The sequence below is a fragment of the Pseudomonas sp. PDM17 genome (genome assembly GCF_014851985.1).
Lineage (GTDB): Bacteria > Pseudomonadota > Gammaproteobacteria > Pseudomonadales > Pseudomonadaceae > Pseudomonas.
Map to the genome: position 1 here is coordinate 725,566 of NZ_JACVAT010000001.1, position 54,697 is coordinate 780,262.

55 protein-coding genes and 3 tRNA genes (2 of these 58 running past the window's edge) are annotated in these 54,697 nt (G+C 65.6%); 29 read left to right on the forward strand and 29 right to left on the reverse strand.

The window, feature by feature from the left end; genetic code table 11:
- The 4 genes from mprF to IB256_RS03500 form a co-directional block, all read right to left on the reverse strand.
- Positions 1–1,184 carry the 5' portion of a bifunctional lysylphosphatidylglycerol flippase/synthetase MprF gene (gene mprF, locus IB256_RS03485; protein ID WP_192291231.1) on the reverse strand. 1,450 nt of this gene lie to the left of the window's left edge, so the window shows 1,184 of its 2,634 coding nt (coding positions 1–1,184); its start codon is at positions 1,182–1,184; the stop codon falls past the left edge of the window.
- A gap of 163 nt (positions 1,185–1,347) precedes the next feature.
- Positions 1,348–1,424 (reverse strand) — tRNA-Met (locus tag IB256_RS03490).
- Positions 1,425–1,540: 116 nt separating this feature from the next.
- Positions 1,541–1,617 (reverse strand) — tRNA-Met (locus tag IB256_RS03495).
- A gap of 117 nt (positions 1,618–1,734) precedes the next feature.
- A tRNA-Met gene (locus tag IB256_RS03500) sits at positions 1,735–1,811 on the reverse strand.
- 219 nt (positions 1,812–2,030) lie between these two features.
- On the opposite strand from IB256_RS03500, the gene dinB reads away from it, so the two are divergent.
- On the forward strand, positions 2,031–3,089 hold the full coding sequence (gene dinB / locus IB256_RS03505) for a DNA polymerase IV (RefSeq protein WP_192401281.1): 1,059 nt from the start codon (positions 2,031–2,033) through the stop codon (positions 3,087–3,089).
- A 16-nt stretch (positions 3,090–3,105) separates the two neighbouring features.
- Here the strand turns inward: dinB and IB256_RS03510 are convergent, their stop codons facing one another.
- The 4 genes from IB256_RS03510 to IB256_RS03525 all read right to left on the reverse strand — a co-directional run bounded on the left by IB256_RS03510 (position 3,106) and on the right by IB256_RS03525 (position 7,781).
- Entirely contained in the window at positions 3,106–3,504 is a 399-nt protein-coding gene (locus tag IB256_RS03510; protein WP_081520285.1) for an META domain-containing protein, read from the reverse strand.
- Positions 3,501–3,941, reverse strand: coding sequence for a hypothetical protein (locus IB256_RS03515; RefSeq protein ID WP_192401283.1), 441 nt, complete (start codon positions 3,939–3,941; stop codon positions 3,501–3,503). Before IB256_RS03515 ends, IB256_RS03510 begins: the two co-directional genes overlap by 4 nt.
- A gap of 62 nt (positions 3,942–4,003) precedes the next feature.
- Positions 4,004–4,993: a 2-hydroxyacid dehydrogenase gene (locus tag IB256_RS03520; protein ID WP_192291227.1), complete on the reverse strand. Its 990-nt coding sequence runs from the start codon at positions 4,991–4,993 to the stop codon at positions 4,004–4,006.
- 16 nt (positions 4,994–5,009) lie between these two features.
- Positions 5,010–7,781, reverse strand: a complete 2,772-nt coding sequence (locus IB256_RS03525; RefSeq protein ID WP_192401285.1) for an ATP-binding protein — start codon at positions 7,779–7,781, stop codon at positions 5,010–5,012.
- 127 nt (positions 7,782–7,908) lie between these two features.
- On the opposite strand from IB256_RS03525, the gene IB256_RS03530 reads away from it, so the two are divergent.
- The 6 genes from IB256_RS03530 to mazG all read left to right on the forward strand — a co-directional run bounded on the left by IB256_RS03530 (position 7,909) and on the right by mazG (position 15,524).
- A complete protein-coding gene (locus tag IB256_RS03530; RefSeq protein WP_192401286.1) occupies positions 7,909–8,625 on the forward strand; it encodes a response regulator transcription factor in 717 nt (238 codons plus the stop codon).
- 1 nt (position 8,626) lies between these two features.
- A complete protein-coding gene (locus tag IB256_RS03535; protein WP_192401288.1) occupies positions 8,627–9,973 on the forward strand; it encodes a sensor histidine kinase in 1,347 nt (448 codons plus the stop codon).
- Positions 9,974–10,075: 102 nt separating this feature from the next.
- Positions 10,076–10,975 carry a cysteine synthase CysM gene (gene cysM, locus IB256_RS03540; protein ID WP_081520291.1) on the forward strand — a complete coding sequence of 300 codons (900 nt, stop codon included), beginning with the start codon at positions 10,076–10,078 and terminating at the stop codon, positions 10,973–10,975.
- Position 10,976: 1 nt separating this feature from the next.
- The gene (rlmD, locus tag IB256_RS03545) at positions 10,977–12,347 is read left to right on the forward strand and encodes a 23S rRNA (uracil(1939)-C(5))-methyltransferase RlmD (RefSeq protein WP_192401298.1); all 1,371 of its coding nucleotides are present in this window, start codon (positions 10,977–10,979) and stop codon (positions 12,345–12,347) included.
- A gap of 89 nt (positions 12,348–12,436) precedes the next feature.
- Positions 12,437–14,698 carry a GTP diphosphokinase gene (gene relA, locus IB256_RS03550; RefSeq protein WP_192291217.1) on the forward strand — a complete coding sequence of 754 codons (2,262 nt, stop codon included), beginning with the start codon at positions 12,437–12,439 and terminating at the stop codon, positions 14,696–14,698.
- A complete protein-coding gene (gene mazG / locus IB256_RS03555; RefSeq protein WP_192401300.1) occupies positions 14,691–15,524 on the forward strand; it encodes a nucleoside triphosphate pyrophosphohydrolase in 834 nt (277 codons plus the stop codon). Before relA ends, mazG begins: the two co-directional genes overlap by 8 nt.
- An 80-nt stretch (positions 15,525–15,604) precedes the next feature.
- Here mazG and IB256_RS03560 read toward each other — a convergent pair whose 3' ends face one another.
- A complete protein-coding gene (locus tag IB256_RS03560; RefSeq protein ID WP_192291215.1) occupies positions 15,605–16,537 on the reverse strand; it encodes an aspartyl/asparaginyl beta-hydroxylase domain-containing protein in 933 nt (310 codons plus the stop codon).
- 162 nt (positions 16,538–16,699) lie between these two features.
- Here IB256_RS03560 and IB256_RS03565 point away from each other — a divergent pair, with 162 nt between their 5' ends.
- Positions 16,700–17,239, forward strand: coding sequence for a DUF2058 domain-containing protein (locus IB256_RS03565; protein WP_151187915.1), 540 nt, complete (start codon positions 16,700–16,702; stop codon positions 17,237–17,239).
- Between the two features lie 15 nt (positions 17,240–17,254).
- On the opposite strand, the gene IB256_RS03570 is transcribed toward IB256_RS03565, so the two are convergent.
- Entirely contained in the window at positions 17,255–17,536 is a 282-nt protein-coding gene (locus IB256_RS03570; protein ID WP_192291213.1) for a Rho-binding antiterminator, read from the reverse strand.
- A gap of 11 nt (positions 17,537–17,547) precedes the next feature.
- Positions 17,548–17,772, reverse strand: a complete 225-nt coding sequence (locus tag IB256_RS03575; RefSeq protein WP_192291211.1) for a thioredoxin family protein — start codon at positions 17,770–17,772, stop codon at positions 17,548–17,550.
- A 114-nt stretch (positions 17,773–17,886) separates the two neighbouring features.
- Here IB256_RS03575 and IB256_RS03580 point away from each other — a divergent pair, with 114 nt between their 5' ends.
- On the forward strand, positions 17,887–18,456 hold the full coding sequence (locus IB256_RS03580) for a MarR family winged helix-turn-helix transcriptional regulator (protein WP_192291208.1): 570 nt from the start codon (positions 17,887–17,889) through the stop codon (positions 18,454–18,456).
- Between the two features lie 90 nt (positions 18,457–18,546).
- On the opposite strand, the gene IB256_RS03585 is transcribed toward IB256_RS03580, so the two are convergent.
- From IB256_RS03585 to IB256_RS03600, 4 genes are all read right to left on the reverse strand, one after another.
- Positions 18,547–19,836: an outer membrane protein transport protein gene (locus IB256_RS03585; protein WP_138215175.1), complete on the reverse strand. Its 1,290-nt coding sequence runs from the start codon at positions 19,834–19,836 to the stop codon at positions 18,547–18,549.
- 185 nt (positions 19,837–20,021) lie between these two features.
- On the reverse strand, positions 20,022–20,501 hold the full coding sequence (locus IB256_RS03590; protein ID WP_192291206.1) for a hypothetical protein: 480 nt from the start codon (positions 20,499–20,501) through the stop codon (positions 20,022–20,024).
- A gap of 182 nt (positions 20,502–20,683) precedes the next feature.
- Positions 20,684–21,337: a tetratricopeptide repeat protein gene (locus IB256_RS03595; protein WP_192291204.1), complete on the reverse strand. Its 654-nt coding sequence runs from the start codon at positions 21,335–21,337 to the stop codon at positions 20,684–20,686.
- 115 nt (positions 21,338–21,452) lie between these two features.
- On the reverse strand, positions 21,453–22,307 hold the full coding sequence (locus tag IB256_RS03600; protein WP_192291202.1) for a sulfurtransferase: 855 nt from the start codon (positions 22,305–22,307) through the stop codon (positions 21,453–21,455).
- Positions 22,308–22,386: 79 nt separating this feature from the next.
- Between IB256_RS03600 and IB256_RS03605 the strand changes: the two genes are divergently transcribed.
- Positions 22,387–23,181, forward strand: a complete 795-nt coding sequence (locus tag IB256_RS03605; RefSeq protein WP_192291200.1) for a lysophospholipid acyltransferase family protein — start codon at positions 22,387–22,389, stop codon at positions 23,179–23,181.
- Positions 23,182–23,204: 23 nt separating this feature from the next.
- Here IB256_RS03605 and IB256_RS03610 read toward each other — a convergent pair whose 3' ends face one another.
- The gene (locus IB256_RS03610; protein WP_192291198.1) at positions 23,205–24,266 is read right to left on the reverse strand and encodes an SMP-30/gluconolactonase/LRE family protein; all 1,062 of its coding nucleotides are present in this window, start codon (positions 24,264–24,266) and stop codon (positions 23,205–23,207) included.
- 134 nt (positions 24,267–24,400) lie between these two features.
- Between IB256_RS03610 and rnd the strand changes: the two genes are divergently transcribed.
- The 3 genes from rnd (at position 24,401) to IB256_RS03625 (ending at position 27,065) form a co-directional block, all read left to right on the forward strand.
- Positions 24,401–25,540 (forward strand): ribonuclease D, encoded by a 1,140-nt coding sequence (gene rnd, locus IB256_RS03615; RefSeq protein WP_192291196.1) that lies wholly within the window; start codon positions 24,401–24,403, stop codon positions 25,538–25,540.
- A gap of 49 nt (positions 25,541–25,589) precedes the next feature.
- Positions 25,590–25,883 (forward strand): YcgL domain-containing protein, encoded by a 294-nt coding sequence (locus IB256_RS03620; protein WP_045212389.1) that lies wholly within the window; start codon positions 25,590–25,592, stop codon positions 25,881–25,883.
- Between the two features lie 249 nt (positions 25,884–26,132).
- Complete coding sequence (locus IB256_RS03625) at positions 26,133–27,065, forward strand: D-2-hydroxyacid dehydrogenase (protein ID WP_192291194.1); 933 nt, start codon at positions 26,133–26,135, stop codon at positions 27,063–27,065.
- A 115-nt stretch (positions 27,066–27,180) separates the two neighbouring features.
- Here the strand turns inward: IB256_RS03625 and IB256_RS03630 are convergent, their stop codons facing one another.
- Positions 27,181–27,774: a nitroreductase family protein gene (locus IB256_RS03630; RefSeq protein ID WP_151187910.1), complete on the reverse strand. Its 594-nt coding sequence runs from the start codon at positions 27,772–27,774 to the stop codon at positions 27,181–27,183.
- A 247-nt stretch (positions 27,775–28,021) separates the two neighbouring features.
- On the opposite strand from IB256_RS03630, the gene IB256_RS03635 reads away from it, so the two are divergent.
- Together IB256_RS03635 and IB256_RS03640 are read left to right on the forward strand one after the other, a co-directional pair.
- Positions 28,022–28,471: a YcgN family cysteine cluster protein gene (locus IB256_RS03635; protein ID WP_081520308.1), complete on the forward strand. Its 450-nt coding sequence runs from the start codon at positions 28,022–28,024 to the stop codon at positions 28,469–28,471.
- Positions 28,472–28,531: 60 nt separating this feature from the next.
- The gene (locus IB256_RS03640; RefSeq protein WP_192401302.1) at positions 28,532–29,161 is read left to right on the forward strand and encodes a LysE family translocator; all 630 of its coding nucleotides are present in this window, start codon (positions 28,532–28,534) and stop codon (positions 29,159–29,161) included.
- A gap of 6 nt (positions 29,162–29,167) precedes the next feature.
- Here the strand turns inward: IB256_RS03640 and IB256_RS30760 are convergent, their stop codons facing one another.
- The gene (locus IB256_RS30760) at positions 29,168–29,509 is read right to left on the reverse strand and encodes a CPCC family cysteine-rich protein (RefSeq protein WP_192401304.1); all 342 of its coding nucleotides are present in this window, start codon (positions 29,507–29,509) and stop codon (positions 29,168–29,170) included.
- Positions 29,509–31,569: a S9 family peptidase gene (locus IB256_RS03650; RefSeq protein ID WP_192401306.1), complete on the reverse strand. Its 2,061-nt coding sequence runs from the start codon at positions 31,567–31,569 to the stop codon at positions 29,509–29,511. The genes IB256_RS30760 and IB256_RS03650 overlap by 1 nt, the downstream gene beginning before the upstream one ends.
- A gap of 103 nt (positions 31,570–31,672) precedes the next feature.
- Here IB256_RS03650 and IB256_RS03655 point away from each other — a divergent pair, with 103 nt between their 5' ends.
- The 4 genes from IB256_RS03655 (at position 31,673) to IB256_RS03670 (ending at position 34,046) form a co-directional block, all read left to right on the forward strand.
- Entirely contained in the window at positions 31,673–32,143 is a 471-nt protein-coding gene (locus IB256_RS03655) for an MFS transporter (protein ID WP_192291186.1), read from the forward strand.
- Between the two features lie 64 nt (positions 32,144–32,207).
- On the forward strand, positions 32,208–32,654 hold the full coding sequence (locus IB256_RS03660; RefSeq protein ID WP_192401308.1) for an HIT family protein: 447 nt from the start codon (positions 32,208–32,210) through the stop codon (positions 32,652–32,654).
- Positions 32,655–32,657: 3 nt separating this feature from the next.
- Positions 32,658–33,431 carry a class II glutamine amidotransferase gene (locus IB256_RS03665; RefSeq protein ID WP_192291182.1) on the forward strand — a complete coding sequence of 258 codons (774 nt, stop codon included), beginning with the start codon at positions 32,658–32,660 and terminating at the stop codon, positions 33,429–33,431.
- Positions 33,432–33,521: 90 nt separating this feature from the next.
- Positions 33,522–34,046, forward strand: coding sequence for a DUF2937 family protein (locus tag IB256_RS03670; protein ID WP_081520314.1), 525 nt, complete (start codon positions 33,522–33,524; stop codon positions 34,044–34,046).
- 47 nt (positions 34,047–34,093) lie between these two features.
- Here IB256_RS03670 and aceK read toward each other — a convergent pair whose 3' ends face one another.
- The gene (gene aceK, locus IB256_RS03675; protein ID WP_192291180.1) at positions 34,094–35,830 is read right to left on the reverse strand and encodes a bifunctional isocitrate dehydrogenase kinase/phosphatase; all 1,737 of its coding nucleotides are present in this window, start codon (positions 35,828–35,830) and stop codon (positions 34,094–34,096) included.
- Between the two features lie 176 nt (positions 35,831–36,006).
- Here aceK and IB256_RS03680 point away from each other — a divergent pair, with 176 nt between their 5' ends.
- Both IB256_RS03680 and IB256_RS03685 read left to right on the forward strand, forming a co-directional pair.
- Entirely contained in the window at positions 36,007–36,504 is a 498-nt protein-coding gene (locus IB256_RS03680; RefSeq protein WP_192291178.1) for a GNAT family N-acetyltransferase, read from the forward strand.
- Positions 36,505–36,589: 85 nt separating this feature from the next.
- Complete coding sequence (locus tag IB256_RS03685) at positions 36,590–37,495, forward strand: DMT family transporter (RefSeq protein ID WP_192401310.1); 906 nt, start codon at positions 36,590–36,592, stop codon at positions 37,493–37,495.
- Between the two features lie 48 nt (positions 37,496–37,543).
- Here IB256_RS03685 and IB256_RS03690 read toward each other — a convergent pair whose 3' ends face one another.
- The 5 genes from IB256_RS03690 to IB256_RS03710 form a co-directional block, all read right to left on the reverse strand.
- The gene (locus tag IB256_RS03690; RefSeq protein ID WP_192401312.1) at positions 37,544–38,449 is read right to left on the reverse strand and encodes a DMT family transporter; all 906 of its coding nucleotides are present in this window, start codon (positions 38,447–38,449) and stop codon (positions 37,544–37,546) included.
- Between the two features lie 441 nt (positions 38,450–38,890).
- Positions 38,891–39,985 carry a polyamine ABC transporter substrate-binding protein gene (locus IB256_RS03695; protein WP_081520319.1) on the reverse strand — a complete coding sequence of 365 codons (1,095 nt, stop codon included), beginning with the start codon at positions 39,983–39,985 and terminating at the stop codon, positions 38,891–38,893.
- Between the two features lie 222 nt (positions 39,986–40,207).
- A complete protein-coding gene (gene cysK, locus IB256_RS03700) occupies positions 40,208–41,182 on the reverse strand; it encodes a cysteine synthase A (protein WP_081520320.1) in 975 nt (324 codons plus the stop codon).
- A gap of 81 nt (positions 41,183–41,263) precedes the next feature.
- Positions 41,264–41,464 (reverse strand): helix-turn-helix transcriptional regulator, encoded by a 201-nt coding sequence (locus IB256_RS03705; RefSeq protein ID WP_192291172.1) that lies wholly within the window; start codon positions 41,462–41,464, stop codon positions 41,264–41,266.
- A gap of 22 nt (positions 41,465–41,486) precedes the next feature.
- Complete coding sequence (locus tag IB256_RS03710; RefSeq protein WP_192291170.1) at positions 41,487–41,876, reverse strand: hypothetical protein; 390 nt, start codon at positions 41,874–41,876, stop codon at positions 41,487–41,489.
- A 230-nt stretch (positions 41,877–42,106) separates the two neighbouring features.
- On the opposite strand from IB256_RS03710, the gene IB256_RS03715 reads away from it, so the two are divergent.
- The 4 genes from IB256_RS03715 to IB256_RS03730 all read left to right on the forward strand — a co-directional run bounded on the left by IB256_RS03715 (position 42,107) and on the right by IB256_RS03730 (position 45,937).
- Complete coding sequence (locus tag IB256_RS03715) at positions 42,107–42,952, forward strand: AAA family ATPase (protein ID WP_015476360.1); 846 nt, start codon at positions 42,107–42,109, stop codon at positions 42,950–42,952.
- Positions 42,953–43,189: 237 nt separating this feature from the next.
- The gene (locus IB256_RS03720; RefSeq protein WP_192291168.1) at positions 43,190–44,371 is read left to right on the forward strand and encodes a vWA domain-containing protein; all 1,182 of its coding nucleotides are present in this window, start codon (positions 43,190–43,192) and stop codon (positions 44,369–44,371) included.
- Between the two features lie 225 nt (positions 44,372–44,596).
- Positions 44,597–45,616 (forward strand): AraC family transcriptional regulator, encoded by a 1,020-nt coding sequence (locus IB256_RS03725; RefSeq protein ID WP_192401314.1) that lies wholly within the window; start codon positions 44,597–44,599, stop codon positions 45,614–45,616.
- A 105-nt stretch (positions 45,617–45,721) separates the two neighbouring features.
- Positions 45,722–45,937: a DUF3079 domain-containing protein gene (locus tag IB256_RS03730; protein ID WP_081520326.1), complete on the forward strand. Its 216-nt coding sequence runs from the start codon at positions 45,722–45,724 to the stop codon at positions 45,935–45,937.
- Between the two features lie 74 nt (positions 45,938–46,011).
- Here the strand turns inward: IB256_RS03730 and IB256_RS03735 are convergent, their stop codons facing one another.
- The 3 genes from IB256_RS03735 to IB256_RS03745 all read right to left on the reverse strand — a co-directional run bounded on the left by IB256_RS03735 (position 46,012) and on the right by IB256_RS03745 (position 50,378).
- Positions 46,012–46,581 (reverse strand): hypothetical protein, encoded by a 570-nt coding sequence (locus IB256_RS03735; RefSeq protein WP_192224152.1) that lies wholly within the window; start codon positions 46,579–46,581, stop codon positions 46,012–46,014.
- Between the two features lie 133 nt (positions 46,582–46,714).
- Positions 46,715–47,761, reverse strand: a complete 1,047-nt coding sequence (locus IB256_RS03740; RefSeq protein WP_192401316.1) for a class I SAM-dependent methyltransferase — start codon at positions 47,759–47,761, stop codon at positions 46,715–46,717.
- A 199-nt stretch (positions 47,762–47,960) separates the two neighbouring features.
- Entirely contained in the window at positions 47,961–50,378 is a 2,418-nt protein-coding gene (locus tag IB256_RS03745; protein ID WP_412547953.1) for a DUF3772 domain-containing protein, read from the reverse strand.
- 294 nt (positions 50,379–50,672) lie between these two features.
- Here IB256_RS03745 and IB256_RS03750 point away from each other — a divergent pair, with 294 nt between their 5' ends.
- The 4 genes from IB256_RS03750 (at position 50,673) to IB256_RS30765 (ending at position 54,290) form a co-directional block, all read left to right on the forward strand.
- Positions 50,673–51,713 carry a histone deacetylase family protein gene (locus IB256_RS03750; RefSeq protein ID WP_081520330.1) on the forward strand — a complete coding sequence of 347 codons (1,041 nt, stop codon included), beginning with the start codon at positions 50,673–50,675 and terminating at the stop codon, positions 51,711–51,713.
- A gap of 87 nt (positions 51,714–51,800) precedes the next feature.
- Positions 51,801–52,898 carry an extracellular solute-binding protein gene (locus tag IB256_RS03755; protein WP_081520354.1) on the forward strand — a complete coding sequence of 366 codons (1,098 nt, stop codon included), beginning with the start codon at positions 51,801–51,803 and terminating at the stop codon, positions 52,896–52,898.
- 143 nt (positions 52,899–53,041) lie between these two features.
- Positions 53,042–53,980, forward strand: coding sequence for a DMT family transporter (locus tag IB256_RS03760; RefSeq protein ID WP_192401320.1), 939 nt, complete (start codon positions 53,042–53,044; stop codon positions 53,978–53,980).
- A 175-nt stretch (positions 53,981–54,155) separates the two neighbouring features.
- Positions 54,156–54,290 carry a PA1414 family protein gene (locus IB256_RS30765; protein WP_263864885.1) on the forward strand — a complete coding sequence of 45 codons (135 nt, stop codon included), beginning with the start codon at positions 54,156–54,158 and terminating at the stop codon, positions 54,288–54,290.
- A gap of 75 nt (positions 54,291–54,365) precedes the next feature.
- Here the strand turns inward: IB256_RS30765 and IB256_RS03765 are convergent, their stop codons facing one another.
- Positions 54,366–54,697, reverse strand: partial view of an MBL fold metallo-hydrolase gene (locus IB256_RS03765; RefSeq protein ID WP_192401322.1) — the end only. It continues 394 nt past the right edge of the window; 332 of the gene's 726 nt are visible here — the last part of the coding sequence; the start codon falls outside the window, past its right edge — the gene reads right to left on this strand; its stop codon occupies positions 54,366–54,368.

Consider the following 54,697-nt stretch of genomic DNA (forward strand, 5'->3'; position numbering starts at 1 on the left):
GAGGCATCGATCAGGCGGTGCGGCACGAGGAAGCCGACTTCGTCCAGGCGGGTGTCGATGGACGGCGTGGCGCCGGAGAACAGCAGCACGACGCCGGAGATGAACACCAGCAGGGAAAGGATCTGCGCGGCGAAGCCGGAGGTGATGCGCACTGCCTGTTTGGCCACCAGTACGCGCCGGGCTTCGAGGAACAGCAGCCACAGACAGGCGACGATCAGCGGCAAGACCACGTAGATCAGGCGATACAGCAGCAGTGCGGCGGCCAGCGGCGCCGCGCCCAGCTGGTTGGCGAAGGCCGCCAGCAGCACGGCTTCGAACACGCCGACGCCGCCCGGCACATGGCTGAGCACGCCAGCGGCCAGGGCAATCAGGTAGACCAGCAGGAAAGCGCCGAAGGGCGGAGCTTCCGGCAGCAGCAGATAGAGCACGGTGGCGGCAGCGGCCACGTCCAGCGCGGTGATCAGCAGTTGCAGCAGGGAAAGGCGCAGGCCCGGCAGGCGCAGGGTGCGGCGGCCGAAGCGAACCAGATGGCTGTCGGGCGAAGGCTGTTCCGGCAGGCGACGGCGTTCGACGGCAACCACCAGCAACAGGCAGAGGGCGATGATGCCCAGCGCCAGCACTGCCACCAGCCATTCCGGCAGGTGCAGGGCCAGGGATGCGTCGGAGAGGTCGCTCAGCGCGGCGAGCGCGGCCAGCACCGGCAGCGCGCAGCCCAGCGACAGGCTGGCGAACAGCGTCATCAACGCTACGTCGCCGGCGCCCAGCCCCTGGCGGGCATAGAGGCGATAGCGCACCGAGCCGCCGGAGAGCATCGACAGGCCCACGGCGTTGCCGATGGCGAACGCGGAAAAACCGCCGGTCAGCAGCGCCGGGACGGGCAGCTTTACGCCTGCGAAGCGGCTGGCCGACCATTCATAGCCGAGCAGAAAGATGAAACCGACCACGGTGGCGGCGAAGGCGCCGAGCAGCGAGGTGGTGGGCACGTCGAGCAGGGCGTCGTGCAGGGAGTAGGCGTCGATGTCGCGCAGCAGGTGATAACAGGCGATCAGTGCGAGGCTGAACAGCACCAGGGTCACGCCCAGGCCGAGTGCCTGGCGGTTGGCGTTCACCCAGTTGAGCCAGGTCGCTCGGCGGGGAGCGTCTTCGGCGGCAGGGGTATCGGGTGTGGCGGGGTTGGCGCTCATCGGGCACCTCAATCGATTTAGCGCGACAGAGTAGGGGCACTGACGCGAATTCCCAAGTCCCCGGAAGAGTATTTTCCTGATCCGTGAGACGCCACCCGTGGGCGATCATTTTTTGCGCACAACGAAAAAAGCCACTCCTAAGAGTGGCTTTCTTCTTGATGTCTGGTTGCGGGAGCAGGATTTGAACCTACGACCTTCGGGTTATGAGCCCGACGAGCTACCAGACTGCTCCATCCCGCGGCGGCAATTCTACGGATATGAAGCCTTGTGTCAAACGATATTTCGTTTTCGATCAATAATTTAAACGCGCGTAAACGAAAAAGGGCCACTCCGGAGAGTGACCCTTTTTCTGTGTCTGGTTGCGGGAGCAGGATTTGAACCTACGACCTTCGGGTTATGAGCCCGACGAGCTACCAGACTGCTCCATCCCGCGGCGGCCATTCTACGGATGTGAAAGGTCTTGTCAATCGATATTTCGCTTTCGATCAATAATTTAAATCGCGCGCAAACGAAAAAGGGCCACCCCGAAGAGTGACCCTTTATCTGTGTCTGGTTGCGGGAGCAGGATTTGAACCTACGACCTTCGGGTTATGAGCCCGACGAGCTACCAGACTGCTCCATCCCGCGTCGGCCATTCTACGCCGTTGGCCCGGTGTGTCAACGAAAAATGGGGAAAAGTGATTTTCTATCAGATATTTAGCTTCGGCGAACGGCAGCAGGGCAGTTGTCCGCAGGCGGGGTTTTCCTGGACGTGGATAACCGAAGCGGCGGCGTTTTGCATTACCATGACCGGGTTTTCCGCCGCCTTTTCGGGCGGCTTCCGATGGTGATGCAGGCGCCTTCTTCGTGACTCGGCAGAGAAAGATCATCCACATCGATTGCGACTGCTTCTACGCCGCCATCGAGATGCGCGACGACCCCAGTCTGGCAGGCAAGCCGCTGGCGGTGGGCGGGTCGCCGGACAAGCGCGGCGTGGTCGCGACCTGCAACTACGAGGCTCGCGCCTATGGGCTGCATTCGGCCATGGCCATGCGCACGGCGGTGAAGCTGTGCCCGGACCTCACCATCGTGCGCCCGCGCATGGATGTCTATCGCGAGACTTCGCGGGAAATCCACGCGATCTTTCGCGACTACACCGACCAGATCGAACCGCTCTCCCTGGACGAGGCCTATCTCGACGTCAGCGACAGCGAGCGCTGCGGCGGCAGCGCCACGCGCATTGCCCGGGAGATTCGCCAGCGAGTCTGGGAAACCCTGCACATCACGGTGTCCGCCGGGGTGGCGCCGAACAAGTTCATCGCCAAGATCGCCAGCGACTGGCACAAGCCCAACGGCCTGTTCGTGGTCACGCCCGACGAGGTGGACGGTTTCGTCGCCGAACTGCCGGTAAAAAAGCTGCATGGCGTAGGCAAGGTTACCGCCGAGAAGCTGGCGCGTCTGGGTATCCGTACCTGCGCGGACCTGCGCGACTGGTCGCGTATCCAGCTGGTCAAGGAATTCGGCAGTTTCGGTGAACGGCTCTGGGGCTTGTCGCGGGGCGTCGATGAACGTCCGGTGCAGGTGGACAGCCGCCGCCAGTCGATCAGCGTGGAGAACACCTTCGACCAGGACCTGCCGGACCTGGCGGCCTGCCAGGAGGAATTGCCGTCGTTGCTGGGTGAGCTGGAGCGGCGCATGACGCGCCTGGACACCAGCTACCGGCCGGGCAAGCCGTTCATCAAGCTGAAGTTCCATGACTTCACCCAGACCACCCTGGAGCAGGCAGGCGCCGCGCGGGACCTGGAAAGCTATCGGTTACTGCTGGGGCAGGCGTTTCAGCGCGGTAACAAGGCGGTGCGGCTGATCGGCGTGGGCGTGCGCCTGGTCGATCTGCGCGGCGCCCACGAGCAGCTCACGCTCTTCTAGCGCGGGCGAAAACGCCTCAGCCTTCGGGCCACATGCGCATGGCGCGGCCGGAGACCGGCCACAGGCGCAGCTCGCCTTCTTCGGTGATATCCCAGCGCTGCACTTCGCCAAGCATCTTGAGGAATTGCTGTTCCTGCTCCATCACCAGGTCGGCGCACAGCTTGCGAGTGGCGCCGGGCTGGCCGAAGGTCAGCTGGTCGCCTTCGAGCTTGTAGCTGGCGAACCAGTGGTTGCAGCCGGCGCTGCCGTAGGCGCGGCCGTTGCCGTCCAGGGTCAGGCTGATGTGCGTGTAGTCGATCAGCGGGTGCTCACCGACCCATTCCACGCGGTAAGTCTGCTCCGCTTCGGGAACCGGCTTGCTGGCGCAACCGGCCAGGGCCAGCGCGGTGCAGGCGCTGGCGATCAGGGCTTTCATGCAGTCTCCTTGCTCTGGCAATCCGGGCAGAGGTGGCGGTTGCCGACCTTGGCCCATCCGAGTTCGGCGATGCGCTGCTCGGCGGCGGGCTGCTGGGCAGCCTTGCCGAGGGTGGCATCGACGGCGAATTCGAAATCCAGTGTAGCCTCGCAGCCGTCACAGTTGACCTTCCACTCGTGGATACCCAGTTCACGGAACACCGGGCCCTTGGCCACGGCCATCCACTGCCCAGGCGGGTTGATCAGGTGGCGGACCTTTTCCACTTCCAGCGTCATGCTCAGGCTTTTGCTGCCCTTGAGGCTGACCAGTATGGTGTCGCCGGCCTTGATCGAGCCACCGATGCCGGTGACCTGGTAGCGGCCCGGAGTCAGCGCGCGGCACTCGTTGAGGGTGAATTGCGGGTTGAGCAGGGTGTAGCGGAAATCGTGCTGGGCCATGGGTCCTCCGGGAAAGCGCGGCATTCTAGGGCGCGTGGCGTGCGGATGCGAGCGCCTTCTGCTCAGTTTTTCACCAGGTTGACCGGATCGCCGGCCTGCCAGGCGGCGATGTTGGCCAGCGTGGTCTGGGCGATTCCGGCCAGCGCCTCGCGGGTCAGGAAGGCCTGGTGCGCGGTGATGATCACGTTGGGGAAGGTGAGCAGGCGCGCCAGTACGTCGTCCTGCAGCGGCTGGTCGGAGCGGTCGGCGAAGAAGATGTCGGCTTCCTCTTCATAGACGTCCAGGCCGAGGTAGCCGAGCTGGCCGCTTTTCAGCGCCTCGATCAGCGCCGGGGTGTCGACCAGCGCGCCGCGGCCGGTATTGATCAGCATCGCGCCGCGCTTCATGCGCTCCAGGCTTTCGGCGTTGATCAGGTGCCTGGTGGCCTCGTTGAGCGGGCAGTGCAGGCTGATGATGTCGGACTGCGCAAGCAGGTCGTCCAGCTCGACGAAGCGCCCGCCCAGGGCCTCGACGGCGCGGTTGGGGTAGGGGTCGTAGGCCAGGATATGGCAGCCGAAGCCGCTCATGATGCGGGCGAAGACTTCGCCGATCTGCCCGCTGCCGATGATCCCGACAGTGCGCCCGTGCAGGTCGAAGCCAGTCAGGCCGTGCAGGGAAAAATCACCTTCGCGGGTGCGGTTGTAGGCGCGGTGCAGGTGCCGGCACAGCGCCAGGACCAGTCCTGCGCCATGTTCGGCCACGGCGTGGGGCGAATAGGCCGGTACGCGCACGACGGCAAGACCCAGCGCATGGGCGGCGGCCAGGTCGACATGGTTGTAGCCGGCCGAGCGCAGGGCGATCAGTTTCGTGCCGCCGGCCGCCAGGTGCTCCAGCACCGGGCGCGACAGGTCGTCGTTGACGAAGGGGCAGACCACCTCGAAGCCCATGGCCAGGGCGACGGTGTCCTCGCGCAGCTGCGCCTGCTGGAAATGCAGCTCGAAGCCGAGGCCATGGTTGGCGGCGAGGAAGCTCTCGCGGTCGTAGGTCTGGTTGCTGAACAGGATGATGCGCATCGATTGAATTCCGTCTTCAGTGCGTCTGGCCGGCTTCGGTTTCCAGGTGGCCCTCGGTCGCCTGTGCCAGCTCGGCCATGGCCTTGTCCAGCTCATCCAGCGCAGCGGGGCCGTCCGGATCGTTCTGCTTGAGCAGCGTCTCGGCGCGCTGGCAGGCCGCGCGCAGCATCGGCACGCCGCAGTAGCGGGTAGCGCCGTGCAGGCGGTGGATGCGTTCGAGCAGGGTGTTGCGGTCGTTGCGCTCGCGGGCCTGGCGGATCACCTGGCGGTCGGCGGACAGCGAGGCGAGCAGCATGCCGAGCATGTCGGCGGCCAGCTCCGGTTTGCCGGCGGCCAGCCGCAGGCCTTCCTCCGGGTCCAGCACGCTGAGGCCTTCCAGGGAGGACTGGGCCTGGCGCGGACGCTCGTCGCGCGGCTCGCCCAGCGCCAGGCCGGTCCACTTGAGGATCACCTGGACCAGTTGGCGCTCGTCGATCGGCTTGGTCAGGTAGTCGTCCATGCCACCCTGCAGCAGGGCGCGCTTCTCGTTGGCCAGGGCATGGGCGGTGAGGGCAATGATCGGTACCGGGCTGACTTCGCGGTCGGCTTCCCAGAGGCGGATCGCCTCGGTGGCCTGGCGGCCGTCCATGATCGGCATCTGTACGTCCATGAACACCAGGTCGAAACGCTCGCGCTGCACCGCCTCGACGGCGGCAAGTCCGCTGTCCACGGCGACCACCTCGGCGCCCATGTCGGTCAGCAGGGTCTTTACCAGCAGCAGGTTGGCCGGGTTGTCGTCGACGCAGAGCAGGTGCGGCGTGCGCTCGAGCCTGCCGTTGACGTTCTTGTCCTTGCGCGCCGGCCGCAGGTGCAGCAATTCATTCAGTGCCTGCTGCAGCTTGCGTGTGCAGGCAGGCTTGCTCTGCACCTGGGCGTCGGGCAGCACATCGTTGTAGTGCGCCTGTTCGATGGTCGGGCAGAGCACCAGGCTCTTGCAGCCGTGCTGTTCCAGTTCGCGGATGGACTGGCGCAGCGCCTCTGGCGGGTGATCGGCGGCGGTCACGCCGAGCAGCGCCAGGGTGATCGGCGCCTTGTCCGACGGCCCGGCCAGCAGGGTCTTCTCCAGCGTGACGAGGTCAGGGAACTCGGTGACCTCCAGACCGCAGTCTTCCAGTTGGTGGTGCAGCGCGGTGCGCGTCAGTTCGTGGGGCTCGTACAGCGCCACACGCAGGCCGCCGGCGAGGGCGTGCGGCAGGTCGTCGCCGTCGTCGCGGGCCTTGGGCAGGTTTAGGCTGATCCAGAACTCGGAGCCATCGCCGGCGCTGCTTTCCACGCCGATCTCACCGCCCATCTGCTCGATCAGGCGCTTGGAAATGACCAGCCCCAGGCCGGTGCCGCCGGCCTGGCGCGAGAGGGAGTTGTCCGCCTGGCTGAAGGCCTGGAACAGCGCGCGCAGGTCGGCGTCGGTCAGGCCCACACCGGTGTCCTGCACGCTGATGCGCAGTTGAGCGCGGTCGTCGCTCTCGTCCTCGAGCATCGCGCGTACGGCGATGCTGCCGTCGTGGGTGAATTTGATGGCGTTGCTCACCAGGTTGGTCAGCACCTGCTTCAGCCGCTGCGGGTCGCCCACCAGCTGCAGCGGGGTGTCGCGGTAGATCAGGCTGACCAGCTCCAGCTGCTTCTCGTGGGCGGCGGGGGCGAGGATGGTCAGGGTGTCCTGGATCAGCTCGCGCAGGTTGAATGGGATGTTCTCCAGCACCAGCTTGCCGGCCTCGATCTTCGAGAAGTCGAGGATCTCGTTGATGATCCCCAGCAGGCTTTCGGCGGACTTGTGGATGGTGCCCAGGTAATCCTGCTGGCGGCTGGTCATCTCGCTCTTCTGCAGCAGGTTGGTGAAGCCGAGGATGCCGTTGAGCGGGGTGCGGATCTCATGGCTCATGTTGGCGAGGAACTCGGATTTGATCCGGCTTGCCTCCAGGGCCTCCTTGCGCGCGAGGTCCAGTTCGATGTTCTGGATCTCGATGGTCTCCAGGTTCTGCCGCACGTCCTCGGTGGCCTGGTCGATGTTGTGCTGCATCTCTTCCTGGGCGCTCTGTAACGCCTCCGCCATGCGGTTGATGCCGCCGGCCAGTTCGTCCAGCTCGTGACTGCCCAGCGCCGGCAGGCGGGTTTCCAGGCGGCCTTCCTTGAGCTGGGCGACGCCTTGGGCGATCTGCCCCAGAGGCGCGTTGATCGCGCGGCTCATGCGCAGGGCGAGGAGGGCGGTGACGGCCAGGCCCGCGCCGATCAGCAGCAGGCTGGTGAACAGGCTGCGGTAGCCGCGCAGCAGGGTGCCGTGGTGCGACAGTTCCAGTTCGACCCAGCCCAGCAGCTTCTCGGCGTCGTCGTCGGGGTCGCCGGACAGGCTGCGGTGCTTGCCCAGTACCGGCAAGAGGAAGTGGGTGGTGTCCAGGTTGCTTGCCATGCTCAGGTGCGAGCCGTCCCCACTGGGCATTGGCGTCAGTATGCTGGGGCCGGCGTGGACGAGCTTTTCCCGGTCCGGGTCAAGGAAGGTCACGGCGCGCACGTCGGGCTGGTCCAGCGCTTCATTGGCGATTCGCGCGAGCAGCTCGTTGTTGTGGTTGGCCATGGCCGGGGCGGACAGCGGCGCCAGTTGCTCGGCGATCAGTTGCCCGCGCTCGATCAACTGGGCGTGCATGTCCGACAGCTGCACCCAGGTGAAATAGCCGCCCAGCACCAGCGCCAGCAGGCTGGTGGGCAGCAGGGTGAGCAGCAGTACCCGTCCCTTGATGCCGAGATCCTTGAACACGCGCTTCCTCCGATGCGTTTATCCCCGGCAGTGTAGCGGTTCAGACCTTCGTCGGAAGCCCTTTGCCTTGCCGGGAGCGCGTGGAATCGTGAATACTTCACGCAATTGCTAATCACTCTTATTTGATATGAATGCCATCGCTTCGTCCGGCCTGCGCCTGCTGACCATCGAGGACGACCCGACTCTGGGCGCCCACCTGTCTTCCCATTTGAGCGAACGCGGCTTCGCGGTCACCTGGTGCCAGGACGGCGACGAAGGCCTGGCCCAGGCGCGCGGCGGCGACTACGACCTGGTGCTGATGGATATCATGCTGCCCGGCACCGGCGGCCTGGACATCCTCCGCACCCTGCGCCGGGAGCGCGCGGTGCCGGTGATCCTGATGTCCGCCCTGGGCGCCGAGCAGGACCGTATCGCCGGCTTCTCCCAGGGCGCCGACGATTACCTGCCCAAGCCTTTCAGCCTTGCCGAACTCAGCGTGCGCGTGGACGCCGTGCTGCGCCGGGTGGCGCTGGAGCGTGGCAGCCAGTCGCTGAACAGCACGCCTGCGTCGACCGGGCTGCAGATGGACCCGCAGAAGGACGACGTCGGCCTTGATGGCCAATGGGCCGGCCTGACCGGCACCGAGTACCGCCTGCTGGAAACCTTCCTCGGCAGCCAGGGCGAGACCCTGAGCAAGCCCTTCCTTTACCAGCACGTGCTGCATCGCGCCTTCACCGCCCACGACCGCAGCCTGGACATGCACGTCAGCCACCTGCGCCGCAAGCTGCAGGCCATCGGCTATATCCGCCACACGCTGCATACCGTGTGGGGCAAGGGCTACGTCTTCGCCGAGGCCGAGGACTGACATGCCCGGCCGCCACTCGCTGTTCTGGAAGCTCGCCGTCGCCCTCGTGGTGCTGTGCCTGTCGGTGATCTGGCTGTCCTGGAACTGGGGCAAGCAGATGGAGCGCGACAGCTACTTCCTGTCCGAGGCGGCTCGGCAGGTGCTCGCCGGCTACGCCGACGAGGCCCAGCAAGCCTGGCGTACCGGCGGGGCGGCGGGCATCGATGCCTGGCTGGCGCAGATGAAACAGCGCGAGCCGGTATGGATGGTCGTGATCGATGCCCGTCTGCAATCGCTGGGCACGCAGCCGCTGCCCATGGAGGACGTGGCGCACCTGACGTTCCAGCGCGGGCTGGACTGGCCGGTAAGCTCGCGCTCGGTGAACCTGCCGTACATCGGTATTCCCTTCCCGGACGAACCAGGCGCTGGCCGGCTGGTGGTGCAACTGCCGCAGCGCTACCTGCCGGGCGGCCTGAGCTTCCTGCGCCAATCCATCAGTCATGCGCTGGTGCCGACGATCCTTGCCCTGATGCTCTGTGGGCTGATCTATCGCCGGCTGGTACGCCCGCTCGGCCGTCTGCGCGAACACGCCAACGCCTTGCAGGCGGATGACCTCGGTTCGGTCGCCGGCCCGGAACTGATCGCCCGCCGCGACGAACTCGGCGAGCTGGGCCGCGCGCTGGACCACATGGCCGAGCGCCTGCGCGGCCACGTCGGCCTGCAGCGCCAGTTGCTGCGCGACCTGTCCCACGAACTGCGCACGCCCCTCAGCCGCTTGCGGGTCGCCGGCGACAGCCCGATCAGCGAAGCCGCGTTGCGCCAGCGTGTCGAGCGGGAAGTGGAGGTAATGCAGCGCCTGGTCGCCGATACCCTGGAACTGGCCTGGCTGGACACCGAGCGCCCGCGAGTGGAGCTGGAAGAGATCGACCTGCGCTCGCTGTGGGACCTGCTGGTGGACGACGCCCGCTTCGAGGCGGGCTGGAGTACCGAGCGCTTCCTTTATCAGGTGCCGGCGGATTGCCGCGTGCGCGGCCATCTCAACGGTCTGGCCCAGGCGCTGGAAAACCTGCTGCGCAACGCTATCCGCCATTCACCGGAACACGGTCGCATCCGCCTGAGCGGCCGGCGCGAGTCCGGCGGCTGGCACCTGTGGCTGGAAGACGATGGCCCGGGCGTGGCGGAAAGTGACCTGGAGCGCATCTTCCTGCCCTTCACCCGGCTCTCCGATGCACGTACCGGGGAAGGCTTCGGCCTGGGCCTGAGCATCGCCCGCAGTTCGCTGCGCATGCAGGGCGGCGAACTCTGGGCGGACTGCGCCGAAGCGGGGCTGCGCGTGCACCTGCGCCTGCCCGACGCGGCGGCGGCCTGAGGCGGACACGGGCCCCTGTACACGGCTTGTTAGGAAGTTTCGTATGGCGGGGCGGCTTTTGCCGGTATCATAGGGCGCCCTGTTCCAGATCCGAGTGCTTCCATGACTGTGCAGTACCCGACTATCGCCGATTGCGTCGGCCATACCCCGCTGGTGCGCCTGCAGCGCCTGGCCGGGGAAACTTCCAACACCTTGCTGGTAAAACTCGAGGGTAACAACCCCGCGGGTTCGGTGAAGGATCGTCCGGCGCTTTCGATGATCACCCGTGCCGAACTGCGCGGCGACATCAAGCCCGGCGATACGCTGATCGAAGCCACTTCCGGTAACACCGGCATCGCCCTGGCGATGGCGGCGGCGATCAAGGGCTACCGCATGATCCTGATCATGCCCGACAACTCCACCGCCGAGCGCAAGGCCGCCATGACCGCCTACGGCGCCGAGCTGATCCTGGTGACCAAGGAGCAGGGTATGGAAGGCGCCCGCGACCTCGCCGACCAGATGGCGCGCGAAGGCCAGGGCAAGGTGCTCGACCAGTTCGCCAACGGCGACAACCCGATCGCCCACTACCATTCCACCGGCCCGGAAATCTGGCAGCAGACCGGCGGTGAGATCACCCACTTCGTCAGTTCCATGGGCACCACCGGCACCATCATGGGTGTGTCGCGCTACCTCAAGGAGCAGAACCCCAACGTGCAGATCGTCGGCCTGCAGCCGATGGAAGGCTCGGCCATCCCCGGCATCCGCCGCTGGCCGCAGGAATACCTGCCGAAGATCTTCGACGCCACCCGCGTCGACCGCGTCGTCGACATGCAGCAGAACGAAGCCGAGGACGTGATGCGCCGCCTGGCCCGCGAAGAGGGCATCTTCTGCGGCGTGTCCTCCGGTGGTGCGGTGGCGGCCATGCTGCGCCTGTCGCGCGAACTGGAAAACGCGACCCTGGTGGCGATCATCTGCGACCGTGGCGACCGTTACCTGTCCTCGGGCGTGTTCGACTCCAACTGACATGGCCAAGCAGAGATCCGGCCTGCGCTTCCAGCCCAGCGGCGGAGCGCGCAGCCCTGCGGTACCGGTGGGCAAGAAGCAGCGCCTGAACATCGAGCGCCTGGCCCACGACGGCCGCGGCATCGCCCACATCGACGGGCGCACCTGGTTCGTCGACAACGCCCTGCCGGGCGAGTCGGTGGAAGCCCGCGTGCTGTCCGCCCGCGCGCAGATCGTCGACGCCCGTAGCGAACGTATCTTCACTGCCGCCGCCAACCGCCGCACCGAGCCTTGCCCGGTGGCCGGCACCTGTGGCGGCTGCAGCCTGCAGCACCTGTCCCACGCCGATCAGCTGGCGCTCAAGCAGCGCACCCTGGCGGAGCAACTGGAGCGCTTCTCCGGCCTGGTCCCGCAAGAGTGGGCCGCACCGCTGGTCGGGCCGGAGTTCGGCTACCGCCGTCGCGCCCGCCTCGCCGTGCGCTGGGACGTGAAGGCCAAGCGCCTGGACGTCGGCTTCCGCGCCGCTGCCAGCCAGGCCATCGTCGCCTTCGACGACTGCCTGGTGCTGGTGCCTGAGCTGCAGGTCCTCGCGCGCGAGCTGCCGGAGCTGCTGCGTGGCTTCGCCAAGCCACAGTCGCTTGGCCACGTCGAACTGTTCCACGGTACTTCCAGCGCGCTGCTGCTGCGGCATATCGAACCTTTGTCCGATAGCGACCGTGCGCGACTGCTGGAATTCTGTTCGGCACGGGATGTGCAGCTGTGGTTGCAGGGTGACGGCGAACCGACGCTTTGCTCCGATGCTGCAGAAAACAGTGGGAACCGCGAGCTCGGCTTCCGGCTCGAAGCCTGGAATCTGACCCTGGCCTACCGTCCCGGCGACTTCGTTCAGGTGAACGAGCCGGTGAACGAGGCGATGGTCGCCCAGGCGCTGGACTGGCTGAAGCCGGGCAGCGAGGAGCGCGTGCTGGACCTGTTCTGTGGCCTGGGCAACTTCGCCCTGCCGCTGGCGCGCCAGGTGCGCGAGGTGGTGGGCGTGGAAGGTGTGCAGACCATGGTCGAGCGTGCCGCCGCCAACGCCCGGGCCAACGGCCTGGTCAATACCCGGTTCCATCAGGCGGACCTGACGAAACCGCTTGCCGACGCCCCCTGGGCGGCGGAGGATTTCACCGCCGTGCTGCTCGACCCTCCGCGGGACGGAGCCTTCGAACCGGCACGGCAGATGCATTCACTGGGCGCGGAGCGGGTACTCTATGTGTCCTGCAACCCGGCGACCCTGGCGCGTGACGCTGGCGAGCTGGCCCGACAGGGCTATCGTCTGAAGCGCGCCGGCATTCTCGACATGTTCCCGCAGACGGCCCATGTCGAGGCCATGGCTTTGTTCGAGGCAGGCTAGGACGGCCTGCGCAATCCGACCGGCTCAAGCAAGAAAGGCCGGCGCAGTGAGCGGTGTGTTGTGGCGCACCGTGGGGAAGGGTAGACACGATGGTACAGGTGAGAGCGCACCAGCCGGTCAACACCGACGGCAGCATCAATCTCGAGGCCTGGCTGGACCATGTCCAGACCCTGGTCCCGGTACTGGATCGCAAGGTCCTGCTGGAAGCCTGCGAGTTCGCTCGCGAGGTGGAAGACAGGGCTGTCAGCACGGCTGACAACTCCTGGGCGGATGGCACCTCCAGCTTCCAGACAGGCCTGGAGATCGCCGAGATCCTGGCGGACCTCAAGCTCGACCAGGAATCGCTGGTCGCCGCGGTGATCTACCGTGGCGTGCGCGAGGGCAAGGTCAAGCTCGAGGACGTGGCGCAGCGCTTCGGCCCTGTCGTCGCCAAGCTGATCGAAGGCGTGCTGCGGATGGCGGCGATCAGCACCAGCCTCAGCCCGCGGCAGTCCCTGGTGCTCGGCACCCAGGCGCAGATCGAGAACCTGCGCAAGATGCTGGTGGCGATGGTCGACGACGTGCGCGTCGCGCTGATCAAGCTGGCCGAGCGCACCTGCGCGATCCGCGCGGTGAAGAACGCCGACGAAGAAAAGCGCATGCGCGTTGCCCGCGAGGTGTTCGACATCTACGCACCGCTGGCCCATCGCTTAGGCATCGGTCACATCAAGTGGGAGCTGGAGGACCTGTCCTTCCGCTACCTCGAACCCGACCAGTACAAGCAGATCGCCAAGCTGCTGCACGAGCGCCGGCTGGACCGCGAGCAGTACATCGCCACCGTGATGCAGCAGCTCAAGGACGCCCTGGCCGCCACCGGCATCAAGGCCGACCTCTCCGGCCGCGCCAAGCACATCTATTCCATCTGGCGGAAGATGCAGCGCAAGGGCCTGGACTTCAGCCAGATCTACGACGTGCGCGCCGTGCGCGTGCTGGTGCCGGAAATGCGCGACTGCTACACCGCGCTGGGTATCGTGCACACCCTCTGGCGGCACATCCCCAAGGAATTCGACGACTACATCGCCAACCCCAAGGAAAACGGCTACCGCTCGCTGCACACCGCGGTGATCGGCCCCGAGGGCAAGGTGCTGGAAGTGCAGATCCGCACCCACGCCATGCACGAGGAAGCCGAGCTCGGCGTCTGCGCGCACTGGCGCTACAAGGGCACCGACGTCAAGGCCAGCTCCAACCACTACGAAGAGAAGATTTCCTGGCTGCGCCAGGTGCTGGAGTGGCACGAGGAACTGGGCGATATCGGTGGCCTGGCCGAGCAGTTGCGGGTAGATATCGAGCCCGACCGGGTCTACGTCTTCACCCCCGACGGCCATGCCATCGACCTGCCCAAGGGCTCCACTCCGCTGGACTTCGCCTATCGCGTGCATACCGAGGTCGGGCACAACTGCCGGGGCGCCAAGATCAACGGCCGCATCGTGCCGCTCAACTACAGCCTGCAGACCGGCGAGCAGGTGGAAATCATCACCGGCAAGCAAAGCGGGCCGAGCCGTGACTGGCTGAACCAGAACCTGGGCTACGTCTCCACCTCGCGAGCGCGGGCGAAGATCGTCCACTGGTTCAAGCTGCAGGCGCGCGACCAGAACGTCGCCGCCGGCAAGGCCATGCTCGAACGCGAGCTGGGCCGTCTGGCGCTGCCGCCGGTGGACTTCGAGAAGCTCGCCGAGAAGGCCAACTACAAGACCGGCGAAGACCTCTTCGCGGCCCTGGGCGCCGGCGACCTGCGCCTCGCCCATGTGGTCAACTACGCGCAGCAGCTGGTCGAGCCCGAGCGCGGCACCGAGCAGCTGGAACTCATCCCGCGCAAGCCGAGCAAGATCGGCCACGGCAAGCGCGGCGACATCCAGATCCAGGGCGTCGGCAACCTGCTCACGCAGATGGCCGGCTGCTGCCAGCCGCTGCCGGGCGACCCGATCGTCGGCTACATCACCCTCGGCCGCGGCGTCACCATCCACCGCCAGGACTGCGCCACCGCGCTGCAACTGGCCGGTCGCGAGCCGGAGCGGATCATCCAGGTCAGCTGGGGCCCGGTGCCGGTCAGCACCTATCCGGTGGATATCGTCATCCGTGCCTACGACCGTTCCGGCCTGTTGCGCGACGTCTCGCAGATGCTGCTCAACGAGCGTATCAACGTGCTGGCGGTGAACACCCGTTCGGACAAGGAAGACAATACCGCGATCATGCGCCTGACCATCGAGATCCCCGGTCTCGATTCGCTGGGCCGCCTGCTGGCGCGCATCTCGCAGCTGCCCAACATCATCGAGGCGCGGCGCGACCGCGGTGCGGGTGCCAAGGATGCATAAGTTCGACGACCTGCTGTACCTGATGGCCCGGCTGCGTGACCCGCAGCACGGCTGTCCCTGGGACCTGAAGCAGAGCTACGCGACGATCGTTCCGTACACCCTCGAGGAAGCCTACGAGGTGGCCGATGCCATCGAGCGCGGTGACTTCGACCACCTGCGTGAGGAACTGGGCGACCTGCTCTTCCAGGTCGTCTACTACGCGCAGCTGGCGCGGGAAGAGGGGCGCTTCGAGTTCGACGCGGTGGTGGATGGCATCACCACCAAGCTGATCCGCCGCCACCCTCATGTGTTCCCCGACGGCGACCTGTACGGAGAGTCCGACCCGGCGAAACTGGCGGAAGCGGCGGTCAAGCAGCGCTGGGAGGAACTCAAGGCCGAAGAGCGTGCCGCCAAGGCCGCCGAGCCGGTGCAACTGTCCCTGCTGGACGACGTACCCACCGCCCTGCCGGCGCTGAGCCGCGCCGCCAAGCTGCAGAAGCGCGCCTCCCAGGTCGGCTTTGACTGGGCCGACGCCCTGCCGGTGGTCGACAAGGTCCGCGAGGAGCTGGATGAGGTGCTCGAGGCGATGGCCGGCGGCGATACCGAGGGCCAGGCGGAGGAAGTGGGCGATCTGCTGTTCGTGGTGGTCAACCTGGCGCGCAAGCTCAAGGTCGACCCGGAAACTGCCCTGCGCGCCGCCAACGCCAAGTTCGAGCGCCGCTTCCGCTACATCGAGACAGCCCTGCGCGACCAGGGACGCACCCTGGAAGACAGCAACCTGGAAGAGATGGACGAGTTGTGGGGCGCTGCCAAGCGTGACGAGAAGAACCCGCTCAGTTGTGGATAAGTTCTTTCTCCCATAAAAAAGCCCCGCAATCGCGGGGCTTTTTTGTTCTTCGTAGGAGCGTCAACGCGAGGCGCGCTCCTTCAGCCAAACAGCCAGCGCAGGATCAGCACCAGCAGCAGCACCGCCAGCACCGGGCGGCCGATGCGGTAGGCCTTGGGATAGGCACGTTTGAACACCTTCACCTTGCTGCCCACGGCGTTGCCGATGCGGATCAGCACCGAGTAGGCCTGGTTGATTCCGCCGACGCGCTCGCCCTCGACGTTCTGCGGCGCTGTTGCGCGCCCGAGGAAGGCGCTGACGCGGCGGTTGATGCGGGTCAGCAGCGGCGACTTGAGTGGACGCTCGATATCGCAGAAGAGGATCAGACGCGATTCGTCCGTCTCGTTCTTGACCCAGTGGACGAAGGTCTCGTCGAACATCACGTCCTGGCCGTCGCGCCAGGCGTAGGGCTGGCCATCCACGAAGATGCGGCACTCATCGGAGTTCGGCGTGGCCAGGCCCAGGTGGTAGCGCAGCGAACCGCCGTAAGGGTCGCGGTGCTTGTTCAGGTGGCTGCGCGGCGGCAGGCGGGTGAACATCGCGCCCTTGACGTTGGGGATGCTGCTCACCAGTTCCACGGTCTTGGGGCACAACTGCTGCGCCGAGGGCAGGGGGCCGTCGTACCAGGTCAGGTAGAAGCGGGTCCAGCCCTTCTTGAAGAAGGAACCGAAGCCGGCCTCGTTGTTGTTCAGGGCGTCGCGGATGTAGCCCTCGTCGAACAGCTGCTCGGCTTCCTCGCGGATCATCTGCCAGTTGTCGCGCAGCTTGTCGAGTTCGGGGAAGCGCTCGCGGTCCAGGTAGGGCTTGGAGGGCACGCTGGAGTTCAGGTACATCAGCGAGTTGTAGGGAGCGAACCAGGCGGAGTGGTTCACGACCTGGCGCAGGAAGGGCAGCCGCACCTTGCCGCGCAGATGCACGTAGAGAATGGCGACGAGGAAGATGGCCAGTACCGCGAGAACGATGAGCTTCAGCATGGAGGTTACGAGTCCGCTCCAGATGAGTGATTTCGAGCCAGGCACTTGCGCTGCGCTGGCACAGGCCCGAGGATTATACCCCCTGAGGACGATCCCGCCGCACCTATGCGTTGGTCTGGGATTTGTCCTGCATCACTATGGGCTGTTGGAGAGCCTTGATTCATGAGCATGTCATTGCGTGACCAGTTGCTGAAAGCCGGCCTGGTCAACGAGAAGCAGGCCAAGCAGGCCGGCAAGCAGAAACAGAAGCAGCAGCGCCTGGAGCACAAGAACCAGGTGGCGAAGGACGACAGCCAGCGTCAGGCGGCCCTGCAGGCCCAGGCCGAGAAGCAGGCCCGCGACGCCGAGCTGAACCGCCAGCAGCAGGAGAAGGCTGACAAGAAGGCCAAGACGGCACAGATCAAGCAACTGATCGAAGGCACGCGCCTGCCCAAACTGGAGTCGGACGACTACTACAACTTCGTCGACAACAAGAAGGTCAAGCGCATCGCGGTCAACGACATGGTCCGCGACAAGCTCAGCCGCGGCAGCCTGGCCATCGTCAGCTACGACGGCCGCTACGAGATCGTGCCTCGCGATGCCGCACTGCGTATCCAGGAGCGCGACGAGCGCCGCATCATCGTCCTCAGCGAGCCCAGCGGCGAGCCGGACGAGGACGATCCGTACAAGGATTACGTGGTGCCCGACGACCTCATGTGGTGAGGACGTTGCGGCCGCTCAGCCGGCCGCCTGCAGCTCCACCCTTCCGAACAGCGCCTGCGCCGACAAGGGCGTGATGGCGTGCAGACGGTCCAGCCGGAACTCCCGGCTGGCATCGTCCACCTGCACCTCGAGGAACTCCTCCAGCACTCCGCCCGCGGTCCTTCGCGTGTGCGTGGTGAAGGCCTGGGCGTCGAACGCCAGGCCGTCACGCAGCTCGATACGCAGCCAGTAGCGGTAGAGGCAGGCGATCTCCAGATAGTCATGGAGATCGCAGTGCAACGGCTGGTAGTCGCTCATACCGCCCGGCCTTATTTCAGGTCGGCCAGGGCGGCGCCGAAGTTCAGGTGCAGCACCTGCCCATCGACCACCAGCGCCGGTACGGATTTCACCCCGGCAGCCTCGGCTTCGGCCACGCGCGGCGACTGCTCGCCCAGGTGCACTACTTCGACTTCGCGGTTCAACAACGGCAGCAGTGCGCGCTCGGCCTCGACGCAGACGGAGCAACCGGCATGGTAGTAAACAGCTTTGCTCATGATCCTTCTCCTGATTGATTATGTATCGATTCGATACCAATTCAGTCTGCGTGTGAAAAGAGCCTTCTGTCAAACTGGTTTTTGATCGATACTATCTATCGGAGGGATCAGCCCATGACCGATACGACCCTGTACGACTACCTCGAACGCATCGCCAGCCTGATGCGCGCCTGGGCCCGCGAGCAGCCGCTGATGGCCGATCTGCAGCCGATCCAGCTGAGCGCGCTGAACTACCTGGCGCGTTGCAATCGCTATTCGAACACGCCGCTGGGCGTGACGGACTTTCTCGGGCTGACCAAGGGCACGGTGTCCCAGTCGCTGAAGGCGCTGGAGGCCAAGGGGCTGATCGCGAAGCGTCCGGATGCGCAGGACCGCCGCAGCGTGCACCTGGAGCTGACGCCGGAGGGCAGGGGGCTGATCGATGCGCTGGCGCCGCCTGCTTTCCTGCGCCACGCCGAAGAGTCGCTGGGGGAGCGCAGTGGGTTGCTGGTCGAGTTGCTGCGCGAACTGCTGGCGACGGTACAGCGCCAGGAGAACGTGCCGGGGTACGGCCTGTGCCGCACCTGTCGCTTCCACCAGAAGCTGGATGACGGCGCGCTTTGCGGGCTGACGGGGGAAAGACTGGAAGCGCGTGAGGGTGAGCTGATCTGCCGCGAGCACGCAGCGCCTGACGAGGCGGCCTGAGCCGGCTCGCTCTTACAGAAAGGCCACAGCACAAATCACGGCCATGAAAAAGCCGGGCATCTGCCCGGCTTTTTCATGCCGCAGAAGTTATCAGAAGCGATAGGTCATCTGCGCGGTCAGGCCGTGGGCGCTGTTGTCGTACTTGGCGCTGTAGGCCGGCTGCAGTTGCAGACCCGCCAGTTCCTGACCGTCCGGCTGGTTTACGCCGGCGGTGGATTCCCACAGGTAGGCGTAGGCGACGTCGAAGGTCATATCGGCGTTAGGCGAGTAGCCGGCGCCCAGGGTGAAGATCTTGCGATCGCCCACCGGGATACGCACGGTGCGGTGCTCGTTGGTGGTCGGCGAAGGATCGTAGGCGAAGCCGGTACGCAGGACCCACTGGTCGTTGAACTGGTAGGAGGTACCGATCGCGGCGGACCAGGTGTCGTGCCAGCTCAGGTCTTCGCCGATGGTGTCGAAAGCGGCCAGCGGGGCGCCGGTGTTCTGCACCTCGATGGACTTCAGACGGCTCCAGCGCGTCCAGGTGGTGCCACCGTAGACGGTCCAGCGGTCATCCAGCTTCTGGGTGATGGACAGGTCCAGGGACTCGGGCAGGGTGATGTCCAGGCTGGCATCCATGCGCGAGTCGAACAGGCCGGCTGGCGAGTTGGACACGGTGGTGTGACCTTCGAGCTCGTACTTCACCTTGGAGTGGTAGGTGGCGCCGATGGAGGTGCTGTCGGTCGGGGTGATCAGCAGGCCGACGTTGAAGCCGGTGGCAGTGTCGTCGCCCTTGATGCTGATCTTGGTGTCGCCGCCGTTACCACCCAGGGCGCTGTTCAGGCCACCGGTGTTCAGGTAGTTCTCCAGCTTGCCGTCGATACGGTTGATGGTCGGACCGAAGCCGACGGACACCACGTCGTTGAACTTGTAGCTGATGGTCGGCTGGACGGTGATCACCTGGACCTTGCTGTAGGAGCCGTGGGAACGGCCCTGGAAGCCACTTTCGTAGTCGTTGATGATGCCGTACGGCACGTAGATGCCCAGGCCGACGCTGACCTTGTCATCCAGCGGGGTGACGAAGTAGCCGAACGGAACGGCGGCCAGCGGAACGGAGTCGCCTTTGTTGGAGCCGGAGGCAGTGCTGTTCGCGTCGCTGATATCGTCCTTGGCAGAGACAACGGCCAGACCGCCGCTGACTTCAGTACGCTTGAGCTTGGACATGCCGGCAGGGTTGCCGTAGATGGTGCTGGCGTCCAATGCCGAGGAAGCGCGGCCCGCGTAGGCGGTACCGGCGCCGCTGGCGCTCTGCTCGTTGATGGCGATGCCGTTGGCAAGCACCTGAGCGGAGGCAGCGCTGATGGTCAGTGCGAGGGTGGTCTTAAGCCATGTTGTTTTCATTGTAAGAGCAACTCCTGTGTTTATCGGCGCGCAAGCTACCAAGATTCCCGGGTCTTGGGTAGTGGTCGGCAGGCGCTCTACCTTGGGCTTCGGGGCTCAAACGAGCGTTCCATCTGAATGATGTCCGTTCGTCGCTGTATGTAAATAATTTCTGACCGATTGGTCACCATCGGAATGAGAGATACTCAGGCGACTCGACTGAAATTTCCGACGTAGCTGTGCCACGCGTCGACGAAGTCGTGGAGGCGTCCGTGAGGGTGGAAAACCTGGCGCCAGATACGGGCCAGTTCCATAGGGTCGTCCGCCAGCGGCAGGGGCAGCTGTTCCGCCTCCACCAGCATCCAGGCAATGGCTGTGCTGTAGCGCAGGTTGACCGTGAGTTCGAGGTGCGGCGCGTCGAGGAAGGCATGCTGGCTGGCCAGCCCTCGCACGCGGCTGGCCAGCTCGGGGTCCAGCGCCAGGAATCCATCCCAGAGCGTCTGGTGCCGCTGTTCACCAATGCGATACAGCCCGTGACCATGGCTGTCATCGAGGGCGCTCCCCAGCGCCGACTGACAGGCCGCTGCCCCCAGCAGCAGCGATTCGGCCGCGACACTGTGACGCCCCAGATAATGCAGGGTGGGGCGAATCACATACTGGCAAAGATCATTCGCGGCGATTCCCATGACATCCTCGTCATCAATGACCGGCGGGGCTGGGCGTCTTGGCAGCTTCTGATGATTATCCTCGGCCCCGCCGGAAGCGGACTTAGCCGCTCGAATTGAAGTGTAGTGCGATGAAGATGATGTAAAGGCCTGTTTTTAAACTGTTTCGTCGGCGCAGCTTTCGTTCATATTCCTTCTGGCGATTAGATGCTTGGCGGTAACTCCGGCATCGCAGAGAGCTTTTCCTCGGCCTCTTCGTGGCCCTGGTCCGCCGCCTTCTGGTACCAGGCACGCGCCTGTGCGGGGTTCTTCGCCACGCCGCGCCCTTTGGCGTAGCTTTCGCCCACCTCGTACTCGGCGTCCACATCACCCTGTTCGGCGGACAGCAGATAGAGGGCGAACGCCTTCTTGTAGCTGCGGGTTACGCCCGTGCCGTTCTCGTACATGATTGCGAGGTTGTACTGGGCATCCTTGTCGCCCTGGTCGACGGCCTTCTGGTACCAGTACACCGCCTTGGTCGAGTCCTGCTCCACGCCGTCGCCATTGTCGTAAGCGTTGCCGAGGTTGTACTGGGCACAGGCGTGGCCCTGTTTGGCGGCTTTCTCATACCAGTAGGCGGCTTTCTCGTAGTCCTGGTCGTACTCGTCGCTGCCGGCGTCGTACTCCAGGCCGAGGCTGTACTGGGCACTGGCATGGCCGGCCTTGGCGGCATTCACCAGGTCTTCGCCGTAGAGGTCGGACCACTGGTCCTGGATGGCACAGGGCGTTGCTTCAAGCGCGTCGGCGTACAGCGGGGTGGCGCTGCACAGGCCGAACAGCAGGCTGGCGAGCAGGGTCTGGCGGATGCGCGAAGGCATGGGATCACTCCTTTGAAGAATGGGCACGAGTCTGACCGATGCCCTGACACCTATCCATAGGAACGGATGGCGCCGGTGTGAAGCGCCTTCCGTTTTTTCCGCCAGAGCGGGGAGATCAGTCGCCCTTTGCCACCGGGCGGCGGGCATCGGTGATCCATTCGCTCCAGGAGCCGGCATACAGGCGACCCAGCGGGTAGCCCGCCAGGCTCAGGGCGAACAGGTTGTGGCAGGCGGTGACGCCGGAGCCGCAATAGGCCACCAGGTCTTCGGCCGGGCGTCCGCGCAGCAGGCCGGCGAAGCGCTGGTGCAGGTGTTCCGGGCGCAGGAAGCGGCCGTCATTGCCGAGGTTGTCGGTGAAGGCTGCGCACTGGGCGCCGGGAATGTGCCCGGCGACCGGATCAATGGGTTCGACCTCGCCACGGAAGCGCGGCAGGCCGCGGGCGTCGATCAGCGGCAGTTCGGCTTTGCCGAGTTTCGCGGCCAGTTCACTGGCGCTGATCAGCAGGCTGTTGTCCGGCTCGCCCTTGAAGTCGCCGGGGCGCAGCGGCGTTTCGGCGGTCGTCAGGCGCAGGCCGGCATTGCGCCAGGCGGTCAGGCCGCCGTCGAGCAGGTACACGCCCTCGCTCTTGCCCAGCCACAGCAGCAGCCACCAGGCGCGGGCGGCGAATGCGCCGGGGCCGTCGTCATACAGCACCACTTCGCTGTCGGCGTTCAGGCCCCAGGCACGCAGGTGTTCCTGCAGATGCTGCGGATCAGGCAGCGGATGACGGCCGGTGACACCCGGAATCACCGGGGAGGAAAGGTCCCGGTTGAGGTCGGCGAAATGCGCGCCGGGGATGTGGTTCTCCTGGTAGCTGCGTGCGCCGTAGGCCGGGTCTTCGAGGGCGAAACGGCAGTCGAGCAGGACGAGATTCGGGTCATCGAGGCGGGCGGCCAGTTGCTCGGGCGTGAGCAGGCGGGCTTGGGTCATGGGCGCGTTCCTGTGTCGTGACGGGGCTTGGGCGCATCATAAGGCTTGTACGATGAAAAGTTGGTGGGAGTTGGCGAACATGCACGACCAGCAATCGGCACCGCGCAAGGCGGGCCCGCTGCGCGTCGCCCTGGTGGGACTGGCGACCGTTCTGATCACCCTGGGCTACAGCGTCCGGGTCCTGGCGCTGGGCGCCATCGGCCGGTTGCGCCGCGCCAAGGTCGACGGCTTCACCCGCGACTGGTCCGGTAGTCTGCTGCGCCTGACCGGCGCGCGCATGAGTCGCCATGGAGCGGTGCCTGACTTCGGCGACGGCCGTCGCTACATGATCCTTTGCACCCATTCCAGCTTCTACGACATCCCGGCGATCTTCGTGACCATGCCCGGTTCGATCCGCATGCTGGCCAAGCGCGAGCTGTTCGCCGTGCCGGTGTGGGGCGCCGCCATGCGCGCGGCGGAGTTTCCGTCCATCGACCGGCACAACCGTCACCAGGCGATGGCTGACCTGGCGAAGGCGCGGGAAATGATGGAGAGCGGCATCGTGCTCTGGGCCGCGCCCGAGGGCACGCGCTCCAGGGATGGCAAGCTGCAGCCGTTCAAGAAGGGCTGCTTCCGCCTGGCTCAGCAGACCGACGCGATCATCGTTCCGGTGGCGATCCGTGGTATCCAGCAACTGCTACCGGCGGGCGGCCTCAAACTGAACCTCGGCATGCCGGTGGAGGTGCATGTCGGCGCACCGATCGATTCCACCCGGTTTACTGAACACGGCGTCGATGCGCTGATGGGCGAGGTGCGCGAGCGCATGCTGGAGCTGCTGGAGCCCGCCGCTGCGCCCGCACCGGCGCCTGCCCTGAAGGAGCAGGCGCCGGCCTGAGGCGCCCTGGGAGCCGGCGCCTTTCAGTGGATCGGCAGCCGGCCGATGCGGTCGTTCTCCAGGCTGCCCAGGTAGAGCACGCCGTTCACCGGCTTGGCCGAAGTCACCATGCGCAGGTGCTGGCCGCTGGTGTCATGCAGGCTGCGCACGATCTCGCCTTTCTCGTTCACCTGGATCACCAGGCCGTAGGGCACCGGCTTGGGTAGCACGGCGCGCGGTAGCTTGGTGAGCTGGCGTTTCAGCCAGGGCATCTGCTGGATCATGTCGGCGTCGGCCTTGCGCGGCGAGGGCAGGGCCACCCAGAAGGTGCCGCTGCGGTCGCTGGCAAGGTTGTCCGGCAGGCCCGGCAGGTTGTCGATGAAGACCTCGTGTTGTCCGGCCTTCTCGCCCTTGAGCCAGTAACGGGTGATGCGGTAGCGGTAAGTTTCGTTGACCAGCACGAAGTCCTCGTTCTGCGACAGCGCCACGCCATTGGCGAAGTACAGGTCCTTGAGCAGCGTTTCGGTCTTGCCGGTGGCGGGGTCGTAACGCAGCAGGCGGCCGTGGGGGCGGGCTTCGAGCAGGTCGAGGATGTAGTCGGGCTGGTGGAAGCGGCTGGACGCGTCGCTGAAATAGATGCGGCCATCGCTGGCAATGTCCAGGTCGTCGGTGAAGGCGAAGGGAACGCCGTCAGCCGAATCGGTCAGCACGCGGATCTTGCCCTGCGGGTCGATCTCCAGCAGGCCCTTCCAGGCGTCGGCGACGATCAGCTTGCCGTTCTTGTCGAAGGCCAGGCCCAGCGGGCGGCCGCCGGTCTCGACGAAGGACTCGGCCTTGCCGTCGGCGCCGATGCGCACGATGCGCCCGTCATCCAGCCCGGCGAAAACCCGGCCCTGGCTGTCCACGGCGGTGTCCTCCGGGCCGACGATCTGGCCCTGGGCGAGCAGTTCGGCTTTCATCAGGGTGTCGTTGGGTTCCATCACGCCGGTCATCGGTGGCGCCTTGGGCGGCGTCCAGGCCAGCGGGTCGATGGGGCTGGGCGTGAGCGCCAGGTAGACCGCGACGGCTACGGCCAGCAGGACGAGCAGTCCGAGAAGCTTTTTCATGCGCAAGCTGCCTTCTTGTTGTTGTGGGCGGGGCAAAGCGTAGAGATTGCCATGCAGTTGTCACAGACCGATGGCCGAGTGGAATGCTCGCACATCATGCATCTCTATATACTGCGCGCACCGAAACGAAGGAGATGTTCGTGACTGTCCTCGACATTCAGTGGATTCGCGACGATGCCACCCTGGAGCGCAAGTGCCAGGACTGGAAAGAACTGCCTTACCTCGCGCTCGATACCGAGTTCATGCGTGTCGATACCTTCTACCCGGCTGCCGGGCTGGTGCAGGTGGGCGACGGCAGCGGCGTGTGGCTGATCGACCCGCTGCTGATCCGCGACTGGTCGCCGTTCGCTGCCGTGCTGGAGTCGCCGGTGGTGGTCAAGGTGTTCCATGCCTGCGGTGAGGACCTGGAAGTCTTCCAGCGCCTGACCGGCAGCCTGCCGCAGCCGCTGTTCGACACCCAGCTGGCCGCCGCCTACCTGGGCATGCCGCATTCCATGGGGTACTCCAAGCTGGTGCTGGAAATCCTCGGCCTCGACCTGCCCAAGGACGAAACCCGCTCCGACTGGCTGCAGCGCCCGCTGACCGACATGCAGGTACGCTATGCGGCCGAGGACGTGCAGCACCTGGCCGAGGTCTACGTGAAGCTCGCGCCGCGCCTGAGCGACGAGAAGCTGCAGTGGCTGCTGGCTGACGGCACCGACCTGACCAGCAACCAGAGCCGCGTCAGTGACCCGCAGGAGGCCTACCTCGACGTCAAGCTGGCGTGGAAGCTGGGTCGCCAGCAACTGGCCGTGCTACGCGAACTGTGCGTCTGGCGCGAGGAGCAGGCGCGGTTGCGCAACAAGCCGCGCAACCACATTCTGCGCGAGCACACCCTGTGGCCACTGGCGCGCTTCCAGCCGGCCGACAAGGTCGCCCTGGCGCGCATCGACGACATGCACCCGCGCACCGTGCGCCAGGACGGCGACACCCTGATCGCACTGATGGCCCACGCGGCAAAGCTGCCCGAAGCCGCCTGGCCGCAGACCCTGCCCGAGCCGCTGCCGCGAGAGATCACACCGGTGCTGAAGAAGCTGCGTGAAGTCGGCCAGAAGGAAGCCGAGCGTCTGGAGATGGCGCCCGAGCTGATGCTGCGCAAGAAAATCCTCGAAGCCCTGCTCAAGACCGGCTGGCCCAATGGCCCTTACCAACTGCCTGATTCGCTGCAAGGCTGGCGCCGCGAGCTGATGGGGCAGGCCCTGCTGGACAGCCTGGCTGTCCAGACCCCCGAATAACGCGGCCCATTACCCAACGCGGCCCACTCCCAACGCGGAAAGTCCCGACATGAAACGCATCTGCTCCATCTACAAGAGTCCGCGCAAGAACGAGATGTACCTGTACGTCGACAAGCGCGAAGCCCTCAGCCGCGTGCCCGAGGCACTGCTGGTCGCCTTCGGCGCGCCACAGCACGCCTTCGATCTGGTGCTGAGCCCCGAGCGCCAGCTGGCCCGCGAAGACATCAACGTGGTGCTGGAAAACATCGAGAAACAAGGTTTCCACCTGCAGATGCCGCCGGCGGAGGAGGAGTACATCCAGCACCTCCCAGAGGAACTGCTGCGCCGAAACGACCCGGTCTGATCCGGACCGCATCGTCACTCCCTTCAGGCCGCGTATTCGCCCAGTGCTGGCACTGTGCAAATATGCGGCCTGAGCGCATTATGCAGGGGTAAAAAGGGTTCAACGGAGCGGAACGCTTGGTCTCTGGCTGTGTCTATAGCCGCCTGACTTCCCTAGAACTGACGACGATTTCCCCAGGGAAGCTCCCTTGAAGCGAGTCCAGATGCGCCAGCCGGAAAAACTCCACCGTTCGAAGCGAAAGGCCTGACCATGCGCCTGCTCGTACTCGATCGCGAACACGCCCTCTACGCCGCCCTGCTGATGGCGGCCGAGCCCCGGTTGACGGTGATCTCCGGCAACAACCCCGACACCCTGGCGGAAGCGGCGGCCGAATGCCCCGTGTGGCTCGGCGAGCCGACCCTGGCGGCGCAACTCTTGCGCCAGGGTGTGCACCCGGTCTGGATCCAGTCCAGCTGGGCGGGCATCACCCCGTTGCTGGCCGACGACCTCCCCAAGGATTACGCCCTGACCCGCGCCGTCGGCATCTTCGGCCAGGTCATGACCGAATACCTCCTCACCTACATGCTCGCCCACGAACGCCAGTTCCTTGGCCGCCTGGCCAGCCAGGTCGGCGTGCAGTGGGACGACCGCGCGCCCGGCAGCCTGAGTGGCCGGCAGATACTCATCGTTGGCACCGGCGAGATCGGCCAGGCCGTGGCACACATGCTGGCGCCCTTCGGTGTGGAACTGGTTGGCGTGGCGAAGAACCCGCGTTCGCTGGTGCCCTTCGGGCGCATGGGCGGGCTGGATGACCTGCCGCGCCTGGCCGAGACCGCCGACTACGTGATCAACCTGCTGCCCGACACGCCGGAAACCGCGGATATCTTCAACCTCGCGCTGTTCCAGCGGATGAAGCCTACCGCGCTGTTCCTCAACGCCGGGCGTGGCACTTCGGTGGTGGACGCGGACCTGGTCGCGGCGCTGGAAGCCAACCAGCTGGCCGGTGCGGTGATCGATGTCTGCCGCCAGGAGCCGCTGCCGACTTCGCACCCGTTCTGGCACACGCCGCGTCTGCTGCTGACCGGTCATACCGCCGCGCCGACGCTGCCAAGCCTGCTGATCGACCTGTTCCGCGACAACCTCACGCGCTTCTGGGCGGGGCAGGCCATGCGCGGCGAAGTGGATTTCTCCCGCGGTTACTGACCGCTGCGGACATGAAAAAGGCCCCATCCGGGGCCTTTTTCTTTTGGCTTTTCTGCAGGAGCGGGCCATGCCCGCGACCACGCGCATGGAGCGCTCCTGCAAGGGGTATTGCCCGTCAGAGCGAGAAATCACCCTCGGCCACGATTTCCGCCAGCGGACGGCGTGCATTGGGCACTTCGCGGGCCTGCAGGCTCTCGGAGAGGATCGACTTGTCGCCCAGCTTGCCGATGGCGATCACCGCGTGGATTTCATGGTCCGCCGGGACCTTCAGCTCCGTGCGCGCCAGTTCGCGGTCGAAGCCGGCCATGCCGTGGGTGTGCCAGCCCGCCAGGCTCGCCTGCAGGGCGAGGAAGCCCCAGGCCGAGCCGGTGTCGAAGCTGTGCCACAGGGCGGGCTTCTCCTCGCTGGAGCCGGGCGGGGCGAAGGTGGTCTTGGACAGCACCACCACCAGCGCCGAGGCGTGCTGCGCCCAGCCGCGGTTGAACTCGCCCAGCAGGTTCAGGTAACGCTGCCAGTTCGGCGTGTCGCGCAGGGCGAAGAGGAAGCGCCAGGGCTGCGAGTTGAAGGAGGACGGCGCCCAGCGCGCGGCCTCGATGAAGCTCAGCAGGGTCGCTTCGGGAATGGCTTCGCCGCTGAAGGCGCGGGGCGACCAGCGATTGATGAACTGCGGGTCGATCGGGTGCTCGGAAACGCGAGGGTTGGCGCTCATGGTGGCTCCTTGAAGGGCGTGGAATCTGCCGATGGTGCCGTGGTCGGCCGGGCATCGCGGTGGGATCGGGCGGTTGGCGGGTCTCGCGGCGCTGGCAGAAGGCAGTCGGAGCGGGCCCGTGGGGCGATCAAACTAACCAGCGCGGCCCGCTCTGGCAAGCGCTGCGCGGTCAATGGTCGCCTGCGCTTGGCCTGCGCGCACGACGGGCTTAGACTTTGCGCCCCGTGAAATTGCCCCTGACTAAAAAATGGCCGCCAAAGTCGAACCCTTCTGGAAACGCAAGACCCTCGACCAGCTCGATCAGGAAGAGTGGGAGTCGCTGTGCGACGGCTGCGGCCTGTGCTGTCTGCAGAAGCTGGAAGACGAGGACGACGGCACCGTCTACTACACGCGCATCGCCTGCAAGCTGCTGGACCTGAAGACCTGCCGCTGCACCGACTACGCCAACCGCCGCGCCAGCGTCCCGGACTGCATCCAGCTCACCCCGGCCCAGGCCGACGAGTTCCAGTGGCTGCCGCCGACCTGCGGCTACCGCCTGGTGTCCGAGGGCAAGGACCTGCCGCTGTGGCACCACCTCGTCTGCGGCGATCCGGACGCGGTGCACCACGAGCGCATCTCCCAATCCGGGCGCATGCTCGCCGAGGGCTCGGTGCCCGAAGACGACTGGGAAGAGCACCTGATCTTCCGCGCTGGCTGATCCTTCCGTCAGCAGCGGCCCCCGTGGCATGCTGCGCGTCTGCCGTCCCGGAGCCGCGCCATGCCCAGCCTCGAAAGCCTCAGCCTGTTCTTCATCGCCACCCTCGCGCTCAACCTCACGCCCGGGCCGGACATGCTCTATGTCGCCTCGCGTTCGGCTGCACAAGGCACGGCGGCGGGCCTGATGTCGACCCTCGGGATCGGTGCCGGCTGCGTGGTGCACATGCTGGCCGCGGCGTTCGGTCTTTCGGCGCTGCTGATGATGTCCAGCGTGGCTTTCGGTGTGCTCAAGTGGCTGGGCGCGCTCTACCTCGTCTGGCTCGGCGTGCAGCTGATCCGTGGCGCCTGGCGCGAGCAGAAACGCACCGAGCTCGAGCCCGCGCGCTTGAGCCGGGTGTTCCTGCAGGGCATGCTGGTCAACGTGTTCAATCCCAAGGTGGCGCTGTTCTTCCTCGCCTTCCTGCCGCAGTTCGTGCCCGCTGGCAGCCCGAACTTCGTGCTGCAGATTCTCTGCCTCGGCCTGCTGTTCAACCTCGGTGGTTGCCTGGTGAACGCCGTGGTCTCGGTGGTCGCCGGACGGGTCGGTCATCGCGTGGGCAGCAACCCGACCTGGCGGCGCTGGCAGCAGACGGCCTCGGGCGGGCTGATCGTCGCCATGGGCGTCGGCCTGGCTGTCAGCAGCCGACGCTGAGGGCATTCAGGCCGGCGCGCGCAGCCAGTAGCAGGCTTCCTCGCCGGTCAGCGGCTCCTCGACATCCGGTAGCTCCACGCGTTTTTCCCACAGCGGGAACCAGCGGTCGTCCTTCACGTCGTCAATAGTGGCCGGGCGCACCTTGGCGCGGAAGCGCCTTTCGCAGGCGCCCCACTGCACGTAGTTGACCTGCGCCTCGATCAGGCTCACGGCGTTGGCGCCGCCGCGCGCGTCGGGGAAGCAGAGCTGCAGGTGGTCGTCTTCCCAGAAGCAGATTTCACAAATTTCGTACGACCCCGGAGGGTCGCCGAAACTGAAGTAGCCGCAGCAGGGGCAGGTGTAGAGCATCAGGCGTTGCCTTCGATGCCCAGCACCTTGAGCAGGAAGGCGTATTCCAGCGCCACGTCCTTCAGGCCCTGGTAGCGGCCACTCATGCCGCCGTGGCCGGCGCCCAGGTCGGTCTTGAGCAGCAGCAGGTGCTCGTCGGTCTTGCTGACGCGCAGCTTGGCCACCCACTTGGCGGCTTCCCAGTACTGCACGCGGCTGTCGTTGTAGCCGGCGACCACCAGCAGGGCGGGGTAGTCCTGCGCGCTGACGTTCTCGTAGGGCGCGTAGGCGCGGATGCGGGCATAGACCTCCGGCTCCTGCGGGTTGCCCCACTCGTCGTACTCGGTGACGGTCAGCGGCAGGTCGGGGTTGAGCATGCTGTTGAGCACGTCGACGAAGGGCACTTCGGCGATGGCCGCGGCAAACAGCTGCGGGCGCTGGTTGAGCACCGCGCCGATCAGCAGGCCGCCGGCACTGCCGCCGCTGATCGCCAGCTGCGCCGGGGTGCTATAGCCGTGGCGGAGCAGGTGTTCGGCACAGGCGATGAAGTCGCTGAAGGTGTTCTGCTTGTGCTCCAGCTTGCCGGCGCGGTACCAGGCTTCGCCCAGTTCGCCGCCGCCACGCACGTGGGCGATGGCGAAGACGAAGCCGCGCTCCAGCAGGCTCAGGCGGGCGTGGGAAAACCAGGGGTCGAGGCTCTCGCCATAGGCGCCGTAGCCATAGAGGTAGAGCGGCGCCGGCTTTCCGCGGGCGATGTCTTCCAGCACCTCGCGGCGGCCGACCAGGCTGATCGGCACCTGCACGCCGTCGGCGGTGTCGGCCCAGAGGCGGCGGCTTTCGTAGGCGTCGGCGTCGAACGGACCTTCCACCGGGGTCTGCTTGAGGACTTTCTGTTCGCCGCTGGCGAGGTCCAGCTGGCGGATCTGCGCCGGGCGGTTGAGCGCCTCGTAGCGCAGGCGGATCACCGCGCTGTCGAACTCCAGGCTGTCTTGCACGTAGAGGTTGTAGGCGGCGTCCGGTAGGTCGACGCGGTGCGCCGGCTGGTTGTGCGGGTGGACTTCGACGATCGGCAGGCCACCTTCGCGCAGGCTCAGGGTGAGGGCGCTGGCGCTCAGGGTCAGGCCCTCGAGCATCACGTCGTCGCGGTGCGCCACCAGCTCGATCCAGTGCGCGCGGGTCGGCTGCGTCTCGCTGGCATGGTAAAGGGCGAAGTTGATGCCGGTCTGGTTGCTGCGGATCAGCCAGGCCCAGCCGCCCTCAAGGCGACCGTGGTCCGGGTAGTACTCGTGGCCTTCCTCGCGCGGCGCCAGGCAGACGAACTCGCCCTTGGGCTCGTTGGCGTCCAGCACCCAGGCTTCGCTGGTGGTCTTGCTGTTCAGCAGCAGAATCAGCTGGCGCTCGGAACTGGCGCGGTAGCAGTTGAGGAAGAAGCGCCCGTCGGGCTCCTCGAAGATCAGCTGTGCGCCGCTTTCGCCCAGGCAGTGGCGATAGAGCTTGTGCGGGCGGTGGGTGTCGTCCAGCTCGCCGAAGAACAGGGTGCGGTTGTCGTTGGCCCAGGTGAGGCTGCCATCGCAGTCGTCGAAGGGCAGGGCGGTAACGCTGCCGTCAGCCAGATCCTTCACGTAGAGGGTGTATATCTCGTCGCCGCTGGTATCCAGGCTGTAGGCCAGCTTCGAATGATCGGGGCTGATGCTGAAAGCGCCGACCGACAGGAAGCCGTCGCCGGCCAGCTCGTTCGGGTCGAGCAGCAACTGCTCGGCGCTCTCCTCGACGGTCAGCGAACCATCGGCCGGGCGCGGGCTGCGGTAGTGGCGCGGGTACTCGTCGCCGGCGGTGGTGCGCTGGTAGTAGAGCCAGGGGCCCCAGGGCGTGGGCAGCGACAGGTCGGTCTCGCGGATGCGACCCTTGATCTCCTGGAACAGGGTTTCGCGCAGTTTCGTCTGAGGAAGAAGTCGATCTTCCAGGTAGGCATTTTCTGCTTTCAGGTAGTCGAGGACGTCCTCGGCGTCGCGGTTTTCCAGCCAGGCATAGGGATCGGCGGCGGCTTCGCGGCGGGCGATGGGGGGCTGACGGTCGGTCATGGCGGTTCCTCGGGGACGGCATGGATGACGCCCGGCTGCGCACCCATGGGGAAAAGCAGCTATCATACGCACCCCTCTGTCGACACCGCACGTACGCACGCGCATGAACGAACACGATTACACGCTTGCCTGGGGCGCTTATATCGCCGCCGGCCTTGGCCTGACCCTGGTCTGGTTCCTGATGACCGGCTGGATGTGGCGCTGGCTGCGCGAACCCCTGCGGGTGATCGTCATCGTCCTGCTGTTCACCCCGACTCCGGTGGACCCGGCGAACAATCTGTATGCCCCGGCAATCGCCATCACCGCGCTGGACGTGGTATTCAAGGTCGGCAACAACGCCTGGCGCGCCGTCTCCGACCTCGCCTTGGTGCTGCTCGCCGCGTTCGGCCTGTACCTGCTGTTCGTGCTGATCCGCTGGCCGCTGGAGCGTTCGCTGAAGAAGCGCCGCCAGGACAAGGAAGCGGAAGACGAGCCGACCCTGCGCCAGCTGATGCAGCCTGAGCTGATCGAGGGCGTGGACGCCCACCCGAGCGAGCGGCGCGACAACCGTGCGCGGATCGAACCGCGCCTGTAGACCAACCTTGCGTCCTGCCCCGCACGCGTCCAGCATGAACTGAACGGCCTTTCGAGGAGTTCCCATGGACTGCGTGTTCTGCGCCATCGCGGCCGGTCGCGTGCCGGCCCGTACCCTCTACGAAGACGACCATTTCATCGTGCTGCTGGACATCTACCCGCTGCGCCCCGCGCACCTGCTGCTGGTGGCCCGCGAGCACGCGACCTTCCTGCACCAGCTCTCCGAAGCGGCGCAGCAGGACCTGATCCCGCTGGCCGAGCGCATGGAGCGCGTGCTGCGTCGTGCCGGCTACGGGCGGGTCGGCATCAACCTGCTGGTCAACGACGGCCCCGCGGCTAACCAGCACGTCGAACATTTTCATCTGCACCTTATCCCGCGTGAGCTGAACGACCTGCCGGCCCTGCTGCTGCGCGCGCTCACGCGGTTCCTGCCGCTGGGGCGGAAAAGGATGCAGAATCGCCTGGAACGCGAGCTGCATAAGCTGCGCGAGGCACTGATGGAGGAGAACTGATTCATGTGCGAGTTGCTCGGCATGAGCGCCAACGTCCCGACGGACATCGTCTTCAGCTTCACCGGGCTGATGCAGCGCGGCGGCGGCACCGGCCCGCACCGTGACGGCTGGGGCATCGCCTTCTATGAAGGGCGCGGTGTGCGGCTGTTCCAGGACCCGTCCGCCAGCGTCGATTCGGAAGTCGCGCGGCTGGTGCAGCGCTACCCGATCAAGAGCGAGGCGGTGATCGGTCACATCCGCCAGGCCAATGTCGGCAAGGTCTGCCTGTCCAACACCCACCCATTCGTACGCGAAATGGGCGGGCGCTACTGGACCTTTGCCCACAACGGCCAGCTCGCCGACTTCCATCCCGAGCCCGGTCTCTACCGCGCGGTGGGCGACACCGACAGCGAAGCAGCCTTCTGCGACCTGCTCAACCGCGTGCGCCGTGCCTTCCCCGAGCCAGTGCCGGTGGAGGTGTTGCTGCCCACCCTGGTCACCGCCTGCGCCACCTACCGCGAGAAGGGCGTGTTCAACTGCCTGCTCAGTGACGGCGACTGGCTGTTCACTTTCTGCAGCACCAAGCTGGCCTGGATCACCCGCCGCGCGCCATTCGGGCCGGCACGCCTGCGCGATGCCGACGTCACGGTGGACTTCCAGTCGGAAACCACACCCAACGACGTGGTGACGGTGATCGCCACCGAGCCGCTGACCGACAACGAAAACTGGACCCTGATGCAGGGTGGCGAATGGATGCTCTGGTGGCGTGGCGAGATCGTTACCCAGGGCCGCATCTGATCGGGACGTGAAGCATTCCCGGAATGCCGGTGCGGCAAACGGGAGAATCCGGCGTTGCCTTGCACATCCATAAGAACGAAGGGGAAAAGAATGCTGCGCAGCTACGTACGCATGGTGCTGTTTGCGCTGGGGCTGATGGTCGCGGTCCAGGTGCCGGGCTTCATCAAGGATTACGCGCAACGCGTCGACGCCCATCGCATCGAGGCGACTCAGGCGCTGCAGGGCTTCAAGGACACATCGGGGCAGTTCTTCAAGGGTGACCTGAGTGCCCTGGTGGCGCATTACCGCGGGAGTGCCGACCCGGTCTTCCAGCGTGACGCCGACAACATCGAGCGCCTGATGCGCCGTGCCCAGCTGTTCGAGAACGAATGGCAGGCCCTGCAGGGTCCCTGGTACCAGCGCGCCCTGCACATGGTGACGGCGCCAAACCATGAGTTGCTGCAGGAAACCTACGAGAACTACCGCTACCAGGTGGTGCTGGAGCCCGAGGCCATTGGCTGGGCCCTGGCCGGCGGGCTGCTGCTGGCGTGGATCGCCGAGGTGCTGATGGCTTCTCTGGCAGCCCTGGTTGGTCTGGGGGATAACCGTCGCGCCTCGCGGCGGCACTGGAACTGACGGTTTTTCATAAGGGCGCGCTCCAGCAGGAGCGCGCCTGACTTGGCCTAGCGCGCCAGCGCTTCCTCCGGCGATTCGTGGCGGCGGTAGGGGAACACGTCGATCACTTTCCCCGCGCGAATCTGCTCCTGCAGCCCCTTCCAGTAATCGGCGTCGAACAGGTTGCCGTGCAGCTTGGCGAACTGCCGTCGCAGCTTCAGGTCGACGAACAGGAAGCGCGGGAACTCCTCGGGGAATACATCCATCGGCCCCACCGAGTACCAGGGCTCGGAGGACATCTCGTCTTCCTCGTAGCGCGCTGGCGGGATGTGGCGGAAATGCACCTCGGTGAGGTAGCAGATCTCGTCGTAGTCGTAGAACACCACCCGGCCGTGGCGGGTGACGCCGAAGTTCTTCAGCAGCATGTCGCCGGGGAAGATGTTCGCCGCCGCCAGTTGCTTGATCGCCAGCCCGTAGTCCTTCAGCGCTTCTTCCACCTGCGCCGGCGTGGCGTGTTCCAGGTAGATGTTCAGCGGGGTCATGCGGCGCTCGGTCCAGCAGTGACGGATCAGCACCACGTCGCCTTCGAGCATCACGGTGGAGGGCGCGACGTCCAGCAGCTCGGCGAGGCAATCGGGGTCGAACTTGCGTACCGGGAAGCGGAAGTCGGCGAACTGCTGGGTGTCGGCCAGGCGCCCGACTCGGTCATGGTTCTTCACCAGCTGGTACTTCTGGATCACCGTGGCGTGGTCCACGGTCTTGGCCGGGTTGAAGTTGTCCTTGATGATCTTGAACACGGTGTTGAAGCCCGGCAGGGTGAACACGCTCATCACCATGCCGCGCACGCCGGGGGCCATGACGAAGCGGTCGTCGGTGGTCGCCAGGTGGTTGATCAGCGCGCGGTAGAACTCGCTCTTGCCCTGCTTGTAGAAACCGATGGAGGTGTATAGCTCGGCGATGTGCTTGCCCGGCAGCAGACGCTTGAGGAAGGCGACCATCTCCGCCGGCACCGGCGCGTCGACCATGAAGTAGGAGCGGGTGAAGGAGAAGATGATCGAGACTTCCGCCTCGTCGGTGATCACCGTGTCGAACTGGATGCCGCGCCCTTCGTGATGCACCAGCGGGAACACCAGCGGCCACTGCTCCTCCGGGGTGAACAGACGGCCCACCAGGTAGGCGCCCTTGTTGCGGTAGAACACCGAGCCGATCAGTTCGATGGTCAGGGTCGGGTCCTTGCACACCCAGTCCGGCAGGTTGGTGTGCAGCAGGCTGTCCATACGTTGCAGGTCGCGTTCGCGGTCGTCGTAGTCCACGGCGAAGCGGTAGTCGTCGAAGATGCTTTCCAGCGCCTGGCGCAGCTGGCCGCCGGGGCGGTAGATGCGCGTGTGCGGGTCGCGCGAATGGGCGCGCAGCGATGGCCGTGTGGTGTGCACGAACATCGTGCCATCGCTGATGTTGTCGTGGCTGAACAGGCCGCAGAAGATCGAATTGAACCAGGTTTCCGCCAACTCATCGTCCAGCCGCGGGTCGATCAGGGTGATGTAGGCACTCTTGGCGATCGGCCAGCGCTCCACGTCCACCAGGTCGATGCCGGCCATGGCGCGGGTCAGTCTGCCCACGGTCTCGGCGACCATTTCCTCGTACAGCTCGATGCGTTCGGCGGAGGCGAGCTGGGCTTCCTGCCACTGTGCCTGTTCGAAACGCGCGGGCGCACCGGCGGTAATCTGGTGGAACTTCGCGCGGTAGTCGTCGAAGCCTTCGAGGATCAGGGTCGCGATCTCGGTCGCCGGCCAGTGCTGAGCCATGGGAGCGCCTCTGCTGGGTTCTGGTGCAGCGAGCTTAGCCATGGGAAACGGTGAGGGAAAGGGCGATTTCGCCGGAGGATCGTGGCGCTTTTCGGTGAAATTAGCGCGTATGCTGGCCGGCCACGCTCTTGGATAAAGAGCCCTGGAAAGCCCCTTCGGCAAGGAGCCGGCACGCAATGGAAGACTTTCGCATCGAGCGCTGCACCGAGCAGCACATCAATGGCCTCGCGGCCCTCTACAACGATCCAGCAGTGGCCCGTCAGGTGCTGCAGATGCCGCACCAGGCGCCGGATCTGTGGCGCAAGCGACTGGTGCTGGACGACGAGCGCCGCATCACGCTGATGGCCATGCACCAGGACCAGGTGATCGGCAGTGCCAGTCTTGAACAGTTTCCCCGCGTGCGTCGTAGCCAATGCGGCAGCATCGGCATGGGGGTCGCCGTAGCCTGGCAGGGGCGCGGAGTCGGCACGCGGCTGCTGGCTGAACTGATGGAAGTGGCCGACAACTGGATGGGCCTGCGTCGCGTCGAGCTGACTGTCTACACCGACAATGCGCCGGCCATCGCGCTGTATCGCAAGTTCGGCTTCGAGGTGGAAGGAACGCTGCGCGAATTCGCCCTGCGCGACGGCGTTTACGCCGACGTGCTGAGCATGGCCCGTCTGCGTCGCATCTGACAGTGGACTTTGAAAGTCAGCTATGGATGGATGGTGTTTGCCACCGGCGTAGGCTGGTGGCTTACCTGCCCTGGAGCTTTTCGCGATGAATCCCGCTGCTCTGCTGAATATGTTCGGGCTGGCCGCCATCTGGGGTGCCAGCTTCCTGTTCATGCGCCAACTGGTGCCTGCCATCGGCGTGATGCCGACGGCGTTCTTCCGTGTCGTGCTGTCGGCCATCGGGCTGGTCGTGATCATGCTGGCCCTGCGCACGCGCTGGGCTTTCCGCGGCAAGCTGGTGCGTCTTCTGCTGATCGGCGTGATCGCCTCCGGCATCCCGGTGCTGATGTACAGCCTGGCGGCGCAGTTTCTGCCGGCGGGGTATTCGGCGATCTTCAACGCGACCACGCCGCTGATGGGTGTGCTGATCGGTTCGCTGTTCTTTGGTGAGGTGCTCACCGGCGGCAAGGCTCTCGGCGTGCTGCTGGGGTTGGCGGGCGTGGCGGTGCTGACTCGCGCCGGGCCTGTGCCCTTCGACTCCCAGGTGCTCTGGGGCGCCGCCGCTTGCCTGGTGGCGACGACCTGCTACGGCTTCGCCGGGTATTTCACCAAGCGCTGGATCAACGACCAGGGCGGCCTGGACTTCGCCGTCTCTGCCCTGGGCAGCCAGGCGGGCGCAACTCTGTGCCTGTTGCCTTTCTTCCTCGGCACGAGCCTGGACATGCCGCTGGCGCCGCTGGCCGACCCGAAGATCCTGCTGGCGCTGGCCGGGCTGGGCTTCCTCTGCACATCCTTCGCCTACGTCCTGTACTTCCGCCTGCTGGCCAGCATCGGCCCGCTGAAGACCATGACGGTGACCTTCCTGATTCCGCCGTTCGGCGTGTTCTGGGGCGTGCTGCTGCTGGATGAGTCGCTTTCCTGGGCGCACCTGCAGGGTGGTGTGCTGATTGCCCTGGCGCTGTGGCTGGTACTGCGCCCGGCGCCGCAGCCGAAGGCCGAGGCAGCCAACTGAGCGAAGCGCAGGCGAGGAACGATCCTCGCCTGCGTCCATCGGGGTTGGCTAGCGGTTATCCACAGCCTGTGTCGACTTGGATTCACGTGCCGGGGCTGCCGGGCGGAAGACCAGCATCAGGCCCAGCACGATCAGTCCCATACCTAGCAGGCCAAGCGCAGACAGGCGATTGCCGAACACCGCATAGTCCATCAGTGCCGTGACCGCCGGCACCAGGTAGAACAGGCTGGTGACGTTGACCAGGTTGCCCGCTGCGATCATCCGGTAGAGCAGCACGGTGGCCAGTACCGAGACCATCAGGCCCATCCACAGCGCACTGAGGATGAACGCGGCGTTCCACTCCACGTGCAGCGGCTGGAAGGGCGCGACGCCAATGCACAGCGCGAGCCCGGCCATGTACTGCAGGGGCAGGGTCCCCAGCGGGTTCTCGCGGATGTTCTTCTGCAGGATCGAGCCGCCGGTGATCGATAGCAGCGCCAGCAGGCAGCAGGCCAGGCCCGCGAAGGTCAGGCCTGACAGTCCGATGCTCTGGTAGACCACCATCACCAGACCTATCAGCCCGAGCGCGAGGCCGCCCAGTCGCGGCGCCGAATGCCGGCGTTCGAGCAGGAAACTGGTCAGCATCGGCTGCACGCCCAGCACGGTGGCGATGACGCCGGGGGTGACGTGCAGGTGCAGCGCCATCAGGTAGAAGATCGGGTAGATGCCCAGCATCACCAGGCCGGTGAGCACGGCGTGGCGTATCTGTTTGCGCTCGCGCGGCCAGCGCAGGCCGATCAGCGGCGAGAGGATCAGCAGCGCCACCAGCGCGGTGCCGAAGCGGGCGATGAGGAAGACCATCGGCGAAGCATGGGCCAGGCCCCACTTGCTGATGATGGCGGCGCTGCTCCACAGCAGCACGAACAGGGAGGTGCTGGCCAGGGCGACCAGGGAGGAACGGTTGAGCGAAATCATGCAATGCACCTGTCGTCAGGCAGATCACGACCGGCCATCAATGGGCCGGACACAGACCGGGCGCCGCGTCAGTTGAGCGCGGAAAACCAGGCGATGGAAAACGCGTGTGGCGTCAGAAGCTCACGCCGGGTGGCGGGTAGGCCGCACCGGGAGGCGGAGGCGACGCGACAGCGACGACAGGGGGCGGAGGAGGGCAGGCCGCGCCCGCACCCGCGCCGCAGGCCGGGGAGGCTGCAACGGTGATTGCCGGATCGGGCAATGGGTATCGGGACATGGAAGGCGAACCTGTTCAGTGGGGCATCATCTGTGCTGCGTGGGCTGACTATAGCGGCCCGGATCGCCGCTGGCGAGCCCTGTGCGAGTTGCGCGGCAAAGCGCGACTTGCGCGACGAAAACGACAACGCGCGGCCGGGGCCGCGCGTTGTCAGGCAAGGGTGACGCTTACTTGCCGGTCTTGATGGTGTTCCAGGTGCGGGTACGAACGCGGTCGATCTTCATCGGCATGGATTCGAGGGCGAACAGCTTGGCCATCTTGTCCTGCGGCGGGTAGATCGCAGGGTCCGCCTTGATTGCCTTGTCCACCAGCGGGTCGGCGGCCAGGTTGCCGTTGGCGTAGTGCACGTAGTTGCTCACGCCGGCCATGACTTCCGGGCGCAGCAGGTAGTTCATGAAGGCATAGGCAGCCTTCTCATCCGGTGCGTCGTTGGGCATGGCGACCATGTCGAACCACAGCGGCGAGCCTTCCTTCGGCGTGGAGTACTGGATTTCCACGCCGTTCTTGGCTTCCTTGGCGCGGGTGGCGGCCTGCAGGATGTCGCCGGAGAAGCCGACGGCTACGCAGATCTCGCCGTTGGCCAGGTCGCTGACGTACTTGGAAGAGTGGAAGTAGCGGATGTACGGACGCACCTTGAGCAGCGCTTCCTCGGCCTTCTTGTAGTCATCCAGCTTCTGGCTGTGATGCGGCAGGCCCAGGTAGTTCAGGGTGATCGGCAGCAGCTCCGGGCCGTTGTCCAGCACCGCTACGCCGCACTTGGCCAGCTTCTCCATGTACTCGGGCTTGAAGAAGATGTCCCAGGAGTCGATCGGCGCGTTGTCGCCCAGCACTTCCTTGATCTTGGCCGGGTTGTAGCCGATGCCGGTGGTGCCCCACAGGTAGGGGAAGCCGTGCTCGTTGCCCGGGTCGTTCACTTCCAGTGCCTTCATCAGCACCGGGTTGAGGTTCTTCCAGTTCGGCAGCTGGCTCTTGTCCAGCTTCTTCAGCGCGCCGGCCTGGATCTGCTTGGCCATGAAGTGGTTCGACGGCACCACGATGTCGTAACCGGATTTGCCGGTCATCAGCTTGCCATCGAGGGTCTCGTTGCTGTCGTAGACGTCGTAGGTCGCCTGGATGCCGGTTTCCTTGGTGAAGGTCGGCACGGTGTCCGGGGCGATGTAGTCGGACCAGTTGTAGATCTTCACGTTATCGGCCTGGGCGGCGCCGGCGGCAACGGAGAGGGAGAGTGCGAGGGTGGAGAGCAACGGGGCGGAAATTTTCATTCTTGTGTTCCTGACAACGGTGCGGAAAGCCCGGGCCATCCGCGAAAGATGGGCGACGCTTCGTCGCGGGCTGCGCAAGAATTAACCATTTTGCCGGAACATGGCGAGGGGCCATGGCTGCCTGCGGGTCCGCAGACAGCGCACGTGTCACGTACGAGACTTGGGCCGCACCGATTCGGAACGGCAGGTAGGAATCCGCCCCGCAGAGGGGCGGAATAGAGCTTACTGGACCAGTTCCTGGTCCTCGAACAGGCCGTCGAAGAGCATGGTGGAGAGGTAGCGCTCGCCCGAGTCCGGCAGCACCACGACGATGGTCTTGCCCTGCATGTTCGGCTCTTCGGCGAGCTTCACCGCGGCGGCCATGGCGGCGCCGCTGGAGATGCCGCAGAGGATGCCTTCTTCCTGCATCAGGCGCAGGGCCATGTTCTTGGCGTCTTCGTCGGCGATGGTGGCGACGCGGTCGACCAGGGACAGGTCGAGGTTCTTCGGCACGAAGCCGGCGCCGATGCCCTGGATCTTGTGCGGGCTGGGCTTGATCTCTTCGCCGGCCAGGGCCTGGCTGATCACCGGCGAGGTGACCGGCTCGACAGCCACCGAGAGGATCGGCTTGCCCTTGGTGTTCTTGATGAAGCGCGACACACCGGTGAGGGTGCCGCCGGTGCCGACGCCGGCCACCAGCACGTCGACCGCGCCATCGGTGTCGTTCCAGATTTCCGGGCCGGTGGTCTTTTCGTGGATCGCCGGGTTGGCCGGGTTGTCGAACTGCGCCGGCATGAAGTACTTCGCCGGGTCGCTGGCGAGGATTTCCTCGGCCTTGGCGATCGCGCCCTTCATGCCCTTGGCCGGCTCGGTCAGGACGATCTCGGCGCCCAGGGCCTTGAGCACCTTGCGGCGTTCCAGGCTCATGGAGGAGGGCATGGTGAGGATCAGCTTGTAGCCACGGGCGGCGGCGACGAAGGCGAGGCCGATGCCGGTGTTGCCGGAAGTCGGCTCGACGATGGTCATGCCCGACTTCAGGCGGCCGCCGGACTCGGCATCCCAGATCATGTTGGCGCCGATCCGGCACTTCACCGAGTAGCCCGGGTTGCGCCCTTCGATCTTGGCCAGGATGGTGACGCCGCGCGGGGCGATGCGGTTGATCTGGACCAGCGGCGTGTTGCCGATGGACTGCGCGTTGTCGGCGAAAATGCGGCTCATGATGCGTTCCTTAGGTTCGGAGCTGTGCAGACCCAGCAGCCTATGCCCGGCGGGCTTCGTAGTCCAGTCGGCGCACCCGCCTCACTCGGGCTGCGCGTCGCTGAAGATGGCCTCGATGGGCAGGCCGAAGACCCGGGCTATACGAAAGGCCAGCGGCAGGCTGGGGTCGAACTTGCCACTCTCGATGGCGATCACGCTCTGCCGCGAAACCTGCAGTTGCAGGGCCAGGTCCTGCTGGCTCCAGCCGCGTTCGGCGCGCAGTGCCTTGAGGCGATTCTGCATGGTTGCTCCTTTCTCGGATCGGTCAGGCGAAGCGCCGGCGCAGCAGCACCACGGCAACGCCGTAGGCGGCCCAGAACAGCGGGAAGGCGAGGATCACCGGGAAACGCGGCCAGGCGGCGTACTGCTCCAGAAAGCCCCAGGCGCTGAACAGCCCGACCACCGTGCCGCCGGCCAGCATCGCGGCGCGGGACAGCAGGAAACGCAGGAATTCGTCCGGCTCGCTGCGCAGGTAGCGGTCGAATACATAGAGCATCGCCAGCAGTGGCAGCGCCGGAGAAGCGGCGGCCAGGACGCGCAGGGCATAAGGCAGCTTCTGCAGGTCCAGCCCCCAGCTGATCAGTGCGACCAGGGCGGAGTAAATGAACATGAGGGCGGCGCAGGACAGGGTGTAGCGGCGCAGGGCGGGATTCATCGCGGTCTCCTTGTGATGTAAAGCGAACTTAACATCGGGATTTCTTCGATGTAAAGTAAACTTGTCATCGACAGGCCATTTGCGATCAGTCATCCCCTGACCCGCCATTCAATGACTGAATGCCGCGTCTGCGTTCACACTCGCCTCGGCTGCGCGGTATAGTCGCAGCTTGTCCGACCATTCGCCCGGCCCGGCAGAGCGCCCGGCCCGCATCGTTCGAGGATTCACCGATGAAGTTCGAAGGCACCCAGTCCTACGTCGCCACCGACGACCTCAAGCTGGCGGTCAACGCCGCCATCACCCTGCAGCGTCCGCTGCTGGTGAAAGGCGAGCCGGGCACCGGCAAGACCATGCTCGCCGAGCAGTTGGCGGAGTCCTTCGGCGCCAAGCTGATCACCTGGCACATCAAGTCCACCACCAAGGCCCACCAGGGCCTCTACGAGTACGACGCGGTCAGCCGCCTGCGCGACTCGCAGCTGGGCGTGGACAAGGTCCACGACGTGCGCAACTACATCAAGAAGGGCAAGCTCTGGGAGGCCTTCGAGGCCGAAGAGCGCGTGATCCTGCTGATCGACGAGATCGACAAGGCCGACATCGAGTTCCCCAACGACCTGTTGCAGGAACTCGACAAGATGGAGTTCTTCGTTTACGAGACCAACGAGACCATCAAGGCCAAACAGCGCCCGATCATCATCATCACCTCGAACAACGAGAAGGAACTGCCGGACGCCTTCCTGCGCCGCTGCTTCTTCCACTACATCGCCTTCCCCGACCGCGAGACCTTGCAGAAGATCGTCGACGTGCACTACCCGAAAATCAGCGGCACGCTGGTCAGCGAGGCGCTGGACATCTTCTTCGACGTGCGTAAGGTGCCGGGCCTGAAGAAGAAACCTTCCACCTCCGAGCTGGTGGACTGGCTGAAGCTGCTGATGGCCGACAACATCGGCGAAGCCGTGCTGCGCGAGCGCGATCCCACCAAGGCCATCCCGCCGCTGGCCGGAGCGCTGGTGAAGAACGAGCAGGATGTGCAGCTGCTGGAGCGCCTTGCCTTCATGAGCCGCCGCGCCAGTCGTTAATTATCGGGCTGCTGAGCGTCGGCCATGCTGCGTTGGAATCAGACTCGGAAAGCCACTTGTGGCTAACGCACTTTAGTGCGGCCCCGTAGGGGCGAGCGGAGCGAGTAATGCTCATTTACAGTCGTAAACTCCGCTTCCTCGTCTGATTCCGCCTTGCCTGGCTCTAGCTCGCAAGCCCTTGCACCGAGTGCAAAAGGAGCATCGCTCCTGCATCAATGAATCAACGAGGGTGCAGCCATGCTGCTCAACCTGTTCAACGAAATGCGCGCGGCCAAGGTGCCGGTGTCGGTGCGCGAGCTGCTCGACCTGATCGATGCGCTCAAGCACCGCATCGTGTTCGCCGACATGGACGAGTTCTACTACCTCGCCCGCACCATCATGGTGAAGGACGAGCGCCATTTCGATAAGTTCGACCGGGCCTTCGGCGCCTACTTCAAGGGCCTGGAAAAGCTCGACGACCACCTCAAGGCACTAATCCCCGAAGAGTGGCTGCGCAAGGAGTTCGAGCGCCTGCTGACCGACGAGGAGCGTGCGCAGATCCAGTCCCTGGGTGGCCTGGACAAGCTCATCGAGGAGTTCAAGAAGCGCCTGGAAGAGCAAAAGGAGCGCCACGCCGGCGGCAACAAGTGGATCGGCACCGGCGGCACCAGCCCGTTCGGTTCCGGCGGCTTCAACCCCGAGGGCATCCGCGTTGGCGACGCCGGCAAGCGCCAGGGCAAGGCCGCCAAGGTCTGGGACCAGCGCGAGTACAAGAACCTCGACGACCAGGTCGAGCTGGGCACGCGCAACATCAAGATCGCCCTGCGCCGCCTGCGCAAGTTCGCCCGCGAGGGCGCAGCGGAAGAGCTGGACATCGACGGCACCATCGACCACACCGCCAAGGATGCCGGGCTGCTCAATATCCAGATGCGCCCCGAGCGCCGCAACACCGTGAAGCTCCTGCTGCTGCTGGATATCGGCGGCTCCATGGATGCCCACGTGAAGGTCTGCGAGGAGCTGTTCTCGGCCTGCAAGACCGAGTTCAAGCACCTGGAGTACTTCTACTTCCACAACTTCATCTACGAGTCGGTGTGGAAGAACAACCTGCGCCGCTCCAGCGAGCGCACCGCCACCTTCGACCTGCTGCATAAATACGGGCCGGACTACAAGGTGGTGTTCGTTGGCGACGCCGCCATGGCTCCGTACGAGATCACCCAGGCCGGCGGCAGCGTCGAGCACTGGAACGAGGAGGCCGGCTACGTCTGGATGCAGCGCTTCATGGAGAAGTACAAGAAGCTCATCTGGATCAACCCGTACCCGAAGGACACCTGGAACTACACCGCCTCCACGGGGCTGGTGCGCGAGCTGGTGAAGGAACAGATGTTCCCGCTGACCCTGAGCGGCCTGGAAGAGGGCATGCGCTTCCTCTCGCGCGGTTGAGTTCCTCCACGTTTGAGTGCCAGGACGGTGCACCCGCACCGTCCCGGTGTCCGCGAAGGTAACCCTGCAGCCGGGCGGGAATTGCCCCTCCCGGCGTCGAAAGCCCCGCCCCGTGGGGATCGATACGGCCACGCTGGGTGGCCGGCATGCAACTTGCCTCACCCTGACCTGCGCCGGCCGCGGTAACATCCGCTGGCGCGCCGTAGCGTCTACGATGGGCATCGAATGAATCCTCTGACCTTCTCCCGCTCCACCTGGCTCAACTCCCTGCACATGACCTCGCTGACCGTCGCGCTGATGGAGTCCGAGGGGCACAGCCGCGAGTCCATCCTCGAGGGCAGCGGCATCACCGGCGACGACCTGCTCGACCTGCGCCGGCTGGTCAGCCCCTGGCAGGAGCAGCAGGTCTTCGGCAATGTGCAGGGCCTCGCTGGCGAGCCGGCCCTTGGCCTGCGCCTGGGCGTGCGCACGCGGATCACCGCCTACGGTCTGCTGGGTTATGCGCTGATCTCCGCGCCGACCCTGGGCGAGGCGCTGCGCATCGGCCTGAGCTACCCGGTGCTGCTGGGCACCTACTTCCACCTCGCGCTGGAAGTGGACGGCGACATGGCCTGGTTGGTCGCCACCGGCTACGGCGAAGAAGAAGAGCTGCGCCCGTTCAATACCGAGCTGTGCCTGGGCTCCCTGAAGGTGGCCTGCGCCGACCTGCTCGGCCAGCCGTTGCCGCTGGTGCGCGCTGAGTTCGATTACGCCGGCCCGGCCGATCGCCGCGCGGCCTACGCCACGCTGTTCGGCTGCCAGCTGGAATTCGATTGCGCTCGCAGCGCCATCGGCTTCCCGGCGAGCTGGCTGAACATGCGCCTGCCGCTGGCCGACGCAGTGACCCACCGCGAGATGCTCGAACAGTGCCGCCGGCAGAACATCGACCTGGCCGCGCGCCGCGCCTGGCTCGACAAGGTCCGCGCGATCCTCGGCGAGCGCCTGCAGGAACCGCCGGGCCTGGAAGAGCTGGCGCGCCGCCTGAACTGCTCCTCGCGCAGCCTGCGTCGCCACCTGCAACAGCAGCAGACCAGCTACCAGCAACTGCTCGATGAGCTGCGCTTCGCCCGCGCCAAGGAACTGCTGCAGGACGGCGACATGCCGATCTACCGCATCGCCGAGGAGCTGGGCTTCAGCGAAACCGCCAGCCTGCGCCACGCCTTCCAGCGCTGGAGCGGCCAGCCGCCTAGCCACTTCCGTGCGTAAAGATGCGCATGAATTTCGCGCGAAATTGTCGCAGATCAAGGATCAGGTCGGTCTGACAGGCATAGCCTTCAGGGATCCCACAAGGAAACCCTCGAGGGCCTGATCATGGCCAAGAAATTCCCGCTCAATCCTCCGCACCCCGAGCGCATCTGCTGGGGCTGCGACCGCTATTGCCCGGCGACCAACCTGGCCTGCGGCAACGGCGCGGACCGCACCATGCACCCGGCCGAGATGCTCGGCGATGACTGGTACCAGTTCGGTGACTGGGGTATAGAGGCGCCCAACACGATTCCCACTGTGCAGCTGGAGCCCGCCAGCTAGCACGCTCCGCGCCGTGGCGGCGCCGGAATGAAGAAAGCGCGCACTCCCTCCCCGGAGTGCGCGCTTTCGCGTCATCAGCCCTTGGCGGGAGTGATGCCGTAGATCTTCTGGAAGCGGGCGATCAGGCTGACCGGCTTCTTCTCTTCCTTCTGCATCAGGTAGACCACACGCTCGCCGTTGGGGCCGCTGGCGATTTCGGTGTGGCGGAAGATCGGTTCGCCCAGGCCGTTCATGTCGACCATGTCGCCGTAGCGCTGGGCCACGTAGATCACACCTTCCTGACGGATCTCGCCGTAGAAGCCGGCGGCCGGCGGCAGGCTCTGCTTGTAGAACTGGTAGGAGGCGATCTTCTTCGCGTCCTTGTCCTTGTCCTCGGCGCGCACGACCAGCACAACGTTCTGGCCGAACTTGTCCTTCTCGCCGACTTCCTTGGTGTAGGTGGTCTTGCCGGTCACGATGTAGTCCCGGTAGACGGTGGCGTCATCGAACAGGTAGAGGGTCTCGTCGGTGCGGACCAGGTACCAGTCGTCGTTGTTGGGGGTGGCTTCCTTGCTGGCGACCGGAGCCTGAGCGGCGCAGCCGGCGAGGGCGGCGACGAGCAGGGCGAGAGATGCAGCTTTGTTGGCAGTCTTTTTATTGAACATCTTTGGGGGCTTCCCTGGGTTGAAAGCCTGCGAGTTTCAACGGGTCGCATAACGGATTGATGACGGCAAAATGACGAATTGTTTCCGTGCTACAGCGCCCGTATTCCGGGCGCTGTAGCCGATCAGGGAGGCATTACGGGCGGGCTTCGAGGATCAGGTTGAACGGCGTTTGCGCCGCGCGGCGGAAGCGGCTGAAACCGGCTTGCTCGAACACCTTGCGCAGGCGTGCTTCGCCAGCCTGAGCCCCCAGCCCCAGCCCGACTTCCTGGGACAGCGAATTGGGCGTGCAGATGAAGGTCGAGGCGGCATAGAACAGCCGGCCGACCGGGTTCTGGTTGTCATCCAGGTGGTCATTGGCGAAGGGCTCCACCAGCAGTACCGTGCCGTCCGCCTTGAGCGCCTGGCGCGCGTGCTGCGCGGCGCCCACCGGGTCGCCCATGTCGTGTAGACAGTCGAAGAAGCAGATCAGATCGTAGTCGTTGCCGGGGTAGTCCTTGGCGCTGGCGCGCTGGAAGCTGGCACGCCCGCCGACTTCTGCCTGACCGGCGCGCTGGTTGGCCACGTCGATGGAGGGCTGGTGGTAGTCGAAGCCGACGAAGTTCGACGCCGGGAAGGACTGCGCCATGACGATGGTGGAGGCGCCGTGGCCGCAACCGACGTCTGCGACCTGAGCACCGCGTTCGAGCTTGCCGACCACTTCGTCCAGAGCCGGCAGCCACTCTGCAACCAGGTGCGCGCGGTAGCCGGGGCGGAAGAATTTCTCGGTGCCGGAGAACATGCAGGGGTGGTGATCGCCCCAGGCCAGGCCGCCGTCGCCGCGCATGGCGGCGACCAGCTTGTCCTTGTCGTGGTAGAGCGCCGCGACCACGGAGGCGCCACCGGCGACGTACACCGGCGAGTCCTCGATGGCCAGCGCCATGGCCTGTTCTTCGGGCAGGCGGAAGTTGCCGTCCTGGTGCTCCATGTAGCCGGAGGCGGCATGGGCGCTGAGCCATTCGCGCAGCAGGCGGGCATTGCAGCCGCTGCGTTCGGCCAGTTGCGCCGGGCTCAGCCACTGACCGTCGGCCATGGCTTTGTAGAGGCCCAGTTCTTCGCCCAGGATGATGTTGGCGAGCATCGCCGCGCCACCCATGTCGGTGACCAGCTTGCCCATGAATTCGTTGAGTCTGGCTTCGTCCATTGCGCGATCTCCCGTGCGCCGCAGCGGGGAGGCCCGGCGGCAACCGAGGAAGGAAGGCGGCAGGCGGCGATGCCGGATGCCGCGACGGGCGCCGGCCAACGGCGGGCACGGGACGCTGCAGGCGCAACGACGGCTCCCGCGCGGGACTGTTGCGCAAAGGCCGGCGAGGCGGCTGCCCCGCTGGCGTAACCCCTTCATTCTACGGCGGCGGATTCGGCCCGGTATCGTCGCCGACTTGTGGTGTTGCCGCTTCGTCGGCGGGCTCCGCGCGCGCCAGTTGCGGCCGCTGCAGGATCAGGTTCTGCGGTGTGCTCAGGCTGATGCCGGCCTCGCGCAGGCCGCTGAAAATGGTGAACAGCAGGTCGCTCTTGGTCGAGTACACCGCTCGCGGGCTGCTGACGTTACCCGAGGCGGCCAGGGTCAGGCCGGTGGCGCTCAGGTCCTTGAAAGTCACCGAAGGGGCCGGCGTCTCGACGATGTTCTCGTGTTCGCTGTAGGCCTTGAGCATCAGTTCGCGGACCTTCTGCACGTCGGTATCCAGCGGCAGGGTGAGGTTGATGCCGACCACACCCAGCGCGCTGCCCATGGTCACGTTGCGCACGTTCTGCGAGATGAACTGGGAATTTGGCACGATCACCGTGGACTGGTCGGACATCTGGATTTCCGTGGCGCGCACGTTGATCCGCCGGATGTCGCCCTCCACGCCACCGGTCAGGCTGACCCAGTCGCCCACCTTCACCGGGCGCTCGGTGAGCAGGATCAGGCCGGAGATGAAGTTCTGCACGATGGCCTGCAGGCCGAAACCGATACCCACCGAGAGGGCGCTGACCACCCAGGTCAGGCTGGTGAGGTTGATGCGCAGTGCGGAGAGCACCAGCAGCACCAGGATGACCATGCCGATGTAGCCCACCAGTGTCACCAGCGAGGCGCGCATGCCTGCGTCCATGCGCGTTTCCGGCAGCAGCTCGTCGGCCAGCCAGCGCTTGAGCAGGCGCAGGCCGAACAGGCCGGCGGCCAGGGTGCCGAGGGCCAGCAGGATGTCCTGCGGGACGATGTTCAGGCGCCCCAGTGACTGGCCGCTTTCCACCAGCTGTACCAGGCCCTGGAGCAGCTCGCCGGGGCTGGTGCCGGAGGTGGAGAAGGCGATCAGCAGGGTGGACAGTACCAGCAGCGTGCGCCCCGCGCCGGTCAGCAGGGTGGCGAATTGCGCCTGGTGGCGCGGATCGACGCCGAGGTTTTCCGCCAGCCGCTCGCCGATCGGCTGGCGGGGCGACAGCAGTACCTCGCAAAGGTCGACGAACAGGCTCGTCAGCAGGTAGCCGGTGGCGCACACCACGCTGGCCCAGAGCAGCTTGCCGGCAAAAAAGTACGCCAATGACAGATAGCCGGTGGCCAGTGCCAGCACGATCAGCAGCACCGTGACCAGCATTGCGAACACCAGGATGCCGGCCAGCGGCGAGGTTTCGTGGCCTTCGGCTTCGCGGCGCGCAACGCGATAGCGATACAGCGCGATGCCGTAGAGCAGGGCCGTCGCCAGGGCGGTGAGGCCGTTGACCGCCACGGTCAACGCGAGGCTGGCGCCGCTGGAGCTGTTGATGCGATCCAGCGTGCCCAGCACCAGCAGCATCCAGGCCATCAGCCAGGGGAAGGGCGAAAGGGCGGTGGCCACTGGGTCGGGCAGGTCGGGCAGTCGCCAGGACGGCCTCTGCACGGCCAGCAGCGCGCGGCCCAGGCCCGCGGTGAAGGTGCAGAAGATCACCAGCGAGAGCATCTGGTTGCCGAGGTTGTCCATGTTGCCGCTGAGCTGGCCGTGCCAGTTCATGCCTTCGTGGATCACCGTGGCGCCGCCACCGAGGGTGAGGATGGTGGCCAGGCCGACCGCCACCGCCAGGGCGCTGCGGCGCAGGCGACCGACCGGAATCCAGCGGATCATCGCCTTGGTCAGCAGCTGCTCCAGCAGGCGCCGGCCGGGAATCCACAGCAGCAGGGCGACGAGCAGGCTGGCGATGAAGGGGGAACGGTGCTCGGGCTGCCAGACCGTGGAGAGGGCGTCGCCGATCTGCGCGCGCATGGATTGCAGGCGCGTCAGGTCGTCGTCGGTGGGACGGATCAGGGTCGACCAGAAGCTGGGGCTCAGCGGCGGCGGGTAGCGCGTGGCGATCTGCGAGTTGAACTGGCTGCGGCGCAGGTTGACGATCTGCGCGGCGAGGTCCTGGGCGTTCTTGTCCAGCTGGTTGGCGCGCTCCAGCTGTTTCTGCAGGTCTTTCTGGGCATCCGTCAGGTCGTTGCGCTGCCGGGTCAGGCTCTCGGCCTCGTTGGGCGTGACCGGGCCGAGCACCTTGAGCTGGTCCTCGGTGCGCGACAGCACGGTGCCGATGTCGGTGGCGTTCTGCTCCGCGCGGGCCTGAACGGCCAGCGCGGACTGCCGCAGGTTCGACAGCAGGCCATCGTCGCTGTCGGCGGAGACGCGCTGGCGGATCAGTTCGAGGCGCGCGCTCAGTTGGTCGACGCCAGCATCCTCGGGCAGGTCCGGCAGCTGGATGGAATCGCCGGCCTGGACGTCGGTCGGCTCGTCGGCCAGCACGGCGCCAACACCGGCCAGCGACAAGGTCAGCATCAGCAGCGCACGGCTGCAGGCGCGTACGAAGGTTTCCCGCATCTTCCCCCATCCTGTGGTCAAAACGCTTGATGATGTTCGACCGGCTCTGGGTCAGGACAATTCCCTGAGCATAGCGCCGCTGCGGTGGGGCTTTGCCGGGCGAAAGTGGATAATCAGCGCATGCAGATGGTTAAGGGTCAGAAATTCTGGCCACATCGATCCCCTTTTGGCCGCTTCCGCTGTTCTGCGCGAGGCGGTCGCTGGGCAGAATTCCCGTCACCGGACAACAAGAATCCTTCAGAGGGTACTCCCATGCTTACCGTGTACAGCGATGATCACCGCCTGCATTTCGGCCAGTCCGAACTGGTCGACGGCAAACTCCAGCCCTGCTTCGAGATGCCCAGCCGCGCGGACACCGTGCTGGCCCGCGTGAAGTCGCAGAACCTGGGCGAAATCATCGAGCCCAAGGACTTCGGTATGGAGCCGATCCTGCGCGCGCACAACACCCGCTACGTCGAATTCCTCAAGGGCGCCTGGGCCCGCTGGGCGGCCGAAGGTCACACCGGCGACCTGGTCTCCACCACCTTCCCGGGCCGGCGCCTGCTGCGTGACGGTCCGATTCCGACGGCGCTGATGGGCGAAGTGGGCCACTACAGCTTCGACACCGAGGCGCCGATCACCGCCGGCACCTGGCAGGCCGTGTACAGCTCGGCCCAGGTCGCGCTGACCGCCCAGGACCACATGCGCCAGGGCGCCAGCACCGCCTTCGCCCTGTGCCGTCCGCCGGGCCACCACGCCGGCAGCGACTTCATGGGCGGCTACTGCTTCCTGAACAACGCCGCCATCGTCAGCCAGGCCTTCCTCGACCAGGGTGCCAAGCGCGTGGCCATCCTCGACGTCGACTACCACCACGGCAACGGCACCCAGGACATCTTCTACCGCCGTAACGACGTGCTGTTCGCCTCGATCCACGGCGACCCGCTGGTGGAGTACCCGTACTTCCTCGGCCACGCCAACGAGCACGGCGAAGGCGCCGGCGAGGGCTACAACCACAACTACCCGCTGCCCCATGGCACCGGCTGGGATGGCTGGTTCGCCGCGCTGGAAGACGCTTGCCGGAAGATCGCGGACTACGCGCCTGACGCGGTGGTTGTATCGCTGGGCGTGGATACGTATAAGGACGACCCGATTTCCGAGTTCAAGCTGGACAGCCCGGATTACCTGAAGATGGGCGAGCGCATCGCCGCACTGGGTATTCCGACCCTGTTCATCATGGAAGGCGGTTACGCGGTGGAGGCCATCGGCGTCAACGCGGTGAACGTGCTGCAGGGCTACGAAGGCGCTGCACGCTGATAAGACGAATCGGGCGGATGAGAATCCGCCCGTTTGCTTTTCATTGCTCGCAACCTTTTGCGCGAGCGCATCCAGCTGGGGAAGGACATGAACAAGAATACCGCGCTGCGCGGCCTGCTCGCCGCCGCCACCCTCGTCACGGCCAGCGCCGCCAGCGCTGCGCCGGAAGTGCGCATCTACAACTGGTTCGACTACATCGGCCCGGACACCCTCAAGGGCTTTCAGGGCGAGACCGGCATCAAGCCGCAATACGACGTCTACGACAGCAACGAAGTGCTGGAAGCCAAGCTGCTTTCCGGGCACTCGGGCTATGACGTGGTCGTGCCCAGCGACAGCTTCCTGCCCAACTACCTCAAGGCCGGCGTGTTCCAGCCGCTGGACAAGAGCAAGCTGCCGAACTGGAAGAATCTCAATCCCGCACTGCTCAAGGTGCTGGAGAGCAAGGACCCGGGCAACCAGTACGTGATGCCCTACATGTGGGGCACCAACGGCATCGCCTACAACGTCGACAAGGTCAAGGCCGTGCTTGGCGACAACGCGCCGCTGGACTCCTGGGACCTGGTGTTCAAACCGGAAAACCTCGCCAAGCTGAAATCCTGTGGCGTGGCCTTCCTCGACTCGCCCACCGAGGTGATCCCGCAGGTCCTGCATTACCTGGGCCTGTCGCCCAACAGCCACAACCCGGACGACTACAAGAAGGCCGAGGCACTGCTGGCGAAGCTGCGCCCGAACATCACCTACTTCAGTTCCTCGAAGTTCGTCACTGACCTCGCCAACGGCGACGTCTGCGTGGCCCTGGCTTGGTCCGGCGGCGCGATGCAGGCGGCCAATCGCGCCAAGGAAGCCGGCAACGGCATCCACATCGAGTACCGCATTCCCAAGGAAGGCGCCGCCGCCTGGTTCGACGTGCTGGCGATTCCGAAGGATTCGAAGAACGTCGAGCAGGCCCATGCCTTCCTCAACTACCTGCTGCGCCCGGAAGTGGTCGCGCCGATCTCCGATTACGTGGCCTACGCCAACCCCAATCAGGCGGCGGACGGGCTGATCTCCAGGGAGCTGCACGACAACCCCAACGTCTACCCGCCGGCGGACGTGCAGGCCAAGCTGTTCTCGGTGGAAATGCTGCCGCCGAAACTGGAGCGCATCCGTACCCGCACCTGGACCCAGGTGAAATCCGGGAAATAATGTCGCAGATGGCTGGCCGAACAGCGGATTAACGTTGGCGGCCGGCTGGCGCGAGCTGGCATGATCGGCGGACTTTCCTCGAGGAAGCCCGCCGATTGTCCTTTCGGCTTCCCGATTCCTGACTTTTGCTGCCGAGCCTTGCCATGAACTCCCAAGCCAATATCGTCGAGCGCAAGGGCGCCGACGCCTTCGCCATCCAGGTCATGACCGGCCTGTGCGTGATCTGGGGCATCCAGGCGGTGATGGTGAAACTGGCCGCGCCGGACATCGCGCCGATCATGCAGGCCTTCGGGCGCAACCTGGTGGCTGCCGTGGCGGTGGGTCTGATCATGTGCTGGCGCGGCGGCTGGGACGGCTTCCTGCGCCAGGGCACGCTCAAGGGCGGGCTGCTGGCCGGTGTGCTGTTCGCCGCCGAGTTCTTCTTCATCGCCCAGGGGCTGGTCTATACGTCGGCCTCGCGCATGGCGGTGTTCATCTACACGGCGCCGATCTTCTCGGCGCTGGCGCTGCATTTCCTGCTGCCCAGCGAGCGTCTGCGGCCGTTGCAGTGGCTGGGGATCGGCGTGTGCTTCGGCGGCATCGCGATGTGCTTCGGCGGCGGCTTCGACTTCGCCAACATGGACAGCCGCATGCTGCTGGGCGATGCCTTCGGCGTACTTGCCGGGTTCGCCTGGGGCATGACCACGGTGGCGGTGCGCACCACTCGGCTGTCCGAGGCCAAGCCGATCCTGACGCTGTTCTACCAGTTGCTGATCGCCGCACTGCTGCTGCCCTTTGCCGCACTGGCGCTGGGCAAGACCCATGACGTGAGCTTTACCGCCATCGGCGTGAGTAGCGTGCTGTTCCAGGGCCTGGTGGTGTCGTTCTTCAGCTACTTCACCTGGTTCTGGCTGCTGCGCCGCTACCTGGCGTCGAACCTGGCGGTGTTTTCCTTCATGACACCGATGTTCGGCATCGCTTTTGGCGTGCTGATTCTTGGCGAGCCGCTGACCCTGAATTTCGTCGCGGGCGCCGTGCTGGTACTGGCGGGTATCACGCTGGTAAGCAGCGAGCAGTGGATTCGCCGGATGCTTCGCCGCTGAATTGGGAAATGTCGTGCTCTTGATTCAGGTCAGGCGCTGCGGCGGGGGAAGACGATAGTCTTTGTTGCAAGGAGTGAGTGGCACGGGCGGAGAGTGGGACGCCGGGCTATTCTTCCTAGGGCGGCCCATGGTGGTAACGGGCCGCCCGACCTGAATTCGTACAAGGAGGCATTCCATGAAAGTCTGGCTGCAAAGCATTGCGTGGAAACTCGGTGTCACGCTCGGCCTGATCGAGCCTCCACGTCTGCAACCCATCCCTGTCCGCCGCGACGAGCAACGTCGCCTGATGGAGCAGCGTAGGCGCTATTGATTGCGCCCCGTCCATCGCAAAAGGAAAACCCGCCAGCTGGCGGGTTTTTTGTTTTGGCTCTTCACGGATCGCCCGTTATTCGTGGGCCTTGAACCAGTCGTCGATCATCGACTTCAGCCGTTCCCCGGAGAAACTCTCGAAGTGCCCGCCGTGTACGGTGCGCACCGGCAGCTCGCGCAGGCGCGCCAGGCTCGCGGCGTAGTCGTCGAGGTTGGAGTGGTAGGCGTCCTCGATCAGCGGGCCGTCGTAGATGATGTCGCCGGAGAACAGCGTCTGCGTCTTCTCTTCCCACAGGCTGATACCGCCCGGCGAATGACCGGGGGTGTGCAGTACCTGCAGGGTACGGTCGCCGAGGTCGAGCACGTCGCCTTCGTCGATGGTGCGGGTCGCCGGCGCGGCCTTGACGC

Bases quoted from the DNA above. Each gene is read 5' to 3' on its own strand.
- IB256_RS03510 (WP_081520285.1), bottom strand. From the start codon at position 3,504: ATGAAAGCCCTGATCGCCAGCGCCTGCACCGCGCTGGCCCTGGCCGGT.
- IB256_RS03515 (WP_192401283.1), bottom strand. From the start codon at position 3,941: ATGGCCCAGCACGATTTCCGCTACACCCTGCTCAACCCGCAATTCACC.
- IB256_RS03520 (WP_192291227.1), bottom strand. From the start codon at position 4,993: ATGCGCATCATCCTGTTCAGCAACCAGACCTACGACCGCGAGAGCTTC.
- IB256_RS03530 (WP_192401286.1), top strand. From the start codon at position 7,909: ATGAATGCCATCGCTTCGTCCGGCCTGCGCCTGCTGACCATCGAGGAC.
- IB256_RS03535 (WP_192401288.1), top strand. From the start codon at position 8,627: ATGCCCGGCCGCCACTCGCTGTTCTGGAAGCTCGCCGTCGCCCTCGTG.
- cysM (WP_081520291.1), top strand. From the start codon at position 10,076: ATGACTGTGCAGTACCCGACTATCGCCGATTGCGTCGGCCATACCCCG.
- rlmD (WP_192401298.1), top strand. From the start codon at position 10,977: ATGGCCAAGCAGAGATCCGGCCTGCGCTTCCAGCCCAGCGGCGGAGCG.
- relA (WP_192291217.1), top strand. From the start codon at position 12,437: ATGGTACAGGTGAGAGCGCACCAGCCGGTCAACACCGACGGCAGCATC.
- mazG (WP_192401300.1), top strand. From the start codon at position 14,691: ATGCATAAGTTCGACGACCTGCTGTACCTGATGGCCCGGCTGCGTGAC.
- IB256_RS03560 (WP_192291215.1), bottom strand. From the start codon at position 16,537: ATGCTGAAGCTCATCGTTCTCGCGGTACTGGCCATCTTCCTCGTCGCC.
- IB256_RS03565 (WP_151187915.1), top strand. From the start codon at position 16,700: ATGAGCATGTCATTGCGTGACCAGTTGCTGAAAGCCGGCCTGGTCAAC.
- IB256_RS03570 (WP_192291213.1), bottom strand. From the start codon at position 17,536: ATGAGCGACTACCAGCCGTTGCACTGCGATCTCCATGACTATCTGGAG.
- IB256_RS03575 (WP_192291211.1), bottom strand. From the start codon at position 17,772: ATGAGCAAAGCTGTTTACTACCATGCCGGTTGCTCCGTCTGCGTCGAG.
- IB256_RS03580 (WP_192291208.1), top strand. From the start codon at position 17,887: ATGACCGATACGACCCTGTACGACTACCTCGAACGCATCGCCAGCCTG.
- IB256_RS03585 (WP_138215175.1), bottom strand. From the start codon at position 19,836: ATGAAAACAACATGGCTTAAGACCACCCTCGCACTGACCATCAGCGCT.
- IB256_RS03590 (WP_192291206.1), bottom strand. From the start codon at position 20,501: ATGGGAATCGCCGCGAATGATCTTTGCCAGTATGTGATTCGCCCCACC.
- IB256_RS03595 (WP_192291204.1), bottom strand. From the start codon at position 21,337: ATGCCTTCGCGCATCCGCCAGACCCTGCTCGCCAGCCTGCTGTTCGGC.
- IB256_RS03600 (WP_192291202.1), bottom strand. From the start codon at position 22,307: ATGACCCAAGCCCGCCTGCTCACGCCCGAGCAACTGGCCGCCCGCCTC.
- IB256_RS03605 (WP_192291200.1), top strand. From the start codon at position 22,387: ATGCACGACCAGCAATCGGCACCGCGCAAGGCGGGCCCGCTGCGCGTC.
- IB256_RS03610 (WP_192291198.1), bottom strand. From the start codon at position 24,266: ATGAAAAAGCTTCTCGGACTGCTCGTCCTGCTGGCCGTAGCCGTCGCG.
- rnd (WP_192291196.1), top strand. From the start codon at position 24,401: ATGTTCGTGACTGTCCTCGACATTCAGTGGATTCGCGACGATGCCACC.
- IB256_RS03620 (WP_045212389.1), top strand. From the start codon at position 25,590: ATGAAACGCATCTGCTCCATCTACAAGAGTCCGCGCAAGAACGAGATG.
- IB256_RS03625 (WP_192291194.1), top strand. From the start codon at position 26,133: ATGCGCCTGCTCGTACTCGATCGCGAACACGCCCTCTACGCCGCCCTG.
- IB256_RS03630 (WP_151187910.1), bottom strand. From the start codon at position 27,774: ATGAGCGCCAACCCTCGCGTTTCCGAGCACCCGATCGACCCGCAGTTC.
- IB256_RS03635 (WP_081520308.1), top strand. From the start codon at position 28,022: ATGGCCGCCAAAGTCGAACCCTTCTGGAAACGCAAGACCCTCGACCAG.
- IB256_RS03640 (WP_192401302.1), top strand. From the start codon at position 28,532: ATGCCCAGCCTCGAAAGCCTCAGCCTGTTCTTCATCGCCACCCTCGCG.
- IB256_RS30760 (WP_192401304.1), bottom strand. From the start codon at position 29,509: ATGCTCTACACCTGCCCCTGCTGCGGCTACTTCAGTTTCGGCGACCCT.
- IB256_RS03650 (WP_192401306.1), bottom strand. From the start codon at position 31,569: ATGACCGACCGTCAGCCCCCCATCGCCCGCCGCGAAGCCGCCGCCGAT.
- IB256_RS03655 (WP_192291186.1), top strand. From the start codon at position 31,673: ATGAACGAACACGATTACACGCTTGCCTGGGGCGCTTATATCGCCGCC.
- IB256_RS03660 (WP_192401308.1), top strand. From the start codon at position 32,208: ATGGACTGCGTGTTCTGCGCCATCGCGGCCGGTCGCGTGCCGGCCCGT.
- IB256_RS03665 (WP_192291182.1), top strand. From the start codon at position 32,658: ATGTGCGAGTTGCTCGGCATGAGCGCCAACGTCCCGACGGACATCGTC.
- IB256_RS03670 (WP_081520314.1), top strand. From the start codon at position 33,522: ATGCTGCGCAGCTACGTACGCATGGTGCTGTTTGCGCTGGGGCTGATG.
- aceK (WP_192291180.1), bottom strand. From the start codon at position 35,830: ATGGCTCAGCACTGGCCGGCGACCGAGATCGCGACCCTGATCCTCGAA.
- IB256_RS03680 (WP_192291178.1), top strand. From the start codon at position 36,007: ATGGAAGACTTTCGCATCGAGCGCTGCACCGAGCAGCACATCAATGGC.
- IB256_RS03685 (WP_192401310.1), top strand. From the start codon at position 36,590: ATGAATCCCGCTGCTCTGCTGAATATGTTCGGGCTGGCCGCCATCTGG.
- IB256_RS03690 (WP_192401312.1), bottom strand. From the start codon at position 38,449: ATGATTTCGCTCAACCGTTCCTCCCTGGTCGCCCTGGCCAGCACCTCC.
- IB256_RS03695 (WP_081520319.1), bottom strand. From the start codon at position 39,985: ATGAAAATTTCCGCCCCGTTGCTCTCCACCCTCGCACTCTCCCTCTCC.
- cysK (WP_081520320.1), bottom strand. From the start codon at position 41,182: ATGAGCCGCATTTTCGCCGACAACGCGCAGTCCATCGGCAACACGCCG.
- IB256_RS03705 (WP_192291172.1), bottom strand. From the start codon at position 41,464: ATGCAGAATCGCCTCAAGGCACTGCGCGCCGAACGCGGCTGGAGCCAG.
- IB256_RS03710 (WP_192291170.1), bottom strand. From the start codon at position 41,876: ATGAATCCCGCCCTGCGCCGCTACACCCTGTCCTGCGCCGCCCTCATG.
- IB256_RS03715 (WP_015476360.1), top strand. From the start codon at position 42,107: ATGAAGTTCGAAGGCACCCAGTCCTACGTCGCCACCGACGACCTCAAG.
- IB256_RS03720 (WP_192291168.1), top strand. From the start codon at position 43,190: ATGCTGCTCAACCTGTTCAACGAAATGCGCGCGGCCAAGGTGCCGGTG.
- IB256_RS03725 (WP_192401314.1), top strand. From the start codon at position 44,597: ATGAATCCTCTGACCTTCTCCCGCTCCACCTGGCTCAACTCCCTGCAC.
- IB256_RS03730 (WP_081520326.1), top strand. From the start codon at position 45,722: ATGGCCAAGAAATTCCCGCTCAATCCTCCGCACCCCGAGCGCATCTGC.
- IB256_RS03735 (WP_192224152.1), bottom strand. From the start codon at position 46,581: ATGTTCAATAAAAAGACTGCCAACAAAGCTGCATCTCTCGCCCTGCTC.
- IB256_RS03740 (WP_192401316.1), bottom strand. From the start codon at position 47,761: ATGGACGAAGCCAGACTCAACGAATTCATGGGCAAGCTGGTCACCGAC.
- IB256_RS03745 (WP_412547953.1), bottom strand. From the start codon at position 50,378: ATGCTGACCTTGTCGCTGGCCGGTGTTGGCGCCGTGCTGGCCGACGAG.
- IB256_RS03750 (WP_081520330.1), top strand. From the start codon at position 50,673: ATGCTTACCGTGTACAGCGATGATCACCGCCTGCATTTCGGCCAGTCC.
- IB256_RS03755 (WP_081520354.1), top strand. From the start codon at position 51,801: ATGAACAAGAATACCGCGCTGCGCGGCCTGCTCGCCGCCGCCACCCTC.
- IB256_RS03760 (WP_192401320.1), top strand. From the start codon at position 53,042: ATGAACTCCCAAGCCAATATCGTCGAGCGCAAGGGCGCCGACGCCTTC.
- IB256_RS30765 (WP_263864885.1), top strand. From the start codon at position 54,156: ATGAAAGTCTGGCTGCAAAGCATTGCGTGGAAACTCGGTGTCACGCTC.